Origin of the sequence: Vibrio crassostreae 9ZC13, assembly GCF_000272045.2 — a bacterium.
In the GTDB taxonomy this organism is placed as follows: Bacteria; Pseudomonadota; Gammaproteobacteria; order Enterobacterales; family Vibrionaceae; genus Vibrio; species Vibrio crassostreae_C.
The window spans coordinates 1-40,845 of sequence record NZ_AJYZ02000040.1 but is presented as its reverse complement, the minus strand read 5'-3'; the positions used below and the strand labels follow the sequence as shown (position 1 = coordinate 40,845).

Genomic DNA, 40,845 nt, shown 5'->3' with positions numbered 1-40,845 from the left:
TCACTGGTTCGAGCCCGGTATCGCCCACCATTCTCTAAATATTCTTGGAAGTTAAACCTCCAAACCACTTCTTATGTCGTTGGTTGGATTTTTCGACTGTGAGAGTCTTTAGAAAATGTGAATTTAGAACATTAGTTCTTAAAATCTCTGCTCTTTAACAATTTGGAAAGCTGACTGATTGATTTACTTACGAGTAATTCAATCAAATTTAAAAGTTCTCAATGTTTATCTTTCATTAGATAAACACAACAAACACATTCAAGTGTCTTGTATTCGATTCAAACTTGTTTGAATCACAATTGAGTCCGGCAAACAGTCATTGAGAATTAACCCTTCTTAATGACAACCAAAAACCTTGGTTAGTTGCCATACGCTAAGACCCTTTCGGGTTGTATGGTTAAGTGACTAAGCGTACACGGTGGATGCCTTGGCAGTCAGAGGCGATGAAAGGCGTAATAACTTGCGATAAGCCCAGATTAGGTAGTAATAACCTTTTGAGTCTGGGATTCCTGAATGGGGAAACCCACTTACATAAGTAAGTATCCTGTTGTGAATACATAGCAACAGGAGGCAAACCGGGGGAACTGAAACATCTAAGTACCCCGAGGAAGAGAAATCAACCGAGATTCCGAAAGTAGCGGCGAGCGAAATTGGATTAGCCCTTAAGCTTTTAATGATGCAGGTGAAGAGTCTGGAAAGTCTCGCAGTAAAGGGTGATAGCCCCGTAACCGACACATCATAATCAGTGAAAACGAGTAGGGCGGGACACGTGATATCCTGTCTGAATATGGGGGGACCATCCTCCAAGGCTAAATACTACTGACTGACCGATAGTGAACCAGTACCGTGAGGGAAAGGCGAAAAGAACCCCTGTGAGGGGAGTGAAATAGAACCTGAAACCGTGTACGTACAAGCAGTAGGAGCACCTTCGTGGTGTGACTGCGTACCTTTTGTATAATGGGTCAGCGACTTAATTTTAGTAGCAAGGTTAACCGTTTAGGGGAGCCGTAGGGAAACCGAGTCTTAACTGGGCGTACAGTTGCTAGGATTAGACCCGAAACCAGGTGATCTAGCCATGGGCAGGTTGAAGGTTGAGTAACATCAACTGGAGGACCGAACCGACTAATGTTGAAAAATTAGCGGATGACTTGTGGCTAGGGGTGAAAGGCCAATCAAACCTGGAGATAGCTGGTTCTCCCCGAAAGCTATTTAGGTAGCGCCTCGGACGAATACTACTGGGGGTAGAGCACTGTTAAGGCTAGGGGGTCATCCCGACTTACCAACCCTTTGCAAACTCCGAATACCAGTAAGTACTATCCGGGAGACACACGGCGGGTGCTAACGTCCGTCGTGGAGAGGGAAACAACCCAGACCGCCAGCTAAGGTCCCAAAGTATAGCTAAGTGGGAAACGATGTGGGAAGGCTCAGACAGCCAGGATGTTGGCTTAGAAGCAGCCATCATTTAAAGAAAGCGTAATAGCTCACTGGTCGAGTCGGCCTGCGCGGAAGATGTAACGGGGCTAAGCTATACACCGAAGCTGCGGCTACGTACCTTAGGGTATGTGGGGTAGGGGAGCGTTCTGTAAGCCGTTGAAGGTGGTCTGTAAGGGCTGCTGGAGGTATCAGAAGTGCGAATGCTGACATGAGTAACGATAAAGGGAGTGAAAAACTCCCTCGCCGGAAGACCAAGGGTTCCTGTCCAACGTTAATCGGGGCAGGGTAAGTCGACTCCTAAGGCGAGGCCGAAAGGCGTAGTCGATGGGAAACGGGTTAATATTCCCGTACTTCTTACAATTGCGATGGGGGGACGGAGAAGGCTAGGTGGGCCTGGCGACGGTTGTCCAGGTTCAAGTACGTAGGCGGGTGGTTTAGGTAAATCCGGACCGCTATTAACGCTGAGATACGATGTCGAGCTACTACGGTAGTGAAGTCATTGATGCCATGCTTCCAGGAAAAGCCTCTAAGCTTCAGATTGTAAGGAATCGTACCCCAAACCGACACAGGTGGTCGGGTAGAGAATACCAAGGCGCTTGAGAGAACTCGGGTGAAGGAACTAGGCAAAATGGTACCGTAACTTCGGGAGAAGGTACGCTCTTATCAGTGAAGTCCCTTGCGGATGGAGCAGACGAGAGTCGCAGATACCAGGTGGCTGCAACTGTTTATTAAAAACACAGCACTGTGCAAAATCGTAAGATGACGTATACGGTGTGACGCCTGCCCGGTGCCGGAAGGTTAATTGATGGGGTTAGACTTCGGTCGAAGCTCTTGATCGAAGCCCCGGTAAACGGCGGCCGTAACTATAACGGTCCTAAGGTAGCGAAATTCCTTGTCGGGTAAGTTCCGACCTGCACGAATGGCGTAATGATGGCCACGCTGTCTCCACCCGAGACTCAGTGAAATTGAAATCGCTGTGAAGATGCAGTGTACCCGCGGCTAGACGGAAAGACCCCGTGAACCTTTACTACAGCTTGGCACTGAACATTGAACCTACATGTGTAGGATAGGTGGGAGACTTTGAAACCGCGTCGCTAGATGTGGTGGAGTCGTCCTTGAAATACCACCCTTGTAGTTTTGATGTTCTAACGTTGGTCCCTGAATCGGGATTACGGACAGTGCCTGGTGGGTAGTTTGACTGGGGCGGTCTCCTCCCAAAGAGTAACGGAGGAGCACGAAGGTGGGCTAAACACGGTTGGACATCGTGTGGTTAGTGCAATGGCATAAGCCCGCTTGACTGCGAGAATGACAATTCGAGCAGGTGCGAAAGCAGGTCATAGTGATCCGGTGGTTCTGAATGGAAGGGCCATCGCTCAACGGATAAAAGGTACTCCGGGGATAACAGGCTGATACCGCCCAAGAGTTCATATCGACGGCGGTGTTTGGCACCTCGATGTCGGCTCATCACATCCTGGGGCTGAAGTCGGTCCCAAGGGTATGGCTGTTCGCCATTTAAAGTGGTACGCGAGCTGGGTTTAGAACGTCGTGAGACAGTTCGGTCCCTATCTGCCGTGGGCGTTGGAAAATTGAAAGGGGCTGCTCCTAGTACGAGAGGACCGGAGTGGACGAACCTCTGGTGTTCGGGTTGTCATGCCAATGGCATTGCCCGGTAGCTAAGTTCGGAATCGATAACCGCTGAAAGCATCTAAGCGGGAAGCGAGCCTTGAGATGAGTTTTCCCTGGCACTATAAGTGTCCTAAAGGGTTGTCGTAGACTACGACGTTGATAGGCAGGGTGTGTAAGTGCTGCGAGGCATTGAGCTAACCTGTACTAATTGCCCGTGAGGCTTAACCATACAAACACCCAAGGGGTTTTGTGGACTCAAAGAAAGACCAGACCTTGAATGAGTTTGAAGAGATAGACTTTTAAATACAGTTTTCCAGATTATTTTGCCTTCAGTTTTTAAAAAAAGCTGAAAGTAAAAGCAAAATTTGCTTGGCGACCATAGCATTGTGGACCCACCTGATTCCATGCCGAACTCAGAAGTGAAACACAATAGCGCCGATGGTAGTGTGGGGCTTCCCCATGTGAGAGTAGGACATCGCCAGGCTTTAAATTTGAACACTTGTCAGCGACGACAAGTATTCCACTGCGGAGTGGTAGTTCAGTTGGTTAGAATACCGGCCTGTCACGCCGGGGGTCGCGGGTTCGAGTCCCGTCCACTCCGCCACTTATTCGATAACCTCGCCTAGTGCGAGGTTTTTTCGAATCTGAAGTAATGAAAGTTTTAGGGGTGTAGCTCCAATTGGCAGAGCAGCGGATTCCAAATCCGCGTGTTGGGAGTTCGAATCTCTCCACCCCTGCCATATTTAAGGCTCTAGCAGAAATGCTAGAGCCTTTTTTGCATCTGTTGCTTCTACGAAGCAATGTTGGGAGTTGGATCGCCAGCCCGGTATTATACCAATCCGGAAAATTAACTGATCAGGTCAATCCAATCTCTTGTACACATTTTTGTGACGCGATCTTTGCACTCAAGAAATCCATTCCAAGCGCTACAGACCTTCGAAACAATATCGTTATAATCAATGAAGTTTTGGTTTGCTAGATAGTGTTGCCTTAACCAACTCCACACTTGCTCTATAGGGTTAAGCTCTGGTGAGTATGGCGGCAATTTGATAATACTGACATTATCAAATGGGTTAGCAATATCATCGGTATGCCATCCTGCGCCATCCATTATTACCACTGAATGACGGTCTTTTTCTGTGACTTTAGATATCTGCTCTAGATGGTTTATCATGATGTCTTTGTTAACCCAAGGGACGACCATTGCCTCACCAATCCCTCTCGATGGGCACACTGAGCCAAACAAATAAGCGTATTCAAATTGCTGCTGTTTTACTACGCGAGGTCTCGTTCCACGAGTAGCCCAAAGACGTGTTGTTGTGTTCTGCTGACCAAACCTAGCTTCGTCTTGAAACCAGACATCAACACTCTCTAGCCCAATATGGCCGGGGATCTTAAGGATCGTTTCGATTTGGAATTTTTTTAAAATCGTCTTGTATTTGCTGTGATTGTTTAGGGTGTTTGGAACGAGAAGTTATCCAAGAAAAACCCATGTGGTCGAGGAGATAATAGATGGAATTAGGGTGGTAGTGCTTGTCAAAGTGTTTAACGATGTAGTCATGTATATCGCTTCCAACAAGGCGGCCACCAGAAGGTGATTCAGCTTCTTTTTTTATGAAGGCACTGAGTTGAGCCCGCTGCTCATCGGTGAGGTATGCAGGCCTACCAGTCCGAGGTTTTTCTTGAAGTCCTTCTAGGCCTTCTTCAAAAAAAATCCGAACCCATTTATTGACACTGGTTCGACTGACTTTGAGAGATTTTGCAATTTGTGTACGAGAGAGGCCGTCTTTAAAGTGTGCGAGCGCAAGTAAACGCATCTTCATCTGAATGGTTTTTTGCTGGCTCGCAAGCTTTTTGAAGTCAGTGTTATTAAGGCTATCCATGGCTAAATTTCACAATAATTCATCAATCTTAATTAGATCACATTTTTACTTTAATTGGTATCACCCACATATGAACAGCGTTAAGCAGCTTGGTATGGGCTTGGTTGGTCTAATTATCGTTGAGGAGAGCATTCCAGTGCCGTTTGATGAAGAGCACGCACTGATGCTTAAACATTGGCATATAGATAAGAAAGGCCAATGGAAAGATCTAATGATCCCACGACTCAGTGCTCGTATGGGTACGCCAGGAGAGTGGAGTAGCGTTAATGGAATACATGAGCCTGTCTATGAGTTAAAACAACATGCAACAACCAGGCTACGTATCGCTAATGTCGACAATACGATCACTTACCCTATAGCTGTCGAAGGGGCTGAGGCATGGGTGATTGCCATTGATGGTAACCCTGTAAAAACACCTTATAAGCTGACGCAACATAAAATTGGTCCAGGGATGCGAGTGGATATTGGACTGATAGCACCCAAAGCCGGTGGGCGAGTTAGCGTCCTTCAAATGAAAGGACGCTTTCCTTTCTCTTTGTGTGAGTTCGAGGTTGTAGATTCAACCCTTGTTGAGAATCGCTCTCTGCCTTCTTTACCCCTTAATCCTGTGCCCAATTTAGATTTGGCTAATGCAGAAGAAATCGACTTTTTATTTGAATGGGAAGGGGCGGTTTCTCCAGTATCTAAAGATGGAAAATCTATGCCTAAGTTTTGGCTAACTAATAAACGAGCATGGGAGGGGATGAGCAAAGATAATATCCCTGAACCGTTGGCGACTTTAGAGCTGGGAAAAACCTATATATTCGATCTTAAGAACGTCACTCAATATCATCACCCGATTCACATTCACGGCCATACATTCACTGTATTGGAACTTGATGGGAAGAAAGTTGAAGAACCTTTCCATACTGATACAGTGTTACTTGGAAAAAATGGCCGAGCTAAAGCTGCATTTGTAGCCGACAACCCTGGCCGCTGGATGTATCATTGTCATGTTATAGAACACATGAAAACGGGTTTGATGGGATATATTGAAGTTAAGTGACACCTGTAACGTTTAATATTTGCGCATGCATTCTTAGTTTCTACCCTCGCTTTTATCGGCGTTAAAGCTAGAATATAGGGATTATTGTTTGGGAGGATTCATGGGTCAGTTATCTATTCTAGGTTTTATCGCCATCGGTGGCGCGTTTGGTGCTTGTTCACGTTACTTGATTTCAGAGTTATGCGTTGTGATGTTAGGGCGTGGTTTTCCTTACGGTACGCTGACTGTTAACGTAATTGGCTCTTTGATTATGGGATTGCTCATCGCCGCGTTTGAAAATGAGATGGTTGCGACGGAGCCGTGGAGACAAATTATCGGTCTTGGTTTCCTTGGAGCCCTGACGACATTTTCTACGTTTTCGATGGATAACGTGCTTCTTATGCAGCAGGGTGCGTTCTTCAAGATGGGGCTCAATGTACTGCTCAATGTGGTTCTCAGTATTTCAGCCGCATGGTTCGGCTTCCAACTTCTGATAAAGTCTTAAAACTTTCTTACGATTTGTTAACAACTCGGCTTGGTTTATCCAAGCCGTTTTTATATACTCGATCGTACTTGTCGGAGTGCCATATGGCTGAGACCGTTAACTCGGGATCCGTTGAACCTGATCAGGCTAATACCTGCGAAGGGAACAAGAGTAGATATCTAACTAGAATCCTTCTAGAGATCTATCTCCAGATCACAACTGCATTTTCTTGCTGTGATCCCTCTTGTAGCATCTTATCCGTCAAGCATTTTTATCCCTATAAATAATGGCTAAAAGCCAAGGAAAAATGCTATGTCGAGTCGTAAACAAGCAAGACTGGAAGCGAAGAATTTCATTGATTCTTTATCTGTACAACCTTATCCAAACTCAAAAAAAGCTTACATCCAAGGGTCTCGAGAGGACATTCAAGTCCCTGTCCGAGAAATATCCCTCGCAGATAGCCTTGTTGGTGGCACCAAAAAAGAGCCTGTATTCGAACCTAATGAGCCAATTCATGTCTACGACACCTCAGGTGTTTATACCGATCCTACGCATGAAATAGACCTTTATAGTGGCCTTCCTAAGTTGCGAGAGCAATGGATTGAAGAGCGTGGTGATACGGAATTGCTCGATGATGTAAGCTCTGTTTACACCAAAGAACGTTTAGAAGATGAAACCCTAGACGACCTTCGTTACGGAAACCTGCCTCGAATTCGTCGCGCTACTGGCGACCAATGTGTAACTCAACTGCATTATGCTCGTCAGGGAATTATCACTCCTGAGATGGAGTACATTGCGATACGTGAGAACATGGGGCGTCAGAAGTTCGCTGATGAACAGCTTAATCACCAACACCCAGGCCATAACTTTGGCGCAAACCTGCCAAAAGAAATTACCCCTGAGTTCGTGCGTAAAGAGGTCGCTGAAGGCCGAGCTATCATCCCTTCAAACATCAACCACCCAGAATCAGAACCTATGATTATTGGCCGAAACTTCTTAGTGAAAGTGAACGCCAATATCGGTAACTCTTCTGTAAGCTCTTCGATTGAAGAAGAAGTTGAGAAGCTAGTATGGTCGACTCGCTGGGGCGGCGATACCGTAATGGATCTTTCTACTGGCCGTAATATCCACGAGACTCGTGAATGGATCCTACGTAATAGCCCAGTGCCGATTGGTACGGTTCCTATGTATCAGGCGCTTGAGAAAGTGAATGGCGTAGCCGAAGACCTTAACTGGGAAGTGATGCGCGATACTTTGATTGAACAAGCGGAGCAGGGCGTTGATTACTTCACTATCCATGCTGGTTTGCTTCTTCGTTATGTTCCTATGACGGCTAAGCGTGTGACAGGTATTGTTTCTCGTGGTGGCTCTATTATCGCGAAATGGTGTCTTGCACATCACCAAGAAAGCTTCCTATACACACACTTCCGCGAGATCTGTGAGATCTGTGCGAAGTACGATGTGGCTTTGTCACTAGGTGACGGCCTACGTCCTGGCTCTATTGCAGATGCCAATGATGAGGCTCAGTTCTCGGAGTTACGTACTCTAGGTGAGTTAACTAAAGTGGCTTGGGAATACGATGTTCAGGTGATCATTGAAGGTCCTGGACATGTACCTATGCATCTTATTAAAGAGAACATGGATGAGCAGTTAGAGCACTGCCATGAAGCGCCTTTCTATACGTTAGGCCCGCTGACCACTGATATTGCACCGGGTTATGACCACATTACCTCTGGTATTGGCGCGGCGATGATTGGTTGGTACGGCTGTGCGATGCTTTGTTATGTAACACCTAAAGAGCATTTGGGCTTACCAAATAAAGAAGATGTGAAGACTGGCTTGATTACTTACAAGCTGGCAGCACATGCAGCAGACTTGGCAAAAGGGCATCCGGGCGCACAAATCCGAGATAATGCATTATCTAAAGCTCGTTTTGAATTCCGTTGGGAAGACCAATTTAATCTAGCTTTAGATCCAGAAACAGCCCGTTCTTTCCACGATGAAACCCTGCCACAAGAATCGGGCAAGGTTGCTCACTTCTGCTCTATGTGTGGACCTAAATTCTGTTCAATGAAGATCTCTCAAGAAGTTCGAGAGTACGCGAAAGACACTGAACAAGTGGCTGCTGATCAGGCTATCGAGATTAAGATGCTTGATAATCCGTTGGAAGGGATGCGTCAGAAATCACAAGAGTTCCGTGATACTGGCTCTGAACTTTATCACCCAGCAGTAGGCGCAAAAGAAGCTCAATTAGAGGAATAATGACAGTGAAGATTCTTATCCCATCTCAAAATATTGAGCTAACGGGAGAGGTGCAAAGCTGTCTATTGGTTGCTAAGCGACAAGGCTTGGCAACCGATGCAGTTGAGTTGGGTGTAAGCCCAACTCAATGCTTCTCTATCGTTGATGCTCAGCAAGCGTTATCTATTGGTTTTGCTCATGATGTTGATTCATTGGCGGAGTGTCGCTCAAGTGAGCTTGATCATATCGTTTATTACAGTCATTCAGTGGCGCTAGCTGGTGTCCGCGATGCCTTGGCACAAACTCCGAATACCATCTATATCGGTGTCTTAGATGACTCAGCTGCATTGGATATCTGGTCACAGCTAGATTCTAATCGTGCTATCAAGAGTGAAACTCCAGCTCATCAGGAGTTAGATAGTCGTGGCCACTTTGCTTGGTTACTTACTTTGTTGGCGTTGGAATTCCCACTAGAAGATGCACTGGTTTTAGCTCGCGCAGCATCTAGTGTTTCACGTGGAACATGGCCAGCAAACTATCAAAACTTTCCTATTCCCGTTCTCGAAGATGAGCGACTGGATATTAGTGTTGGTTGGGCGCACCAAGGAACATCACTGTCGTTCCCGGAATTGAGTAAGAGTAGCCTAGGACTATACCCAGTGGTTGATGATGTTGAGTGGATCGAAAGGCTGCTCAAGCTTGGAATTAACACAGTTCAACTGCGTATTAAGAACCCACAGCAAGCAGATTTAGAACAACAAATCGCGCGATCTATCGAACTCGGTAGAGAGCACAACGCTCAGGTTTTTATCAATGACTATTGGCAATTGGCACTTAAGTATGATGCTTTTGGTGTTCATTTGGGGCAAGAGGACATCGAAGAATCCAACCTATCTCAACTGAGCCAAGCTGGTATTAAGATCGGTCTATCGACTCATGGTTATTACGAGTTGCTACGCATTGTGCAAATCAACCCAAGCTATATTGCGCTGGGGCATATATTCCCAACCACCACTAAGCAGATGCCATCGAAGCCTCAAGGACTTGTGCGTTTATCTCTCTATCAGCAGCTGATTGATACTATCCCATACACAGAAGAACTCACCGGTTATCCGACAGTTGCGATTGGTGGAATTGACCAGTCGACGGCCGCACAGGTGTGGAGTTGTGGGGTATCGAGCCTTGCTGTTGTACGTGCGATTACGTTAGCCGAAGACCCAAAACAAGTGATTGAGTTCTTCGAAGCATTAATGGCTGACCGTTCTTCAGGTGCTGCTAAAGAGGTAACTCAGGAGCTAAGTCATGCTGAATGATTTCGAATTCATTCGTTATCAACGACAACTCGCACTTCCTGAAGTGGGTGAGCAAGGGCAACGCAATCTATTAGATAGCCATGTATTGGTCATCGGTTGTGGTGGCTTAGGCAATGCTGCGGCTCTCTATCTTGCGGCTTCCGGTATCGGGAAAATCGTATTAGTTGATGATGATTGTGTGGATTCGTCTAACCTTCAACGACAAGTTGCGTTCAAGGAAAGCCAGTTAGGTTCGCCTAAGGTAGAAGCTCTGAAGCAAAAACTGACTGAGCTTAATGGTCGAAACCAAGTGAGAACCATCAATAGGCGAATGACTCAGAGCCAGCTTGAGCTTGAGGTGATGCTCGCTGATTTGGTGTTGGATTGTACTGACAACTTTGAGTCACGTCAGCAGGTTAACCAAGCATGTTTTGGTAGCAAGACACCTTTGGTTTCTGGTTCTGCGATCGGATGGAAAGGTCAGTTTATTGTCTTTGATTATCAGATGCAGAAAGGGTGCTATCACTGTTTGTTCCCGTTCAGTCATCATCCACAAACGACACGTTGTAGCGATAGCGGCATCATCGGCCCAGTTGTTGGCACCATAGGCAACCTCCAAGCACTGGCAGCGATTCAACGTATTAGCACTGGCGAGTTCCAGGTTGCAACACATCAGCTCAAACTGTTTGATGGTCAGACGATGAACTGGCAAAACTTAAGTGTCACTCAAGATAGTGAATGCCCCGTTTGCTGCACATCTACAGTTAACTATTTAGAAGAAGAAACCCAATGAGCAACATAACGATCTCTATCAATGAGCAACCAGAACAGGTTGCACAATCGTCGTCTCTAGCGGATATCATCCAAGCGCTTTCACTACCCGATCTGGGTTGTGTCTTTGCTATCAATAATGCGGTTGTCCCGCGAAGTCAGTGGCAACAAAGGGTCGTCAATGAAGGCGATGCTATTTCTCTTTTCCAAGCTATTGCAGGAGGCTAACTATGTTAACTGTCGCAGATAAAACATTTCAATCACGACTCTTTACTGGAACGGGCAAGTTCGCGAATAAACATTTAATGGCGAGTGCTATCGAAGCTTCCGGTTCTCAACTGGCAACCATGGCGTTGAAGAGAGTTGATATTCGCTCTGAGCAAGATGATATTTTACAGCCCATCATTGATGCTGGCGTGAACTTGTTACCAAATACCTCCGGGGCGAAGAACGCGAAGGATGCCATCTTTGCTGCGCATTTGGCTCGCGAAGCGCTAGGCACAAACTGGCTCAAACTGGAAATTCACCCTGATCCAAAGTACTTGTTGCCAGACCCAATTGAGACATTAAAAGCGGCTGAGCAACTGGTTAAAGATGGCTTTGTTGTGTTGCCTTACTGTCATGCTGACCCAGTGTTGTGTAAACGATTGGAAGAGGTGGGTTGTGCTGCGGTTATGCCGCTAGGTGCGCCGATTGGGTCGAACAAAGGTATCGCTTCGGCAGACTTCTTAGAGATCATTATCGACCAAGCGAACGTCCCTGTGATTGTTGACGCTGGTATTGGTGCGCCATCTCATGCTGCTCGTGCAATGGAAATGGGCGCGGATGCCGTGTTAGTTAATACTGCAATTGCGGCTTCTCAACAACCCGTTGATATGGCGATTGCTTTTAAACTGGCAGTTGAAGCTGGCCGTATGGCTTACCTTTCTGGTCTTGCTGGACAGGTGTCTCATGCGGTTGCTTCTAGTCCGCTAACTTCATTCCTAGACGAGTAGTGTCCTTATGACGTTTGTTGATCGATTTAAACAGCTCAACTGGGATGACATTGGTATGTCCATCTTCAGTAAAACGGCAGCGGATGTTGAGCGCGCTCTGAGTAAACCTAAACGCGACTTGGAAGACTTTAAGGCTCTTATCTCTCCGGCAGCAGAACCTTACTTAGAGCAGATGGCGCAACAATCGTTGGCACTCACACGCAAGCGATTCGGCAATACAATGTCGTTGTATATTCCATTGTACCTCTCAAACTTATGTGCGAATGCGTGCACGTATTGTGGTTTCTCAATGGAGAACCGCATTAAGCGTCGCACACTTACTTTAGATGAAATCGATGCTGAAAGTGCCGCTATCAAAAAGATGAAGTTTGATAGTGTATTGTTGGTGACTGGTGAACATGAAACCAAGGTCGGGATGAAGTACTTCCGTGAAGTGCTACCGAATATTAAGGCACAATTTAACTATCTTGCGATGGAAGTGCAGCCGCTTGATCAAGATGACTACGCAGAGCTTAAAACTCTCGGCTTAGATGCGGTGATGGTTTACCAAGAAACGTATAGCCCAAGTACCTACGCGGAACACCACTTGCGTGGCAATAAAATGGATTTTGAATACCGGCTCGAAACGCCCGATCGTTTGGCAAAAGCGGGTATTGATAAGATAGGTATTGGCGCTTTGATTGGCTTGGAAGATTGGCGTACCGACTGTTTCTTTGTGGCCGCTCACTTAGACTATCTTGAGCGTACTTATTGGCAAACACGTTACTCGATTTCATTCCCACGTCTTCGTCCGTGTGAGGGTGGTTTGCAGCCTAAATCGATTATGAGTGATAAACAGTTGGTTCAACTTATCTGTGCGTATCGCTTATTAAACCCTGAGGTTGAATTGTCTCTCTCGACTCGTGAGTCTGCAGCTTTCCGCGACAATGTGTTGCCATTGGGAATCACCAGTATGTCGGCTGCGTCTAAAACCCAGCCTGGTGGTTATGCTTCTGATGAAGAAGAACTCGAGCAATTTGAAATAAGTGATGAGCGAAGTGCTGCCGATGTTGAGTCAATGATTCGTCAACGTGGTTTTGATCCTGTGTGGAGAGACTGGCACAGTGCTTACTCTGGTTAGCGAACACGCAGATTTATGTTCCACGTGAAACATCGACGAAGTTAAATCGACAAATAAAAACGGCTACCCTAAGGTGGCCGTTTTTCATTTCATTAAGTTTGAATTAGCTAAGCATTAAGCATTAAGCATTAAGCATTAAGCATGAGCAAGTGGAGTGGTTGATTGGCGTAACCATTCCAATGTATCACCTTCAACTAATGGGCTAACATCGTTCCATACTTTCTGGTGGTAATCATTAAGCCATGCAAGTTCAGGTCGTGTCAGTAAATCGACGTTGATGTTGCGCTTATCGATAGGGCAACGTGTTAGCGACTCAAACGTTAGTACTGAGAAGTCACCTTGAGTTGGCAGCTCAACCACCAGTTCTAGGTTTTCGATACGGATACCAAATTCATCTGCACGGTAGTAACCCGGCTCGTTTGATAACACCATGCCTTCAACAAGAGGTACATCGATTAGCTTCTTAGAGATGCTTTGCGGACCTTCATGAACACTTAGGAAATGACCAACACCGTGACCAGTACCGTGGTCGTAGTCGAAGCCTTCTGCCCATAAGTGTTGGCGAGCTAGAATATCAAGTTGGAAACCACGAGTACCCTGTGGGAAACGTGCACGCGCGATACCGATGTGACCTTTAAGCGCTAACGTGAACTGCTGGATCATTTCGTCGCTTGGCTGGCCAATCGCGATAGTTCGAGTGATGTCGGTTGTACCATCTAGGTACTGACCGCCTGAATCGACTAGGTAAAGAGTATTCATCTCTAACTGACCTGGTTCAGGTTGGTTCTCGTGGTTGTAGTGACACATTGCTGCGTTGCCGCCTGCTGCTGAAATCGTGTCAAAACTTAGGTCCATCAGCGTTGGGTCTTGTTCGCGGAATGATTGAACTTTGTCTGCTAGCACAGCTTCATTGTGCAGATTACCTTGCGTGACTTCTGCATCAATCCAAGATAGGAACTTCGCCATCGCAACACCATCACGAATGTGACACGCTTTCATGCCGGCAATTTCAGTTTCATTCTTTGCTGCTTTTGGCATTAGGCATGGGTCTGCTGCTTCAATGATATGAGCACCAGAGTTTTGTAGAACCAGCGTGTACCAAGCGTTACTGGTACCTGAATCGACAGATACATTTTTGCCTTCCAAAGATTGAAGGCGTGCTTCAAGCTCTGATGGGTGAGATACGCGAATACCATTGCCAACGTGTGCTTCAAAGCACGTAGGAATACGAGCTGGGTCTAGGAAGAAGTCGACGCTTTCATCGGCGTGGATGATCGCATTGGATAACACAACAGGTAGGCGAGATACGTCCAAGCCGCGAATGTTAAGCAACCAACAGATCGAATCGAGTTCCGTAAGGATAGCGGCATCAGCACCTTTGGCTTTTAGTAAGCCAGCAATCTCCGCACGTTTGCTTTCACTTGATTGGCCTACTGCGTCTGTTGCCATTAAGCGAACATCAGATACCACCGGCTCAGGACGATCAGACCAAAGCTCATCAATTGGATTCGAAGATAGTGTTGTTAGTTCAACTTTCTCTGCCAGTTTAGCTTGAGCGCCTTTCAACCAAGCAGCAGTGTGCATGCGTGGGTCGAATGCAACCTTGCTGCCTTGTGCTAGAGAACTGGTGATCCAATCTAAAGCCGGCTCTTCAATAAGGTGGCGATACTCAAATAACTCTGCTGGTACCTGCTTACGAACCTGAACCGTGTAGCGACCATCAACAAAAATAGCAGCGTTCTCACGAGTGATAACTGCCGCACCAGCAGAGCCAGTGAAACCTGTTAACCAGTGAAGTCGCTCGTTATGAGCAGGAACGTATTCACCTAGATATTCGTCTTCATGTGGAATGATAACGGCATCTAGGTTGTTTGTTTCAAGCCAAGCTCGAACCGCAGCAACGCGTTCAGCAGTGATATTGTGCATCTGTGTTTATCCTTATTGTTAGGGTCCTTGTTAACACTCACAGTCGATATACATGCGAGGGGACTTATTAGGTCAATAAGCTAGCGCTTTTGTTCGTTTGCTGCAAACGCTGTACGCCATTTTTATCTAAGGTGCAGAGTTTTTTCTTTGATGATATCTCGTAGCCAAGTTAACGCTGGGTCATTTTCTCTGTCACGGTGCCAAAACAGAGTGTATGCCATCGGTGGGAATTCCATCGGTAAAGGGACAACCACTAAGTCGAGTTGCTTGGCGACGAGGTAAGTAAAGTGGCTTGGTGCAGTAAACACAAAGTCGGTGTAGGTACATAGGCTTGCGGCGCTATTGAAGTCTGGAACAGAAATAGCGATATCACGTTGGTGACCAAGGTCGGCAAGCTTATAGTCGAGCAGCCAACGATCGTTACCATCACATCTTACTTGTACATGACGCTGTGCAAGGTAGGTTTCCAGATCCCATTTGCCATTCAGAGCGGGGTGGTTGCGTCTTAGCACACACATCTGCGCGTCACGGTAGATCTCTTGCTCGCAAATATCATCTGGCGGCAGCATAGTTAAACGTGCGTCGTTGATGTCGATGTCTTTACCTGTGAGTCCGATATCGAGCTCACCGAGCTGCAGCTTCTTAAAGGTTTGCTCCGTCCAAGCGTGGGTGTTGATATTCACCTTAGGGGCTTGTCGAAATATCGCTGGTAAAAAGTGGGGAAGAATAAGTGGGTAAACGCTCTCAACAGCCGCAATGTGAAAACTGTGGTCACTGTTGTTGGGAATGAATGTCTCAGGCTGAGTGAGAACATCAAGTTGGTTGATCAACGTTTCTAAGCGAGGCTTAAGGAAAACAGCTTTCGGTGTTGGTCTCAGGCCATGTGCGCTTCGCGTGAAAAGAGGGTCATTAAATTGTTCACGAAGCTTGGCTAACGATTTACTTACAGCCGATTGACTCAGACACAATCGATGTGCGGTGCGCGTGACGCTTAGCTCTTCCATCAGCACCTGCAAGCAAACTAATAGATTGAGGTCGAGGCGCGATAGTTTCTCAATATTCATATGAGTTTCCTATTTGGAATAATGCTAATGAGTATATGCCATTTTTGTTCATATCTTTAGTTGGTTATTATGCACCTAAATTAACTCATTCGGAGAATCTTGTGCCTTCTAACGCGCTTCCAACCCCTAGTAAACTGCAGGTTGCTTTATTGGCAATGTTGGTTTTATTTAGCCCTCTGGCTATTGATATCTACCTACCAGCTCTGCCACAAATTTCGACAGCGTTTCACGTGGAACATGCACTAGCACAAGATACGATTACCTGGTTTTTATTCGCCATGGGTGTCGGGCAATTATTTGCTGGCCCTTTGGCTGATAAGCTAGGACGTCGAACCGTTGCATTGGGAGGTGTTAGTATCTATGCATTGAGTGCTTGCTTGGCGTGGGCAGCTCAATCGATTGATATGATGCTAATGGCTCGGCTGCTACAAGGCTTAGGAGCTTGTGCGACTTCTGTAGCAGCCTTTGCAACGGTTCGCGATCTATTTGGCCCAGAGAAGAGTGGCCGTATGATCAGCTACCTTAATGGTGCAATCTGTTTTATTCCTGCTTTGGCACCCATTCTTGGCGCTTGGTTAACTCATCAATTTGGTTGGCGTTCGAACTTTAGCTTTATGGCAGGCTTCGCTGTCGTTGTTGGCACTATCTTATTCTTCCAAATGAAAGAGTCTAACCCTGCGACAGAGAAGGTTGCGGTGTTCAAGCTTGAACGATACTGGTCAGTATTGAAAACACCATCATTCCTTTTCCACGCAACCTTGTGTCTGTTGGCGATGGCGGTCATCCTCGCTTATGTAACCTCTGCACCGGTTGTGTTGATGGAAAACCTAGGCTTGACCATGAAAGAGTTTACTTTCTGGTTTGGTGTTAATGCGGCCATCAACATTGCAGCTGCGTTTACTGCACCTAAATTTATGGACCGCTTTGGTACCTATAAAGCACTGGTCGTTGGTATCTCAACGCTGGGTTTAGCGGGCGTGATTATGCTGGTGCTTGCAGAACACGCTAGCCCAATCGCATTCATGCTGCCAATCTTCTTGTCTTCAGTGGGTTTTGCTTGGATTCTCGGTGCTGCTGCTGGTAAGGCTCTTGAACCTTTCGGTGACCGTGCGGGCACAGCTGCTGCACTGCTTGGCTTGTTCCAAATGAGTGGTTCAGGGCTGCTTGTGGGTACCATGCAACGCCTTGATTTAACGTCTCAAGTGATGATTGCGCTACAAATGTTCCTTATTGTTCCAGCATTGTTAGTGCTTGCGAGCAAAGCCGGCAAGTCGTGGCACACGACGTTTGCTAAGGCGTAAGTCTCAAGGGTGACAAAATATACAAATGGCGGTTTGCGAAACGTTAAAACATGGTATATTTGTCACTCATTGAAACGTTAGTCCCCAACGGAAAATACTGTAATGTCATTAACAACCTACGAAATGGCGCGCGTCTTAGAACAAATGGAAGATGCACCTGAAAAGGTCATGTTTGGTAAACTGCTTAAAGAGCTAGGCAACCAAAGTGAAGAGCGTATTCGCAGTGCGGCAAAACAAGTTCCAATCGATACTTTGCGAGACATCATTTACCAATTTCAGCGTGTGGTAGAGTCTCGTAAGGGTGAGCAGGTTCAGCTATTAGCAAAAGAGCTAGCCGAGCAAGGTATCTCTGCTGAAGAGCTACAAGCTTTTCTGAATAAGTAGTTTATCCCAGTTAAAAAGAAACCACTCAATTGAGTGGTTTTTTGCGTTTTGGGGTATATCAATTTAGTGCGAATGAAAGTTCGTTCTAACCTCTAAACTGTGCTTTCAAAATTCGATCAAGTGAGAATGGCCCGGCGCCCCACACGACAACGATAAGAATCATTAATCCCCAAAGCTGATGATCGTAGAAGCCTTGATCCCACAATACAGGGTAAGACACGACAGCAATGATATTGAAAACGAACAACACCGCAGCCATAGGTCGTGTTAATAAACCGAGTGCTAAAAACACTGGCAGAATTAACTCCGCGGCAGTCCCCATGTAAGCTGCTAACTCCCAAGGTAGCAGTGGTACTTGGTATTCCAACTCAAACAAGTAAAGGGTGCTATCCCAAGTGGCTATCTTAGTGAGCCCAGAATTAAAGAATACCCACGCCACCCAAAGGCGACAAAATAGTAGAAGCACCGGAACAAAAAGAGCCTGTGATTTCTCAATCAAACTGTCGTATTGAGCCATCATGTTCGTGACTGTGTTGTTATCCATGTTATGTCTCCAATTCAGCATTGATTGAAAAGCCTGAGATGACGTTTAGCGCCATAACAGTATTCAGATGTTGTAGTAATAAAGGGTCGAATGCTGAGAGTGTTCGACCTGATTGCAATTCAGTGAGGAGTTGGTGGCTCTCTTCACTCAAACTATGGCTCTCAACCTGTGAATTTTCCGCTCGGATTAACACCCCAAATTCAGCTTGGTTGATGTCTAGCCCATCAAGTTGTTGCTGATAGATGGCGTGTTCAAGCGCGATAATCGTGTAACTAGAATGAATCAGTGTTACTGAATCTTTGAGATGAAAGACCAAAGCACCTTGCTGCTCTTGTGGTACATCAGCTAGGCAAGAAAGAGGTCTCTGGTCGACATCTGCTTGTGACGTCAACCTTACCAAGCTGTCTTTCTGCCATTCATATAAAGCAACTTCACCGAGATAAGGCGCAGCCTCAATAACGGCAGGAAAGCCTTGGATAGTCTGTTCAAAGTGCTCACCGTAACCACTGACATCACCAGAAGTCGATGGATAACTTAAGACATGTTGACGAGCCATCTGTTGAAAGCACTCTTCACCAACCAACATTTCTGTGAGTGGGTAGGTTGCTACCAGAACTTCGCTCAAGCTGATCACAAAGTTATTACGGTAAATCTGGATTAGCTGTTCATCCGTAAAATGGTCGCTCACTATGTCGCAGTGCTCACCATTGTTTTGGTAGCGTAGGGCGTTAGCAAACTCCAATTGAACATCTGCTAGGGAGTGGCTCATGAGGCGCGACTCCTTTGGTTGAACTTGTCGTGTTGATACAAGATATCACTGGCTTTGGTTGCTTCAGCCAATAAAACTTGTGGCTCTGGGATATCGAGATCCCACTCAATCAAGGTATGGCGCAAACCATGTTGTGCAACCCAGTCAGTGTAGAGTTTCCACACTTCGTCACAGACAGGTTTACTGTGTGTGTCTATCCAGATCTCACCTTGTTCAAGCTTCTTTTTGGTAAAACCTGCCAAGTGAATCTCTTCAACTTTGTCTGCTGGTATTCCGTTTAAGTACTCTTCACAACTAAAGCCATGATTAAAAGATGAGACGAAAATATTATTGAAATCGAGCAGTAGGCGACACTCAGTACGCTTTTGTACCTCAGCCAAAAACTCCCACTCAGGAATAGTAGAATGCTTGAAGGATAGGTAGCTCGATGGGTTCTCAATCAACATCGGGCGTTGCAAGCTGTCTTGAACCTCGATGACATTACGACAGAAGACTTCTAACGCCTCTTCGGTATAAGGCAGCGGTAATAAGTCATTGAAGTAATGACCGCCGGTCTGACTCCAACTGAGGTGGTCAGAAACCAAGAACGGTTCGATATCATCAATGAGCTCTTTTAATTGCACAAGATGATGTTGATTGATGCGCTCAACAGAACCTAGAGACAACCCAACACCGTGACAACTTATGTTGTGGGCGTTACGAATTTCTCTCAGTTGTTGACGTTGCGGTGATTGAGTTAAAAAGTAGTTCTCGCTGTGCACCTCTAACCAACTCACTAAGGCTGGATTTTGGCTAAAGAAGTCCAAGTGCGGTGTTCTAAGGCCAACCCCTGCGTAGGGGTGAAGAGTTTGAGTCACAACGATTCTCCTAACAAGAAGTGGAGGTGAGCTGAATGTCAGCTCACCATACTAAGCAGCTCAATTATGATGATTGAGTGTTACCACCTGATAATTTGCCACATAGCCCTTTAGGTACGACTACGAACGCATCGGATTGGTTGTCTTCTTTTGCTGTACCCGCACATGAGCTTGTTTTGGTTGCACAATCATTTTGGCCAGCTTTTGCCACGCCGTAGCATTTTTCTTTTGCTGCTGCTTCCGCAGGTGCTGATGTAAGAACTGCACCGCCGAACGCTAGTACACTTGTGATTGCAGCTGTAACAGCAAGATTAGAATTTTTCATAGTCATTCCCTCTAGGACTTAATAGTATTTTCATATCGCAGGTTAATGGATTGTTAACTTGCTTACTAAAAAGGATTGGAACAACCGGGAAATAATTTCACGGTATTATAAAAATTATCAATATTAATGATGTTTCATCTCTTAAGTTATTGAATTAATGATGTTAATTTTTGATTGTTTTTTCTTCTTATTATCCTAAACGCAGCCTAGTGTTTAGGTTATAATCAACTTTTATGTATAAATACCCAGTAGTGAGCATATCCAATGATAGATCCTTCGCTTTTACTCGATGGCCTAAACGATAAACAACGTGAGGCGGTCGCGGCACCTTTAGAAAACCTACTTATTCTGGCAGGTGCAGGCAGTGGTAAAACGCGAGTGTTGGTGCATCGTATCGCTTGGCTGCAAAGCGTAGAGCAAGCATCACCGTTCTCTATTATGTCGGTTACCTTCACCAACAAAGCGGCAGCAGAGATGCGTGGTCGTATTGAAGAGTTGATGATGGGTAGTTCGTCAGGCATGTGGAACGGCACCTTCCATGGTATCTGTCACCGCATCCTTCGTGCTCACTACCTAGATGCAAAACTGCCAGAAGATTTCCAGATCATTGATTCTGATGATCAGATTCGTTTGCTACGCCGCTTAATCAAGGCGCAAAACCTCGATGAAAAGCAGTGGCCTGCTAAGCAAGCTTCTTGGTGGATCAATGGCAAGAAAGACGAGGGATTACGCCCAAGTCACATTGACGCCTACCATGATCCAATAACTCAAACGTGGTTAAAGATCTATTCTGCTTACCAAGAAGCATGTGACCGTGCTGGTTTGGTCGACTTTGCGGAAATCTTGCTGAGATCGCATGAACTATTACGCGATAAGAAACACATTCGAGAGCATTACCAAGCACGCTTTAAGCATATCCTTGTCGATGAATTCCAAGATACCAACAACATCCAATACGCTTGGCTTCGGATGATGGCTGGCCCAGATTGTCGCGTGATGATCGTAGGTGATGATGACCAATCTATCTATGGTTGGCGTGGTGCGAAGATCGAAAATATTCAGAAGTTCTTGGATGAATTCCCAGGAGCTTCGACGGTTCGACTTGAACAAAACTACCGTTCAACTAAAACCATTCTGCAGGCGTCGAACGAGCTTATCTCGAACAACACCGAACGTATGGGTAAAGAGCTGTGGACCGATGGTAACGATGGCGAGCCAATCTCTGTGTACTCAGCTTATAACGAGCTAGATGAAGCACGTTTCACGGTCAGCAAAATCAAAGAGTGGCAAGAGAAAGGCGGTGCGTTAGAAGATACCGCGATGCTTTATCGTAATAACGCCCAATCTCGTGTTCTTGAAGAAGCTTTGATCCAAGGTGGTCTACCTTACCGAATCTACGGCGGCATGCGATTCTTCGAGCGTCAAGAAATCAGAGACGCCTTGAGCTACATGCGCCTCATGAGCAACCGCAATAATGATGCCGCGTTTGAACGTGTGGTTAATACGCCAACGCGTGGCTTGGGTGATAAAACGTTAGAAACGATTCGTCTTGCTGCTCGTGATCGTGGTGCAACCATGTGGGAAGCCAGTGTTGCTTTGATAGAAGAGCAAGTGCTACCCGGTCGTGCTGCGGGCGCATTAAGTCGTTTTATCGAGCTGATTAATGCGCTTGAAGATGACACGTTGGAACTTAGCCTGCATGAACAAACCGACCACGTGATTAAATCGTCGGGTCTGTTTGCTATGTACGAGCAAGAGAAGGGTGAGAAGTCGAAGGCACGTATCGAGAACTTGGAAGAATTGGTAACGGCAACGCGCCAGTTTGAAAAGCCGGAAGAAGCGGATGAGATGAGCATGCTGACGGCGTTCTTAACTCACGCAGCTTTGGAAGCGGGTGAAGGTCAGGCCGATGAGTTTGACGATGCGGTTCAGTTAATGACTTTGCACAGTGCTAAAGGCCTAGAGTTTCCAATGGTGTTTATGGTGGGTGTCGAAGAAGGCATGTTCCCAAGCCAGATGTCGGCCGAAGAAGCGGGGCGTTTAGAAGAAGAGCGTCGCCTGTGCTATGTCGGTATGACCCGTGCGATGGAGAAGCTCTACATCACTTATGCTGAAATGCGTCGTTTGTATGGTCAAGACAAGTACCACAAGCCATCTCGTTTTATTCGTGAACTACCAGAAACCTGTCTGGATGAGGTTCGTATGAAAGCGCAAGTGAGTCGTCCTGCTAGCAGTGGCCGCTTTAGCCAAACCGCCGTGAAAGAGAACTTTAACGAAACAGGCTTTAGTTTGGGTTCTCGCGTTAAGCACCCTAAGTTTGGTGAAGGCACCATCATCAACTTCGAAGGAAGTGGCCCACAAAGCCGAGTTCAAGTGGCGTTTAATGGTGAAGGGATTAAGTGGTTAGTAACGGCTTACGCGCGTTTAGAGCAGCTTTAATCTGCTACTTTAATATCTAAAAAGCAGTTTGGTCTTTAAAAACCGTTCAGCATTCAAAAGTAATCCGCATTAAAAACAGAAAGAGCAGCCAATGGCTGCTCTTTTTATTACTTTGTACCGACCTAAATTAGGCTAATACGAGCTGAAGACATTGTTGCCTCAAAGTGAGACTTACAGTGCTGCAAGTGCCGCTTCGTAGTTTGGCTCTTCAGTGATCTCTGCAACCAACTCGCTGTGTGTCACCACACCTTTTTCATCAACAACGACAACGGCACGTGTTGTTAGGCCTGATAGTGGGCCTTCAGCGATCGCTACGCCGTAGTCTGATGCGAATGTAGGAGAACGGAAAGTTGAAGCGTGTTGAACGCCTTCAATGCCTTCTAGTTCACAGAAGCGGCCCGCAGCAAACGGTAGGTCAGCAGAAATACAAACAACAACCGTGTTCTCAAGTTCTGCTGCTTTTGCGTTGAACGTACGTACGCTCGTTGCACAAGTTGCTGTGTCGATACTTGGGAAGATGTTTAGAACCACTTTCTTGCCTTCAAGAGAAGCAAGAGTCAGTTCAGAAAGGTCGCCTGCAGTCAGTGCAAAGCTTGGTGCTTGTTCGCCAGTTTGTGGGAATGTGCCTGTTAGTGGTACAGCAGCGCCTTTGAAGGTAACGTGTGACATGAATTTGTCCTTAGTTTAATTATGGTTATGAAACTAGTTGAGCCTAGTAAGACTTACGTTACTCGGAAGTGGTTAAGAAGTGAATGCTTTAAATGTCAGAATTGTAATTAAAGGTCTTTGATTTATTTGTTTGAGAGAGGAATAAGTGAAACGACAGATAAAGAAAAACCCCGAGAGCTTGCGCTCATCGGGGTCTATAGTCTTACTCGCAGCAATCCGGCTACTAAGTGTGCTCCATGCATCAAATCCATGATAGTGTGCTGTTATCCTTCAGCGTATTCCTTTCGTCGCCTTCCTAGCGGTGTCCTTGATCTTATCCTGATCTGCCAACAATCCTCGTTAGCGCGCGTCACTTGTTCCTTGAGCGGTGTCCTTTACATCATCCTGATGTTCAGTCCTTTCCTCGTCCAGAGGTGTCCATTGTCTTTCCTTAGTAGCAACCATCCTAGTTACTATTGCGTCCATTCAATGTCCATTTCGCTATCCATGCCGATTATTCATCCTGAGTAATCGAATCTTCATCCTGAAGATAACCAAGTCCTTGGCGTTTCCTGTTCCGTGTCAGCATCCTTCCGACACCATTCATATTACCGATTCCTTATTTATCAGCAATGGTGCATAAGCGAATTTCTATATAATTATTTGAACGATAAATGTACGTATCTTTTAATTTCAATTGGTTACGATGTCGAGGTGATTAATTTCGTCATCAAATATCGATATTTACTCACTACCTTGTGAGAGATCTCGCACAAGGCAGCGAGTAAAAAGGGAGGATTATTCCCTACTGACCAATGGCTGCACCTTCACGACGAGGGTCTGCAGCACCTTCTAGACCATCTTTTGTGATGCGAATAGCGTGTAAACCCGAGTTAAGATCGCGAACGTTGACCTCAAATCCCATCTTTTCTAGCTCAGGTTTGAAGTTTTCCGCTGATGTTCCTTTTTCCAAATCTAAGGTACCGAAGCGATTTAGGAAGTGTGGTTGGTTGATCGCTTGTTGGATATCCATGTCCCATTGGGTGTGAGCAATGATCGCTTGTGCCACATAACCGATGATACGGCTGCCTCCCGGAGAGCCAATTGCCATGTAAGGTTTATCGTCTTGCATGATGATGGTCGGTGCCATTGAAGAACGTGGGCGCTTACCCGGTTCAAGTCGGTTCGCGATAGGTTTGCCATCGTTATGAGTCTTGAATGAGAAGTCGGTTAGTTCGTTATTGAGTAGGAAACCTCTAACCATCAAACGTGAGCCAAAGGCATTCTCAATAGTGGTAGTCATCGATACGACATTGCCATCACTATCGACAATGTTGAAGTGGCTGGTGGACGGCAACTCAATAGAAACATCTTGGCTTCTCTGCATCGCATGATCCCACGGTGGGGTGCCTGAAGGTGCGCTGTCTAATGCCTTACCTGCGGTAATTAACTGAGCACGCTCCTGCAAATAGTCAGTATTCACTAACCCTTGGGTTGGCATAGGCACATAATCTTGGTCTGCCATGTACATACCACGGTCTGCAAAGGCTAAGCGAGAAGCGTCTGCTAACACTTGCCAAGATTTTGCGTCGTTTGGCCCCCATGATTTGAGGTCAAACTGCTCAGTCATTGCAAGGATTTGTCCAACCGTTAACGCACCTGAACTTGGTGGCCCCATTCCGCAAATATCGTAGCTTTCATAAGCAGAACAAACCGGTTCGCGCTGCTTGATCGAATAGGCGTCGAAATCTTTCTGTGCCAATACGCCCGGGTTACCTTTCGCTGTTTGTACTGTGTTAATGATGTCGGCAGAAATCTCACCTTGGTAGAAAGCTTTAGCACCATCCTTCGAGATAGCGTGTAACGTTGCCGCGTATTCAGGGTTCTTAAGTTGCGTGCCAGCGGCTTTCGGGCTGCCATCGGCATTGAAGAAGTAGGCTTTAGTTGTCGCAAAGCGGCTCAGACGTTCTTGGTCGTTTTCGATCAAGGTGGCTAAACGTGGGCTGATAGTAAAACCTTCTTCAGCTAACTGAGCGATAGGTTTAATCAGTGATGCCCATTCGAGCTTGCCGTATTTCTGGTGAGTGTCCCACAGCAATTGCACCGTGCCCGGCGTGGCAACAGAACGACCGCCAACCACGGCATCATAGAATTTAAGCGGTTGTCCGTTTTCGTCTTGGAATAGACGTGGGGTGGCATCAAGTGGCGCAGTTTCACGGCCATCGTAGGTCTTGAGCTGTTTGTCTTTGCCATCAAAATAGACAAGGAACGCGCCGCCACCAATACCTGATGACTGAGGTTCCACTAAGCCAAGCATAAGCTGCACGGCAACCATGGCGTCAATTGCGTTACCACCACGGGCAAGTACATCAGCACCGGCTTGTGTTGCAAGAGGGTTGGCTGCGGTGACCATCCAATCGTTGGCTTTAACGAGTTGTTTGGTTTCTAAACCACTACTTTGTTCGGGTGCGACGGAATCGGCAGCTTGATTTGCCCAACTGACGTGAGAGGCAAAAAGTAGGGTAGAAGTGGCGAGGGTTGTTAGTTTTGTTTTCCACTGCATGATCTTCTCCTTTTAATATGCAGAGCTAGATTGGCAGCGGAAAGATTAGATAGCCAGTGCGTTGTTAACGAATTGTAATCTTGATTCGAATTTAAGCGATTAAACCGGACAGCGACTGCCAAAGAATACTCGCGCCAATCAGGCTGAATACCACGCCACATAAGCCATCGATGTATACCGTTGCTTCGCTAAGTTTCTTCTGTAGAGCCTTAGTCGAAAGCATCCACGCCAGTAGTGAAAACCAAAACAGAGACAGACCAAACAAGATAATAAGCGCAAAGCCTTTACCTGATAGAGACATGTCGGCAGGCACTAAGCTCGACATCAAGCTAATAAAGAACACCAAAGCTTTTGGGTTGAGAATATTGGTCGCAAACCCTTTCGAAAATGCCTGACGCTTGTTGGTCAGAATCAGATCTTTGGCATTGACGGTATCGTCGTCATCGTCGTGGTTCTGAATGATTTGCCAGGTTGCTTTAAGTGCACCGTAGCCTAAGTACAGCAAGTAGCTACCGCCAGCCAACTGGATAATGGCAAATAGGGTTGGTTGCTGGTGGACTAGGTAACTGATTCCCGTCAGGCTGAGCAACGAATGCAGTAAGATCCCGCAAGATAAACCAAGCGCAATGTACAAGCCTGTTTGTCTGCCGTGGCGTGTCGCATTTTGCACGACTAACGCAAAGTCAGGGCCGGGGCTCATCAAAGCGATGAAATGGATAGAGGCGAGGGTGATCAGTATGGTGACTTCGTTCATGTCAGTTCTCAATAACGTTGCCGCTATTATTAAACAAGTAATCGTATTGAGCGTAGCTTACCGCGATTTGAAATCGAGCAATTGTAAATTATCAACACTTAGTTGATTTGTGAGGGTGGTACGCCGAATGTGGTTTTGAATGCCTTGGAGAAGTGTGCTTGATCATAGAAGCCTACTTGGTGCGCGACTTTAGTACCACAGATCCCAGATTTAATCAGGCGCATGCTCTGTTCCATACGTAAACGGCTCAGCCACGCGTAAGGGGTGATGCCCATTCTGTTCTTAAAGTGGCGTTGGAATTGAGTTGTGGTTAAGCCGCACAGCTCAGACAGTTGTTCTAATCGCACTGGCTGGTCCAAATTCGCCATCAAATAGTCTTTGAGTGTATTAATCGATTGATTACCCAGTTTGATGTCACTCTTCGATCCAAATTTTGCATAACGATCGACAATCGTTGAGAACCCCTCGAATGGTAAGCAATCTTGAGCGAGTTGGCTGATGCTTTGATTGATTAACAGGCCGTGTAAGTTGCGTAATTGTAAAAACGCAGCTTGATCGGAGAGGATCAACTCAGAAAAGCCTAATGTGTGACCATTCTTCTTGGGATCGGCAAGATCTTGAAACCATTGGGGAGAAACTGCAAACACACTGACTTGATAACCCGAATCGAGTTTGGAGTGCCCATCATGCAGCTCATCGGGTGGCATGATAACAACTTGGCCAGCACCAACATTATGGCTCGTCCCTTTATAGACGAATTTCTGCTGTCCTTGGGTAATTAAGCCGATGTGAAAGTCCAAATGATAGTGACGCTGAAAAGCAAACTCTTGGTATTGAGCTTGGATCAGGCTGATATCTTCTGTTGGGGTAGAGTAGTAGTGGACTTTATCCATGGTACAAAAAAGCTTGGTCAAATAGTCATCAATTCAACCAAGCTTATCTGCGTATTAAGGGATTGTCTTGTAAAAAACGATCAATATCACTGTTTCGCGCGTTTGTTCTTCTTGTTGTTACGCAGGCCATCAAAGCTGAAAATAACCAGTGCTCCCCATATGAAAGCAAAGGTGATCGCTTTATCTGAGGTAAAGGCTTCGCCGTAGATCAGAACCGCCAGTAAGAACATCAAGCTTGGACCGATGTACTGGAAGAAACCGAGTGTTGATAGCTTCAAGCGAGTTGCAGCGCCAGTAAAACACAGCAATGGAACCGTGGTGATCACACCGGCAGCAACCAGTAATAGGTTGAGTTGCATCGGGTTCATCGATAAGTTTGAGGTCGGGCTATCGGCAATAAACAGTAAGTAGGTTGCGGCGAGAGGCAGCATCACCAGAGTTTCAATGAACAGACCCGTTTGTGCTTCTAAGCTGACTTTCTTACGCAGCAAGCCATAAAAGCCAAAGCTAAAGGCTAGGGCAATGGCGACGATCGGTACTGAGCCGAAGGCAATTAATTGGATTAATACGCCAATCGCAGCCAGAGCCACAGCAAACCATTGCAGCTTACGTAAGCGTTCGCCGAGGAAGAGCATCCCAAGTAACACGTTAATCAGAGGGTTGATGTAATACCCCAAACTGGCATCGAGCATGTGATTGGAATTCACCGCCCAGATAAAGATCAGCCAGTTAGCACCCACCAAAATAGACGTCGCTACCAAATAGAGCATTTTTGGTTTTGAGGTCAAGGTGTCGCGGACTTTACGCCAGCTGCGGCCAATGTGCAGTAAGAAAGCGAGTAGGAAAAAAGACCATACTACACGGTGGCTGAGGATCTCTAACGGGGAAACGTCACTTAAAGATTTGAAATATATAGGGGCGATACCCCACATTGTGTAAGCGCCGATGGCAAGCAAAACTCCTTGGCGCGTACGTTGTTGTTCTTCCTGTGTCATGCATCTTTCTCTAGCACTGAGTGCTTATTAATAAGATTTATAAGAGAGTTGGTCAGTATAGGAGCGATAACCCTTTTCACCTAACAATTTGCGGTTTAATTCGCCAGCGTTCCCCTCTACAATGTGCGACTTGCTTGCCGAAGATGCTTGCTGATTTCATACCTCGATTAGGAACCACAATGACCGCCACTCTGATTGCTGAGCAAATACCAACTCCCGCGAATGATGCGCAAACCATCTTGCAAGATGTGTTCGGCTATCAAAGCTTTCGCGATGGTCAGCAAGAGGTCATTGATTTGGCCGTTGAAGGCAAAGACAGCTTGGTGATTATGCCAACCGGTGGTGGTAAATCTCTGTGTTACCAAATTCCGGCTTTGGTTCGTGAAGGGCTGACTCTGGTTATCTCACCGCTGATCTCGTTGATGAAAGACCAAGTCGACCAATTGAAGGCCAATGGTGTTGCCGCTGAGTGTATTAACTCTTCAATGCCACGTGACCAATTGCTGAATGTGTTCAATCGTATGAACTCAGGTCAGCTGAAAATGGTGTATGTGTCACCAGAGCGTGTGTTGATGCGTGATTTTATCGAGCGTCTTCAAGGTTTACCGCTTTCGATGATTGCAGTCGATGAAGCGCACTGTATCTCTCAATGGGGTCACGACTTCCGCCCTGAATACGCATCATTAGGTCAGCTTAAACAGTATTTCCCGCATGTGCCTTACATGGCGCTCACAGCAACCGCTGATGATGCGACGCGCAAAGATATTATCTCGCGCTTACAGCTCCTGGACCCGCATACTTACTTAGGCAGCTTTGATCGCCCTAATATTCGCTACAACTTGGTTGAGAAGCACAAACCCGTGTCACAGGTGGTTCGCTACCTAGAAACACAAAAGGGCAATTGCGGCATCATCTACTGTGGTAGCCGTAAGAAAGTGGAGATGGTGACCGAGAAGCTGTGCAATAACGGTATTCGCGCCGCGGGTTATCACGCTGGTATGGACACCGATGAGCGTGCTTACGTTCAAGAAGCCTTCCAACGCGATGATATTCAGATCGTGGTCGCGACTGTGGCTTTCGGTATGGGCATCAACAAACCCAACGTACGTTTCGTGGTGCACTTTGATATCCCACGTAATATCGAGTCTTACTATCAAGAGACAGGCCGTGCAGGTCGTGATGGTTTGCCTGCTGAAGCGATGATGTTGTTTGACCCGGCTGATATGGGTTGGCTGCGTCGTATGCTGGATGAGAAAGAAGAAGGCCCACAGAAACAAGTTGAGATGCACAAGCTGAATGCGATGAGTGCCTTTGCTGAAGCGCAAACGTGTCGTCGTCAGGTTCTGCTTAACTATTTTGGCGAATATCGCGAGAAGCAATGTGGCAACTGCGATATCTGCCTCGATCCACCTAAGCATTTTGATGCGACTAAAGAAGCGCAGAAGGCGTTGTCTTGTGTGTACCGTGTCAATCAGTCGTTTGGTATGGGCTACGTAGTCGAAGTGATGCGTGGTATGCAGAATATTCGTGTCCGTGATAATGGTCACGATAAGCTATCTACCTACGGTATTGGCCGCGATCACAGTCATGATTACTGGATCAGTATCTTCCGTCAGCTGATTCATAAAGGCTTGCTGTTCCAGAACATCACTCGTAACTCAACTTTACAGCTAACAGAAGAAGCCCGCCCGCTGCTGCGCGGTGAGATGTCTTTGGAATTGGCTGTTCCTCGTTTAGATACAGCGGTGCGTAATGCTAAGTCCGATAAGTTAAGCAGCAAGAATTACGATAAGAAGCTGTTTGCGAAACTGCGTAAGCTGCGTAAGTCGATTGCTGATGAAGATGGCTTGCCACCATATGTGGTATTCAGCGACGCGACCTTGATTGATATGGCTGAAATACTACCTACTTCATACGGAGAAATGCTGGCAGTCAACGGTGTCGGTCAACGTAAACTGGATAAGTACGCAGACCCATTCCTAGATCTGATTCAAGAACACATCACCACACACGGCTAGTTTGCGAGAAACGTCTAACTAATAGAAAAAGAATAAGGTTGATAGGGACATGACAACACAAACAGAATTTGGCTTAAGAGAGTATTTAGCTGAGGAAGGGCGTTTATTGATTACGTCTCCAAGTTTTGATTTTGATTCTTATGAAGTGCTAGGTGAAAAGCTGGTGGCGTTGTTGTCAGCGTCAGTTGTTGAAAAGCAATGGGACGCCGATATGCACTCTTGGTTGATTGATTTTGAAGATTGCCGAATGTTCTTAAAGTCCGAACATTACAGTGAATCAATTTGGTTTGAGTCGTTAAACGCTGAAGAAAGCCGAGAAGAGTTTGATTATCTCGCGACGCTTTTCAAGCGCGGTTTTTAACTTTTGGCATCTCTTCTAAAACACAGCTTCTAGAGCTATTCACCAATAAAAGTGAGAATAAACGTTTGCGTTTGTTCTCACCGTTGCAGCCAATATTGATTAATGTATAATCGCCCGCCGCTCAGCAGAGCAATTTTTAGATACATTTTTTAATTCACATTATTGGTAAGAGCTTTCTTGGATTATTCGAAGAAATGACTCGATTTGGGTTCCCTCACCCCCAAACCAAACTAAAAAGGTACAGCATGAGTAACTTTACCCCTGCGCAACAGCGCAAAGCCTTAGCACTATTAGTTTTGTTCCATTTGGTGATTATTGCGTCAAGCAACTATCTGGTTCAGCTACCTTTTACCGTCTTCGGTATGCACACCACTTGGGGTGCTTTCACTTTCCCGTTTATCTTCCTAGCGACCGATCTGACCGTACGCATTTTTGGCGCGCAGCTTGCCCGTAAAATCATTTTCTTAGTGATGCTACCAGCGCTGGCCGTTTCTTATTTCTTGTCAGTGGTGTTCTTTGAAGGTTCATTCCAAGGCTTTAGCCAACTAGGTGAGTTCAACTTGTTTGTTGCACGTATCGCCGCGGCGAGCTTCATGGCTTATTTACTGGGTCAGATCTTGGATGTGCATGTTTTCAACCGCTTACGCCAAATGAAGCAATGGTGGGTTGCGCCAACCTGTTCGACACTTTTTGGTAATGCCATTGATACCATCGCGTTCTTTGCGATTGCCTTCTACCAAAGCCCAGATCCATTCATGGCTGAGCACTGGACTGAGATTGCGTTGGTTGATTACGGATTCAAACTTATCATCAGCTTAGGCTTGTTCGTGCCTATGTACGGCGTGCTTCTTAACTACATTGTTAGAAAGCTAACCGCAGTGAACCCTGACTTTAAAGCGACAGGCGTGAACGCTTAAGTTTGAGATTTGTAACACAAAGCATTAATGCAGCGATAAGAAAAAGCCCAAGTTAGTCTACTAACTTGGGCTTTTTTTAATTTCTAGCGTCAGATACTAATATCAGAGGCATTTAATATTCAATGGCCAGCCAATATCGGTTTGTCTATTCGACTCGATCTCTAGCTCTGCAGCGGTCAGCGGATTGTCAGCTAACCATTGCTTAGAAAGCGTTAGGGTTAGATTGTTGTCATTCGTCGTCAGTTTGAACTCAGGCTCTAGCGCTGGGTTACGACGGTGGGTCAGCAAAATAGCTAAACGCAGAATACGTAAAATACGCTTGCTGCTGGTGCCTGAGATAGCGTGTTGCTCTGGTAATGAGGTTAACTGTTCACGGTAGCGACGAGTTAACTCACCCAAGTAGTGCTTTTGCGCTCGAGTAAAGCCAGGTAGGTCTAAGTTTTGCAGCAGATAAGCGCTGTGCTCACCGCCTTTTTTGAAATCGATGGTTAAACCAATCTCGTGAAGCTTAGCTGCCGTTTGCAATAGCACACCAGCTTGAGGTTCTGAAACCCACGCTTCGGCGCCCGCTTGGTCTAGCAGCGTTTGTGCGACTACAGCAACTTGTTCACCGTAGCTTACGTCCATTTGGTAGCGTGATTGAACACTCTTAATGGTACGCGCTCGGATATCTTCTTGGCGAAGCTCATCAACCATCTCGTAGGCTAGGCCTTCACGGAGTGCGCCGCCTGCGAGTGTCATTGAATCTATTTCAAGCAACTCAAAAATAGCAATAAGAATGGAAAGGCCACTCGGGAACACTAATGCGCGTTCAAGGGTAAGTCCTTCGATTTCTAGCTCTTCCAAGCGCTCAGTAATCATCGCTTGTTTCTGTAGACGCTTAAGTTTGGCATGAGTAATCACTTCATCCATGCCTTGCGCCAACATGATCTCTTGCAGTGCTTGAACGGTACCGCTGGCGCCCACACACACATCCCATCCGATATCAGTGTAGCTATCTAGGATAGGAGCCAACGTCGACTTCGCCGCTTCAATGGCGTTGTTAAAGTTGGTAGCGGTTAATTGGCGGTTTTTAAAGTGGCGCTCAAGCCAAGTAACACAGCCCATCTTTAGGCTGGTTAGTGCTTTCGCTGAGAAGCCTTCACCAATGATCATCTCGGTGCTTGCGCCACCAATATCAACAACCAGTCGGCGGCCGCTGCCACCAGAAGTGTGTGCTACGCCTTTATAGATAGTCGCAGCTTCTTCTTCTCCGGAGATAACATTGATGTCGTAACCAAGGATCTGGTTCGCTTTCTCTAGAAATATATCCACATTGATAGCAGTACGTAGGGTCGCTGTACCGACAATGCGGATATTTTCTTTCGGAATATCTTGAAGTCGCTCTGCAAAGAGACTCAAACAGTCCCAACCGCGCTGCATGGCTTCTGTACTAAGCGCATTATTTTCATCTAAGCCTGCAGCTAAACGCACTTTGCGCTTAATTTTAGCCATGGTTTGTACGCTGCCATCGATATGACGCACAACGAGCATATGAAAACTGTTCGACCCGAGGTCGATTGCAGCGTAAAGCGGGGGTGACACTGTTTGACTCATAAGCGACTAAGCTTCCTTGTTATGACGCGGTTGGCGTGGGCGACGGTTCTGGTTTGGTTTACGGTTCCCGTTGCGTGGGCCATTGTTGTTTGAGCGGCGTTGTTGCGGGTTACGTGTACGTAAGCGCAATGGTGCTGGTAGATCTTCTAGCAGTGCAGAAGCATCGTAGTCAGACACAGGGATCGCGTGCTCAATGTATTCTTCGATTGGTGGCAAGTTGATTGCGTAATCTTCACAAGCAAAGCTGATCGAGTGACCACTTGCACCAGCACGACCTGTACGGCCGATACGGTGAACGTAATCTTCACAGTCATCAGGTAGGTCGAAGTTGAATACGTGTGTTACTTGAGGAATGTGTAGACCACGTGCTGCAACGTCGGTTGCGACAAGCAGGTCAACATCACCTTTAGTGAATTGCTCAAGAATCTTTTCACGTTTCTTCTGAGGAACATCGCCAGTTAGCAGGCCAACACGGTGACCATCTGCAGCTAGGTGACCCCAAACAGACTCACATTTGTGCTTAGTGTTAGCGAAGATGATAGCGCGCTCTGGCCACTCTTCTTCAACTAGAGTCTGCAGCAGTGCCATTTTGTGTTCGTTTGATGGGTAGAACAGCTCTTCCTGAATGCGGTGACCTGTTTTACGCTCTGGCTCAACAACAACATGCTCTGGGTTGTGCATGTGTTCGAACGCTAGCTCTTGTACGCGGTAAGACAATGTCGCAGAGAACAGCATGTTCAGGCGATCTTTTGGCTCAGGCATACGGCGGAACAAGAAGCGGATGTCTTTGATGAAACCAAGATCGAACATGCGATCAGCTTCGTCAAGAACAACAGCTTGAATGTGGTTAAGGTTAAATACCTTCTGCTTGTAGAAATCGATGATGCGGCCAGTCGTACCAATTAAGATATCTGCGCCTTCTTCGATTTTACCTAGTTGCTTGTCGTAGCTTTCGCCACCGTAAGCAAGTGCAGCCTTGATACCTGTGCTTTCAACCAGAGAGTCAGCATCGTTGTAGATCTGAATCGCGAGTTCACGCGTTGGTGCCATAATAATCGCACGTGGCTGGTTAGGCTTACGCCCTTCATGCTCAGATGTTTTTAGCAGGTGGTTAAAAGTAGCAGTAAGAAACGCAAGCGTTTTACCAGTACCCGTTTGGGCCTGGCCTGCAATGTCTTGGCCGGTGAGCAGTACCGGGAGCGCCAAGGCTTGGATAGGGGTACAATAATCGAACCCTTTTTTCTCCAATCCTTCAATGACTTGCGGAAGTAAATCCAAGTCGGCGAACTTTTGCTCTGTGATATGCGTCTTTTTCATTGCTATAGAATATCAGCTTAAGCTTGCAATACGAAAGTAAATACATTCCAATAGGGCATCTATTTACTGGTTATCATCCAACCAGTTCTAAAAAATACATTGGAGTGGAAGATGAGTGATAAGATTTTGCAGCTAACTGATGACGGTTTTGATAACGATGTAATCAATGCTGCAGGCCCTGTTCTTGTTGATTTTTGGGCAGAATGGTGTGGTCCATGTAAAATGATTGCGCCGATTCTTGATGAAATCGCAGACGAGTACGAAGGCAAGCTCACAATCGGTAAATTAAATATCGACCAAAATGCTGGTACTCCACCAAAGTTTGGTATTCGCGGTATTCCAACGCTACTTCTTTTCAAAGATGGCGGCGTAGCAGCGACTAAAGTTGGTGCATTATCTAAAACTCAACTTAAAGAGTTCTTAGACGCTAACCTTTAATCAGGTCAGCATTTGAAAAGAAACCGTGCAGTTAACAAATGCGCGGTTTTGTTTTTTCTAAGCTATGGACTAGTCTTAGTTTTAGTGCTAATTTATCGCACGTTAATTGAACGAATTTCTCTTCTTGGTCGATCCTGTGACCAAATCCTTCTTAACTTAAGAAAACAGATCCTATTTTGACTAAACAAACTTCCACCACTATGAATCTTACTGAACTGAAGAACAGACCTGTGTCTGAGCTTGTTAAACTTAGCGAAAGCTTAGGTCTTGAAAATCAAGCTCGCCTAAGAAAACAAGACATTATCTTCTCCATCCTTAAAGCGCATGCAAAAAGTGGTGAAGACATCTTTGGTGATGGTGTTCTAGAAATTCTTCAAGACGGTTTTGGTTTCCTACGTAGCGCCGACAGTTCATACCTGGCAGGCCCAGATGATATCTACGTATCACCAAGCCAAATTCGTCGTTTTAACCTACGTACAGGTGACTCTATTGGCGGTAAAATCCGTCCACCTAAAGATGGTGAGCGTTACTTTGCACTGCTTAAAGTAAACACGGTTAACTACGACAAGCCAGACAACGCACGTAACAAGATTCTTTTCGAAAACCTTACTCCTCTTCACGCTAACGAACGTATGGTGATGGAAGCGGGTAATGGTGCGACTGAAGATATTACGGCTCGTATTCTTGACCTTGCATCTCCAATTGGTAAAGGTCAGCGTGGTCTGATTGTTGCTCCGCCTAAAGCGGGTAAGACAATGCTTCTGCAAAACATTGCTCAAAGCATTGCACGTAACCATCCTGAGTGTGAACTAATGGTTCTACTTATCGATGAGCGTCCAGAAGAAGTAACAGAAATGCAGCGTCTAGTTAAAGGCGAAGTAGTTGCTTCAACATTCGATGAGCCAGCATCTCGCCACGTACAAGTTGCAGAAATGGTTATCGAGAAAGCGAAGCGCCTTGTTGAACACAAGAAAGATGTAGTTATCCTACTGGATTCTATTACTCGTCTAGCTCGTGCTTACAACACTGTGATTCCTTCATCAGGTAAAGTTCTTACTGGTGGTGTTGATGCGAATGCTCTACATCGTCCAAAGCGTTTCTTCGGTGCGGCACGTAACGTAGAAGAAGGCGGTAGCTTAACGATCATCGCAACAGCACTGGTTGATACTGGTTCTAAGATGGATGAAGTTATCTACGAAGAATTCAAAGGTACAGGTAACATGGAACTGCACCTTAACCGTAAGATTGCTGAAAAACGCGTATTCCCAGCGATTGATTTCAACCGCTCTGGTACTCGTCGTGAAGAGCTTCTTACCAAGAACGATGAACTACAGAAGATGTGGATCCTGCGTAAGATTGTTCACCCAATGGGCGAAATCGACGCAATGGAATTCCTTATCGACAAGCTAGCAATGACGAAAACGAACGATGAGTTCTTTGACGCAATGCGTCGTCAGTAATATTGATTAGCTGATCGTATTTAATAAGCGCTGCCCTCGGGTGGCGCTTTTTATTTGCATTTTGTAGCGCCAGCTTGCAGAATGAGCAAAAGTGTTACAAGGACGTTAAAATGCAACATGGACTGTTGTCATCATTACTCCTGTCTACTTCACTGTTATTTTCACCGGTTGGTATGAGCTATGCCACCGAGATGTCTCCACTTACAGTAGAGTCTTGGCTTGAGAATGATCAAGTAAAACTGAAAACTGCTGAACTACTAGAGCTTGTCGTACGTGACGAAGTCAATTCGCTACGCTTTGCGCTTGAGCGCCTGACATTTCCCCAGCAAGAGGTGGCTCGTTACCAACTCTTGAAGAAGCTTGAACAGCAAAAAATCGTACTCACACCCAAGATGTCTATTTTCATCGAGCAGCAACTTGCTATCACGCCCACTTATCAAGTCTTAGAACGTGGCGATGGCTATGAGTTTACGGTACCTGCCTTTAATTACCCTTCAATTGCTAATCGCCTTATTAAACAATGGCGTCAAGATCAGAAGACATTGGTATTTGTGCTAGATGCAGAGAAACAGGAACTCGACCTAAAAGAGTGGTTATCTGGATCTGAACATCAAGTTCAAACGCGAGAAGCGTTGCTCATTAGAGAGCTAGACAGTTTGTCTCCTGAAGCGGTTGATTACCTAACTAAGCAACTCACCGCATCTTCTATTGTTAGTTGGTTACCTTCTACTGAGGTGGTGGTTCGATTAGCGCAAGTGAGCGAAGACCCAGAGGTTTACAAAATTCTATGGCGAATGAAGGCCGATTATCATAGCCAAGCTGAGCTAGTTCGCCTTGCTGAAACCAAACAAACGTTCGCGCTTGAACAGGTGATGGCAGCGACTAAGAACCCGCGTTTGAAAGATGAAGCGATTACTTTGCTTACCAAAGTTAACCCGTTATCAGAAGAGGTGAAGCTGTTCCTTGTCTCTAGGATGGCGATTGCTGATGAAGCACCATTAGTTGCGCGTGAACTCGCCAAACAAGGTCATACGCGATGGTTGCAAGATCTCGTCAATGATAACCCTCAGGTGAAGAGTTCTTTGATCGAGCAAGCATTACCGTAAAGTGGATTTTGCCTCTCAATAACCACACTAAAAAGGGGGACCTCAGCGTCACCCTTTTTGATATACTGAGCGCAGAATAATCAGCATGTAGAAGTCCTATGAGTTTTAAAGATTTACGTGATTTTATCGACCATCTTGAAAGTATTGGTCAGTTGAAACGCATTTCTCACCCAGTCGATCCAGACTACGAAATGACCGAGATTAGCGACCGTACTCTACGTGCTGGTGGCCCGGCTCTTTTGTTTGAAAATCCAGTAGGCTATGACATGCCCGTTTTGACCAATCTATTTGGTACACCTAATCGGGTTGCTATTGGTATGGGACGTCAAGAAGTCAAAGAACTGCGTGAAGTGGGCAAGTTGCTTGCTTACCTAAAAGAACCTGAGCCACCAAAAGGCTTTAAAGACGCTCTTGATAAACTACCTGTGTTTAAGCAAGTCTTAAACATGCCAGCTAAACGCCTTCGCAAAGCGGCTTGCCAACAAGTGGTATGGCAAGGCGATGACGTCGACCTAGATAAAATCCCTGTGATGAGCTGTTGGGCTTATGATGTCGCGCCATTGCTAACATGGGGTTTAACGGTTACTCGTGGTCCAAACAAGAAACGCCAAAACTTAGGTATCTATCGTCAGCAGAAGATCGGCAAGAATAAAATCATCATGCGTTGGTTAGCCCACCGTGGTGGAGCATTGGATCTGCGTGATTGGATGGAAACTAACCCTGGGAAACCATTCCCAGTATCGGTAGCGTTTGGTGCTGATCCTGCCACCATTCTTGGTGCGGTTACGCCAGTGCCGGATAGTTTATCTGAGTACGCGTTTGCAGGCTTACTACGTGGTAGTAAAACTGAGGTCGTTAAATCAATCAGCAACGACTTAGAAGTTCCCGCAAGTGCAGAAATCGTGATGGAAGGTTACATCGACCCGAATGAATTCGCAGATGAAGGGCCTTACGGAGATCATACTGGTTACTACAACGAGAAAGAAAAGCACCATGTGTTTACTATTACTCATGTAACCATGCGCGAGAACCCTATCTATCACAGCACCTATACTGGCCGTCCACCTGATGAGCCAGCGGTATTGGGTGTTGCGCTAAATGAAGTGTTTGTGCCTATTCTTCAAAAGCAGTTCCCAGAGATTGAAGATTTCTATCTACCGCCTGAAGGTTGTTCGTACCGAATGGCAGTCGTGACCATGAAGAAGCAATACCCAGGTCACGCTAAGCGAGTGATGATGGGTGTATGGTCTTTCTTACGCCAATTCATGTACACCAAATTTGTATTGGTGTGTGATGAAGATGTGAATGCACGTGATTGGTCTCAAGTAACCGCAGCGATGTGCGAACATATGGATCCGTCACGCGATAGCCTGATGATAGAGAACACGCCGATCGATTCATTGGATTTTGCCTCACCCGTGGTTGGGTTAGGTTCTAAGATGGGTCTAGATATTACTAAGAAGTGGGACGCAGAGTTAGCGTTATCGCCAGATGTCCAAACAGCACCTGTAAATAGTGAACATATTGAGGGTAGCTTGGCTGAGTTAACCAAGGTTCATCCTGAAATTATTGATGTTCACCTGCAAAACGACAATGCCAGCATGGTTGTGGTGTCTATTGATAAGCAAGCTGCCGGTAATGGTAAGAAAATCATGGAAGCGGTTTGGTCTCAATTTGATGAGAACAAGTTTGTTATCGTGTGTGATGGCGATGTCAATGTGAGTGATTGGAATGACATCATTTGGGCTGTAACGACAAGAATGGATCCGGCGAGAGATACGTTATTCCTGCAGAACGAAACTGGACACTCAAAAATGGGTCTCGATGCGACCAATAAGTGGGAAGGTGAATGCCTGCGTGAGTGGGGTGTACCAATCACAAAAGATCCTGATGTTGTGAAAAAGATTGATAGCATCTGGGAACAGCTAGGAATTTCATGAGCTACCAAGTAGTCTTATACCCAGAAAACATCAGTTTCACAGTAGAAAAAGGGCAAACGGTCTTGGATGCTGCGCTCAACAGCGATATCTATTTCCCAAACCGTTGCCAAGTTGGCGCATGCGCAATGTGTATGTGCAAAAAATTAGAAGGGCAAGTGAGTTACCACCTTGAACCCATGCTCACAGAGAAAGAGCAGCAACAAGGCTGGATTTTTGCTTGCCAAGCATTTGCAGAAAGTAATTTAGTTCTAACCTTTGCCGATTAAGGGTTAGTAAGAGGAAGAACATGACTATTAAATGTAAAGTGAAGTCTATCGAGCCTTTGGCTTGTAATACTTACCAAATCCTACTTCACCCAGAAACACCGGTCGCTTTTAAAGCGGGCCAGTACCTGATGGTTGAAATGGGCGAGAAAGATAAGCGCCCATTCTCTATCGCAAGTAGCCCTTGCCGCCACGAAGGTGAGCTTGAGCTGCACATTGGTGCTGCCGAGCACAACGCTTACGCACTAGAAGTGGTTGAAGCGATGAAGAAGGCACAAGCTGAAGATGGCGATATTGCGATTGATGCTCCACACGGAGATGCTTGGATCAAAGAAGAAAGCGATCGCCCTCTATTACTTATTGCTGGTGGCACGGGTTTCAGCTACGTGCGCTCTATTCTTGATCACTGCATCGCGCAAAATAGCTCGAAAGAGATCTACCTATACTGGGGCGCAAAAGATGAGTGCCAGTTATATGCTAAAGAAGAGTTGGTTGGCATTGCAGAAAAGCATAGCAATGTGCACTTTGTACCGGTAGTAGAAGAAGCACCGGAAGTTTGGCATGGCCAAACAGGTAATGTGCTTGAGGCTGTTATGCAAAGTTTCGAATCATTAGCTGATTTCGATATCTATATTGCAGGTCGTTTTGAAATGGCGGGCGCTGCAAGAGACCTATTTACTCAGAATAAAGAAGCAAAGCGTGACCATATGTACGCTGATGCTTACGCATTTATCTAACAATACCCTTAGATTTTGAGCAAAAAGAGAGCAGAAATGCTCTCTTTTTTACGTTTAGGTGAACTATTAGGCAGTTAACCCCTATTTATTCATTTTTCATGAAAAAGTAGTTGCTAAGCTGAGAGGGTTCCCTATAATGCGACACCACTGAGACGGCAGACGCCACAAGGCTTCAGCAAGAATCAGTAAGACGGAAAGCGACAAAAAATTAATTTTCAAAAAGTGTTTGACACTGAATGTTAATTCGCTAGAATGGCCGTCCACTTCGAGAGGCTCCTTACTTAAAAGGAACGCTCAAGAAGTTAAGCTCTTTAACAATTTAAACCTATCAATCTGTGTGGGCACTCGTTGATGAATATC

The 40,845-nt window shown here is 46.0% G+C and carries 33 protein-coding genes, 2 tRNA genes, 2 rRNA genes, 1 pseudogene and 1 riboswitch; of the genes and pseudogenes, 24 read left to right on the top strand and 14 right to left on the bottom strand.

The window, feature by feature from the left end:
• Nucleotides 1-395 precede the first annotated feature (395 nt).
• The 4 genes from A136_RS12765 (at nt 396) to A136_RS12750 (ending at nt 3,800) form a co-directional block, all read left to right on the top strand.
• Nucleotides 396-3,289, top strand: a 23S ribosomal RNA gene (locus A136_RS12765).
• Between the two features lie 139 nt (nt 3,290-3,428).
• Nucleotides 3,429-3,544, top strand: a 5S ribosomal RNA gene (gene rrf, locus A136_RS12760).
• Between the two features lie 43 nt (nt 3,545-3,587).
• Nucleotides 3,588-3,664, top strand: a tRNA-Asp gene (locus tag A136_RS12755).
• 59 nt (nt 3,665-3,723) lie between these two features.
• Nucleotides 3,724-3,800 (top strand) — tRNA-Trp (locus A136_RS12750).
• Between the two features lie 107 nt (nt 3,801-3,907).
• On the opposite strand, the gene A136_RS22280 is transcribed toward A136_RS12750, so the two are convergent.
• Nucleotides 3,908-4,943 (bottom strand): IS630 family transposase gene (locus A136_RS22280; protein ID WP_102394396.1). Its coding sequence is split into 2 segments (ribosomal slippage): nt 3,908-4,483 and nt 4,485-4,943, totalling 1,035 coding nucleotides; the frame shifts between segments, so codons are not numbered across the junction.
• Between the two features lie 55 nt (nt 4,944-4,998).
• Here A136_RS22280 and A136_RS12735 point away from each other — a divergent pair.
• The 8 genes and pseudogenes from A136_RS12735 to thiH form a co-directional block, all read left to right on the top strand.
• Nucleotides 4,999-5,988, top strand: a pseudogene (locus A136_RS12735) (multicopper oxidase family protein); the annotation flags it as partial.
• A 100-nt stretch (nt 5,989-6,088) separates the two neighbouring features.
• Nucleotides 6,089-6,472 carry a fluoride efflux transporter CrcB gene (crcB, locus tag A136_RS12730; RefSeq protein WP_017062997.1) on the top strand — a complete coding sequence of 128 codons (384 nt, stop codon included), beginning with the start codon at nt 6,089-6,091 and terminating at the stop codon, nt 6,470-6,472.
• Nucleotides 6,473-6,534: 62 nt separating this feature from the next.
• A riboswitch (TPP riboswitch) is annotated at nt 6,535-6,633 on the top strand.
• A 130-nt stretch (nt 6,634-6,763) separates the two neighbouring features.
• On the top strand, nt 6,764-8,713 hold the full coding sequence (thiC, locus tag A136_RS12725) for a phosphomethylpyrimidine synthase ThiC (RefSeq protein WP_017062996.1): 1,950 nt from the start codon (nt 6,764-6,766) through the stop codon (nt 8,711-8,713).
• Nucleotides 8,713-10,005: a thiamine phosphate synthase gene (locus tag A136_RS12720; RefSeq protein WP_017062995.1), complete on the top strand. Its 1,293-nt coding sequence runs from the start codon at nt 8,713-8,715 to the stop codon at nt 10,003-10,005. The genes thiC and A136_RS12720 overlap by 1 nt, the downstream gene beginning before the upstream one ends.
• Complete coding sequence (locus A136_RS12715) at nt 9,995-10,777, top strand: HesA/MoeB/ThiF family protein (protein ID WP_017062994.1); 783 nt, start codon at nt 9,995-9,997, stop codon at nt 10,775-10,777. The genes A136_RS12720 and A136_RS12715 overlap by 11 nt, the downstream gene beginning before the upstream one ends.
• Entirely contained in the window at nt 10,774-10,983 is a 210-nt protein-coding gene (thiS, locus tag A136_RS12710) for a sulfur carrier protein ThiS (RefSeq protein ID WP_017061316.1), read from the top strand. Before A136_RS12715 ends, thiS begins: the two co-directional genes overlap by 4 nt.
• Before the next feature lie 2 nt (nt 10,984-10,985).
• Nucleotides 10,986-11,750, top strand: a complete 765-nt coding sequence (locus A136_RS12705) for a thiazole synthase (RefSeq protein ID WP_017062993.1) — start codon at nt 10,986-10,988, stop codon at nt 11,748-11,750.
• A 7-nt stretch (nt 11,751-11,757) separates the two neighbouring features.
• Complete coding sequence (gene thiH / locus A136_RS12700) at nt 11,758-12,870, top strand: 2-iminoacetate synthase ThiH (RefSeq protein WP_017061318.1); 1,113 nt, start codon at nt 11,758-11,760, stop codon at nt 12,868-12,870.
• Between the two features lie 135 nt (nt 12,871-13,005).
• On the opposite strand, the gene A136_RS12695 is transcribed toward thiH, so the two are convergent.
• Together A136_RS12695 and A136_RS12690 are read right to left on the bottom strand one after the other, a co-directional pair.
• Nucleotides 13,006-14,796, bottom strand: a complete 1,791-nt coding sequence (locus tag A136_RS12695; protein WP_017062992.1) for an aminopeptidase P family protein — start codon at nt 14,794-14,796, stop codon at nt 13,006-13,008.
• Between the two features lie 122 nt (nt 14,797-14,918).
• Complete coding sequence (locus A136_RS12690; RefSeq protein ID WP_017061320.1) at nt 14,919-15,860, bottom strand: LysR substrate-binding domain-containing protein; 942 nt, start codon at nt 15,858-15,860, stop codon at nt 14,919-14,921.
• Between the two features lie 101 nt (nt 15,861-15,961).
• Here A136_RS12690 and A136_RS12685 point away from each other — a divergent pair, with 101 nt between their 5' ends.
• Complete coding sequence (locus tag A136_RS12685; protein WP_029235094.1) at nt 15,962-17,161, top strand: multidrug effflux MFS transporter; 1,200 nt, start codon at nt 15,962-15,964, stop codon at nt 17,159-17,161.
• Nucleotides 17,162-17,263: 102 nt separating this feature from the next.
• On the top strand, nt 17,264-17,545 hold the full coding sequence (locus tag A136_RS12680) for a hypothetical protein (protein WP_009848181.1): 282 nt from the start codon (nt 17,264-17,266) through the stop codon (nt 17,543-17,545).
• An 85-nt stretch (nt 17,546-17,630) separates the two neighbouring features.
• Here the strand turns inward: A136_RS12680 and A136_RS12675 are convergent, their stop codons facing one another.
• From A136_RS12675 to A136_RS12660, 4 genes are all read right to left on the bottom strand, one after another.
• Nucleotides 17,631-18,089, bottom strand: a complete 459-nt coding sequence (locus A136_RS12675) for a DoxX family protein (RefSeq protein ID WP_017062990.1) — start codon at nt 18,087-18,089, stop codon at nt 17,631-17,633.
• Nucleotide 18,090: 1 nt separating this feature from the next.
• Nucleotides 18,091-18,858 carry an HvfC/BufC N-terminal domain-containing protein gene (locus A136_RS12670; RefSeq protein WP_017062989.1) on the bottom strand — a complete coding sequence of 256 codons (768 nt, stop codon included), beginning with the start codon at nt 18,856-18,858 and terminating at the stop codon, nt 18,091-18,093.
• Nucleotides 18,855-19,715: an MNIO family bufferin maturase gene (bufB, locus tag A136_RS12665; protein ID WP_017062988.1), complete on the bottom strand. Its 861-nt coding sequence runs from the start codon at nt 19,713-19,715 to the stop codon at nt 18,855-18,857. The genes A136_RS12670 and bufB overlap by 4 nt, the downstream gene beginning before the upstream one ends.
• Before the next feature lie 64 nt (nt 19,716-19,779).
• A complete protein-coding gene (locus tag A136_RS12660; RefSeq protein WP_004736650.1) occupies nt 19,780-20,040 on the bottom strand; it encodes a BufA1 family periplasmic bufferin-type metallophore in 261 nt (86 codons plus the stop codon).
• A gap of 264 nt (nt 20,041-20,304) precedes the next feature.
• Here A136_RS12660 and uvrD point away from each other — a divergent pair, with 264 nt between their 5' ends.
• Nucleotides 20,305-22,479 carry a DNA helicase II gene (uvrD, locus tag A136_RS12655; RefSeq protein WP_017062987.1) on the top strand — a complete coding sequence of 725 codons (2,175 nt, stop codon included), beginning with the start codon at nt 20,305-20,307 and terminating at the stop codon, nt 22,477-22,479.
• Between the two features lie 171 nt (nt 22,480-22,650).
• On the opposite strand, the gene tpx is transcribed toward uvrD, so the two are convergent.
• The 5 genes from tpx to rarD form a co-directional block, all read right to left on the bottom strand.
• Nucleotides 22,651-23,148 carry a thiol peroxidase gene (gene tpx, locus A136_RS12650; RefSeq protein ID WP_017062986.1) on the bottom strand — a complete coding sequence of 166 codons (498 nt, stop codon included), beginning with the start codon at nt 23,146-23,148 and terminating at the stop codon, nt 22,651-22,653.
• Between the two features lie 784 nt (nt 23,149-23,932).
• The gene (gene ggt, locus A136_RS12645) at nt 23,933-25,690 is read right to left on the bottom strand and encodes a gamma-glutamyltransferase (protein WP_017062985.1); all 1,758 of its coding nucleotides are present in this window, start codon (nt 25,688-25,690) and stop codon (nt 23,933-23,935) included.
• A 91-nt stretch (nt 25,691-25,781) separates the two neighbouring features.
• Entirely contained in the window at nt 25,782-26,444 is a 663-nt protein-coding gene (locus A136_RS12640) for a LysE family translocator (protein ID WP_017061328.1), read from the bottom strand.
• Between the two features lie 98 nt (nt 26,445-26,542).
• Nucleotides 26,543-27,337 carry a helix-turn-helix transcriptional regulator gene (locus A136_RS12635; RefSeq protein WP_017062984.1) on the bottom strand — a complete coding sequence of 265 codons (795 nt, stop codon included), beginning with the start codon at nt 27,335-27,337 and terminating at the stop codon, nt 26,543-26,545.
• A gap of 86 nt (nt 27,338-27,423) precedes the next feature.
• Nucleotides 27,424-28,332: an EamA family transporter RarD gene (rarD, locus tag A136_RS12630; protein ID WP_017062983.1), complete on the bottom strand. Its 909-nt coding sequence runs from the start codon at nt 28,330-28,332 to the stop codon at nt 27,424-27,426.
• A 179-nt stretch (nt 28,333-28,511) separates the two neighbouring features.
• Here rarD and recQ point away from each other — a divergent pair, with 179 nt between their 5' ends.
• The 3 genes from recQ (at nt 28,512) to A136_RS12615 (ending at nt 31,628) form a co-directional block, all read left to right on the top strand.
• Complete coding sequence (gene recQ / locus A136_RS12625; RefSeq protein WP_017062982.1) at nt 28,512-30,350, top strand: ATP-dependent DNA helicase RecQ; 1,839 nt, start codon at nt 28,512-28,514, stop codon at nt 30,348-30,350.
• 49 nt (nt 30,351-30,399) lie between these two features.
• Nucleotides 30,400-30,711 (top strand): DUF3630 family protein, encoded by a 312-nt coding sequence (locus A136_RS12620; RefSeq protein WP_017061332.1) that lies wholly within the window; start codon nt 30,400-30,402, stop codon nt 30,709-30,711.
• A gap of 245 nt (nt 30,712-30,956) precedes the next feature.
• Nucleotides 30,957-31,628, top strand: a complete 672-nt coding sequence (locus tag A136_RS12615) for a 7-cyano-7-deazaguanine/7-aminomethyl-7-deazaguanine transporter (protein ID WP_017062981.1) — start codon at nt 30,957-30,959, stop codon at nt 31,626-31,628.
• Nucleotides 31,629-31,730: 102 nt separating this feature from the next.
• Here the strand turns inward: A136_RS12615 and gppA are convergent, their stop codons facing one another.
• Nucleotides 31,731-33,224 (bottom strand): guanosine-5'-triphosphate,3'-diphosphate diphosphatase, encoded by a 1,494-nt coding sequence (gene gppA / locus A136_RS12610; RefSeq protein ID WP_017062980.1) that lies wholly within the window; start codon nt 33,222-33,224, stop codon nt 31,731-31,733.
• 6 nt (nt 33,225-33,230) lie between these two features.
• Nucleotides 33,231-34,541, bottom strand: a complete 1,311-nt coding sequence (gene rhlB / locus A136_RS12605; protein ID WP_017062979.1) for an ATP-dependent RNA helicase RhlB — start codon at nt 34,539-34,541, stop codon at nt 33,231-33,233.
• A 111-nt stretch (nt 34,542-34,652) separates the two neighbouring features.
• On the opposite strand from rhlB, the gene trxA reads away from it, so the two are divergent.
• The 6 genes from trxA to fre all read left to right on the top strand — a co-directional run bounded on the left by trxA (nt 34,653) and on the right by fre (nt 40,485).
• The gene (gene trxA / locus A136_RS12600; protein WP_010440700.1) at nt 34,653-34,979 is read left to right on the top strand and encodes a thioredoxin TrxA; all 327 of its coding nucleotides are present in this window, start codon (nt 34,653-34,655) and stop codon (nt 34,977-34,979) included.
• A 200-nt stretch (nt 34,980-35,179) separates the two neighbouring features.
• The gene (gene rho / locus A136_RS12595) at nt 35,180-36,439 is read left to right on the top strand and encodes a transcription termination factor Rho (RefSeq protein ID WP_017062978.1); all 1,260 of its coding nucleotides are present in this window, start codon (nt 35,180-35,182) and stop codon (nt 36,437-36,439) included.
• 110 nt (nt 36,440-36,549) lie between these two features.
• Nucleotides 36,550-37,545 (top strand): hypothetical protein, encoded by a 996-nt coding sequence (locus tag A136_RS12590; protein ID WP_017059249.1) that lies wholly within the window; start codon nt 36,550-36,552, stop codon nt 37,543-37,545.
• 98 nt (nt 37,546-37,643) lie between these two features.
• Nucleotides 37,644-39,485, top strand: a complete 1,842-nt coding sequence (gene ubiD, locus A136_RS12585; RefSeq protein WP_017062977.1) for a 4-hydroxy-3-polyprenylbenzoate decarboxylase — start codon at nt 37,644-37,646, stop codon at nt 39,483-39,485.
• On the top strand, nt 39,482-39,751 hold the full coding sequence (locus A136_RS12580; RefSeq protein WP_008224727.1) for a 2Fe-2S iron-sulfur cluster-binding protein: 270 nt from the start codon (nt 39,482-39,484) through the stop codon (nt 39,749-39,751). Before ubiD ends, A136_RS12580 begins: the two co-directional genes overlap by 4 nt.
• Nucleotides 39,752-39,771: 20 nt before the next feature.
• Nucleotides 39,772-40,485, top strand: coding sequence for an NAD(P)H-flavin reductase (fre, locus tag A136_RS12575; protein WP_017059251.1), 714 nt, complete (start codon nt 39,772-39,774; stop codon nt 40,483-40,485).
• The last annotated feature ends 360 nt before the right edge of the window (nt 40,486-40,845 follow it).

What these genes read in the sequence shown, in the direction of transcription:
- crcB (WP_017062997.1), top strand. Translation starts at nt 6,089, where the DNA reads ATGGGTCAGTTATCTATTCTAGGTTTTATCGCCATCGGTGGCGCGTTT.
- thiC (WP_017062996.1), top strand. Translation starts at nt 6,764, where the DNA reads ATGTCGAGTCGTAAACAAGCAAGACTGGAAGCGAAGAATTTCATTGAT.
- A136_RS12720 (WP_017062995.1), top strand. Translation starts at nt 8,713, where the DNA reads ATGACAGTGAAGATTCTTATCCCATCTCAAAATATTGAGCTAACGGGA.
- A136_RS12715 (WP_017062994.1), top strand. Translation starts at nt 9,995, where the DNA reads ATGCTGAATGATTTCGAATTCATTCGTTATCAACGACAACTCGCACTT.
- thiS (WP_017061316.1), top strand. Translation starts at nt 10,774, where the DNA reads ATGAGCAACATAACGATCTCTATCAATGAGCAACCAGAACAGGTTGCA.
- A136_RS12705 (WP_017062993.1), top strand. Translation starts at nt 10,986, where the DNA reads ATGTTAACTGTCGCAGATAAAACATTTCAATCACGACTCTTTACTGGA.
- thiH (WP_017061318.1), top strand. Translation starts at nt 11,758, where the DNA reads ATGACGTTTGTTGATCGATTTAAACAGCTCAACTGGGATGACATTGGT.
- A136_RS12695 (WP_017062992.1), bottom strand. Translation starts at nt 14,796, where the DNA reads ATGCACAATATCACTGCTGAACGCGTTGCTGCGGTTCGAGCTTGGCTT.
- A136_RS12690 (WP_017061320.1), bottom strand. Translation starts at nt 15,860, where the DNA reads ATGAATATTGAGAAACTATCGCGCCTCGACCTCAATCTATTAGTTTGC.
- A136_RS12680 (WP_009848181.1), top strand. Translation starts at nt 17,264, where the DNA reads ATGTCATTAACAACCTACGAAATGGCGCGCGTCTTAGAACAAATGGAA.
- A136_RS12675 (WP_017062990.1), bottom strand. Translation starts at nt 18,089, where the DNA reads ATGGATAACAACACAGTCACGAACATGATGGCTCAATACGACAGTTTG.
- A136_RS12670 (WP_017062989.1), bottom strand. Translation starts at nt 18,858, where the DNA reads ATGAGCCACTCCCTAGCAGATGTTCAATTGGAGTTTGCTAACGCCCTA.
- A136_RS12660 (WP_004736650.1), bottom strand. Translation starts at nt 20,040, where the DNA reads ATGAAAAATTCTAATCTTGCTGTTACAGCTGCAATCACAAGTGTACTA.
- uvrD (WP_017062987.1), top strand. Translation starts at nt 20,305, where the DNA reads ATGATAGATCCTTCGCTTTTACTCGATGGCCTAAACGATAAACAACGT.
- tpx (WP_017062986.1), bottom strand. Translation starts at nt 23,148, where the DNA reads ATGTCACACGTTACCTTCAAAGGCGCTGCTGTACCACTAACAGGCACA.
- ggt (WP_017062985.1), bottom strand. Translation starts at nt 25,690, where the DNA reads ATGCAGTGGAAAACAAAACTAACAACCCTCGCCACTTCTACCCTACTT.
- A136_RS12640 (WP_017061328.1), bottom strand. Translation starts at nt 26,444, where the DNA reads ATGAACGAAGTCACCATACTGATCACCCTCGCCTCTATCCATTTCATC.
- A136_RS12635 (WP_017062984.1), bottom strand. Translation starts at nt 27,337, where the DNA reads ATGGATAAAGTCCACTACTACTCTACCCCAACAGAAGATATCAGCCTG.
- rarD (WP_017062983.1), bottom strand. Translation starts at nt 28,332, where the DNA reads ATGACACAGGAAGAACAACAACGTACGCGCCAAGGAGTTTTGCTTGCC.
- recQ (WP_017062982.1), top strand. Translation starts at nt 28,512, where the DNA reads ATGACCGCCACTCTGATTGCTGAGCAAATACCAACTCCCGCGAATGAT.
- A136_RS12620 (WP_017061332.1), top strand. Translation starts at nt 30,400, where the DNA reads ATGACAACACAAACAGAATTTGGCTTAAGAGAGTATTTAGCTGAGGAA.
- A136_RS12615 (WP_017062981.1), top strand. Translation starts at nt 30,957, where the DNA reads ATGAGTAACTTTACCCCTGCGCAACAGCGCAAAGCCTTAGCACTATTA.
- gppA (WP_017062980.1), bottom strand. Translation starts at nt 33,224, where the DNA reads ATGAGTCAAACAGTGTCACCCCCGCTTTACGCTGCAATCGACCTCGGG.
- rhlB (WP_017062979.1), bottom strand. Translation starts at nt 34,541, where the DNA reads ATGAAAAAGACGCATATCACAGAGCAAAAGTTCGCCGACTTGGATTTA.
- trxA (WP_010440700.1), top strand. Translation starts at nt 34,653, where the DNA reads ATGAGTGATAAGATTTTGCAGCTAACTGATGACGGTTTTGATAACGAT.
- rho (WP_017062978.1), top strand. Translation starts at nt 35,180, where the DNA reads ATGAATCTTACTGAACTGAAGAACAGACCTGTGTCTGAGCTTGTTAAA.
- A136_RS12590 (WP_017059249.1), top strand. Translation starts at nt 36,550, where the DNA reads ATGCAACATGGACTGTTGTCATCATTACTCCTGTCTACTTCACTGTTA.
- ubiD (WP_017062977.1), top strand. Translation starts at nt 37,644, where the DNA reads ATGAGTTTTAAAGATTTACGTGATTTTATCGACCATCTTGAAAGTATT.
- A136_RS12580 (WP_008224727.1), top strand. Translation starts at nt 39,482, where the DNA reads ATGAGCTACCAAGTAGTCTTATACCCAGAAAACATCAGTTTCACAGTA.
- fre (WP_017059251.1), top strand. Translation starts at nt 39,772, where the DNA reads ATGACTATTAAATGTAAAGTGAAGTCTATCGAGCCTTTGGCTTGTAAT.